Origin of the sequence: Auritidibacter ignavus (genome assembly GCF_003703835.1) — a bacterium.
Classification (GTDB): Bacteria; Actinomycetota; Actinomycetes; order Actinomycetales; family Micrococcaceae; genus Auritidibacter; species Auritidibacter ignavus.
On the sequence record NZ_RDQR01000007.1, the window covers coordinates 1 to 57,671 of the forward strand.

General features: G+C 59.7%; 58 protein-coding genes. 20 read left to right on the forward strand and 38 right to left on the reverse strand.

Annotated features, from left to right (window positions below):
- The 5 genes from DYI20_RS05120 to DYI20_RS05140 form a co-directional block, all read left to right on the forward strand.
- The coding region (locus DYI20_RS05120; RefSeq protein WP_483398293.1) for an IS110 family transposase at positions 1-254 on the forward strand (254 nt) is incomplete at its 5' end.
- A gap of 175 nt (positions 255-429) precedes the next feature.
- A complete protein-coding gene (locus DYI20_RS05125; RefSeq protein WP_110100527.1) occupies positions 430-1,059 on the forward strand; it encodes a hypothetical protein in 630 nt (209 codons plus the stop codon).
- Positions 1,056-3,764, forward strand: a complete 2,709-nt coding sequence (locus DYI20_RS05130) for an FtsK/SpoIIIE domain-containing protein (protein ID WP_110110188.1) — start codon at positions 1,056-1,058, stop codon at positions 3,762-3,764. Before DYI20_RS05125 ends, DYI20_RS05130 begins: the two co-directional genes overlap by 4 nt.
- A complete protein-coding gene (locus DYI20_RS05135; RefSeq protein WP_110098401.1) occupies positions 3,764-4,261 on the forward strand; it encodes a hypothetical protein in 498 nt (165 codons plus the stop codon). The genes DYI20_RS05130 and DYI20_RS05135 overlap by 1 nt, the downstream gene beginning before the upstream one ends.
- Before the next feature lie 2 nt (positions 4,262-4,263).
- The gene (locus DYI20_RS05140) at positions 4,264-4,524 is read left to right on the forward strand and encodes a hypothetical protein (protein ID WP_110098402.1); all 261 of its coding nucleotides are present in this window, start codon (positions 4,264-4,266) and stop codon (positions 4,522-4,524) included.
- 694 nt (positions 4,525-5,218) lie between these two features.
- On the opposite strand, the gene DYI20_RS05145 is transcribed toward DYI20_RS05140, so the two are convergent.
- From DYI20_RS05145 to glpK, 8 genes are all read right to left on the reverse strand, one after another.
- Positions 5,219-6,112 (reverse strand): GIY-YIG nuclease family protein, encoded by an 894-nt coding sequence (locus DYI20_RS05145; protein ID WP_199445860.1) that lies wholly within the window; start codon positions 6,110-6,112, stop codon positions 5,219-5,221.
- 21 nt (positions 6,113-6,133) lie between these two features.
- Complete coding sequence (holA, locus tag DYI20_RS05150; protein ID WP_110098404.1) at positions 6,134-7,126, reverse strand: DNA polymerase III subunit delta; 993 nt, start codon at positions 7,124-7,126, stop codon at positions 6,134-6,136.
- Between the two features lie 5 nt (positions 7,127-7,131).
- Positions 7,132-9,684, reverse strand: a complete 2,553-nt coding sequence (locus DYI20_RS05155) for a ComEC/Rec2 family competence protein (RefSeq protein ID WP_122549006.1) — start codon at positions 9,682-9,684, stop codon at positions 7,132-7,134.
- Entirely contained in the window at positions 9,665-10,414 is a 750-nt protein-coding gene (locus DYI20_RS05160; RefSeq protein ID WP_110100524.1) for a ComEA family DNA-binding protein, read from the reverse strand. Before DYI20_RS05160 ends, DYI20_RS05155 begins: the two co-directional genes overlap by 20 nt.
- Before the next feature lie 80 nt (positions 10,415-10,494).
- Positions 10,495-11,463, reverse strand: coding sequence for a DegV family protein (locus tag DYI20_RS05165; protein WP_110100523.1), 969 nt, complete (start codon positions 11,461-11,463; stop codon positions 10,495-10,497).
- A 13-nt stretch (positions 11,464-11,476) separates the two neighbouring features.
- The gene (leuS, locus tag DYI20_RS05170; protein WP_122549007.1) at positions 11,477-13,975 is read right to left on the reverse strand and encodes a leucine--tRNA ligase; all 2,499 of its coding nucleotides are present in this window, start codon (positions 13,973-13,975) and stop codon (positions 11,477-11,479) included.
- Positions 13,976-14,064: 89 nt separating this feature from the next.
- A complete protein-coding gene (locus tag DYI20_RS05175; RefSeq protein WP_110100521.1) occupies positions 14,065-14,805 on the reverse strand; it encodes a hypothetical protein in 741 nt (246 codons plus the stop codon).
- Between the two features lie 329 nt (positions 14,806-15,134).
- Positions 15,135-16,649, reverse strand: a complete 1,515-nt coding sequence (gene glpK / locus DYI20_RS05180) for a glycerol kinase GlpK (RefSeq protein WP_122549008.1) — start codon at positions 16,647-16,649, stop codon at positions 15,135-15,137.
- A gap of 50 nt (positions 16,650-16,699) precedes the next feature.
- Between glpK and DYI20_RS05185 the strand changes: the two genes are divergently transcribed.
- Complete coding sequence (locus DYI20_RS05185) at positions 16,700-17,728, forward strand: alpha/beta fold hydrolase (protein WP_110100519.1); 1,029 nt, start codon at positions 16,700-16,702, stop codon at positions 17,726-17,728.
- Here DYI20_RS05185 and DYI20_RS05190 read toward each other — a convergent pair.
- From DYI20_RS05190 to DYI20_RS05330, 29 genes are all read right to left on the reverse strand, one after another.
- Positions 17,725-19,848: a primosomal protein N' family DNA-binding protein gene (locus DYI20_RS05190; protein ID WP_233487863.1), complete on the reverse strand. Its 2,124-nt coding sequence runs from the start codon at positions 19,846-19,848 to the stop codon at positions 17,725-17,727. The two genes, DYI20_RS05185 and DYI20_RS05190, sit on opposite strands and share 4 nt — an antisense overlap.
- 1 nt (position 19,849) lies before the next feature.
- Positions 19,850-21,055 (reverse strand): methionine adenosyltransferase, encoded by a 1,206-nt coding sequence (metK, locus tag DYI20_RS05195; RefSeq protein WP_110098517.1) that lies wholly within the window; start codon positions 21,053-21,055, stop codon positions 19,850-19,852.
- Between the two features lie 165 nt (positions 21,056-21,220).
- Positions 21,221-22,435 (reverse strand): thiolase family protein, encoded by a 1,215-nt coding sequence (locus tag DYI20_RS05200; protein ID WP_110100518.1) that lies wholly within the window; start codon positions 22,433-22,435, stop codon positions 21,221-21,223.
- Positions 22,436-22,630: 195 nt separating this feature from the next.
- The gene (locus tag DYI20_RS05205) at positions 22,631-23,458 is read right to left on the reverse strand and encodes an Ltp family lipoprotein (protein ID WP_110100517.1); all 828 of its coding nucleotides are present in this window, start codon (positions 23,456-23,458) and stop codon (positions 22,631-22,633) included.
- 180 nt (positions 23,459-23,638) lie between these two features.
- Positions 23,639-24,871, reverse strand: a complete 1,233-nt coding sequence (coaBC, locus tag DYI20_RS05210) for a bifunctional phosphopantothenoylcysteine decarboxylase/phosphopantothenate--cysteine ligase CoaBC (RefSeq protein WP_110100516.1) — start codon at positions 24,869-24,871, stop codon at positions 23,639-23,641.
- A 49-nt stretch (positions 24,872-24,920) separates the two neighbouring features.
- Positions 24,921-25,313 (reverse strand): DNA-directed RNA polymerase subunit omega, encoded by a 393-nt coding sequence (rpoZ, locus tag DYI20_RS05215; RefSeq protein ID WP_110100515.1) that lies wholly within the window; start codon positions 25,311-25,313, stop codon positions 24,921-24,923.
- A 49-nt stretch (positions 25,314-25,362) separates the two neighbouring features.
- A complete protein-coding gene (gene gmk, locus DYI20_RS05220; protein ID WP_122549057.1) occupies positions 25,363-26,028 on the reverse strand; it encodes a guanylate kinase in 666 nt (221 codons plus the stop codon).
- 188 nt (positions 26,029-26,216) lie between these two features.
- Positions 26,217-26,546: an integration host factor, actinobacterial type gene (gene mihF, locus DYI20_RS05225; protein WP_110100514.1), complete on the reverse strand. Its 330-nt coding sequence runs from the start codon at positions 26,544-26,546 to the stop codon at positions 26,217-26,219.
- Positions 26,547-26,644: 98 nt separating this feature from the next.
- Positions 26,645-27,577 (reverse strand): orotidine-5'-phosphate decarboxylase, encoded by a 933-nt coding sequence (pyrF, locus tag DYI20_RS05230; protein ID WP_110100513.1) that lies wholly within the window; start codon positions 27,575-27,577, stop codon positions 26,645-26,647.
- A gap of 8 nt (positions 27,578-27,585) precedes the next feature.
- A complete protein-coding gene (gene carB, locus DYI20_RS05235; RefSeq protein WP_110100512.1) occupies positions 27,586-30,900 on the reverse strand; it encodes a carbamoyl-phosphate synthase large subunit in 3,315 nt (1,104 codons plus the stop codon).
- 22 nt (positions 30,901-30,922) lie between these two features.
- Positions 30,923-32,089, reverse strand: a complete 1,167-nt coding sequence (carA, locus tag DYI20_RS05240; RefSeq protein WP_110100511.1) for a glutamine-hydrolyzing carbamoyl-phosphate synthase small subunit — start codon at positions 32,087-32,089, stop codon at positions 30,923-30,925.
- A 76-nt stretch (positions 32,090-32,165) separates the two neighbouring features.
- Positions 32,166-32,726: a PH-like domain-containing protein gene (locus tag DYI20_RS05245; protein ID WP_233487861.1), complete on the reverse strand. Its 561-nt coding sequence runs from the start codon at positions 32,724-32,726 to the stop codon at positions 32,166-32,168.
- 56 nt (positions 32,727-32,782) lie between these two features.
- Positions 32,783-34,168, reverse strand: coding sequence for a dihydroorotase (locus DYI20_RS05250; RefSeq protein WP_110100510.1), 1,386 nt, complete (start codon positions 34,166-34,168; stop codon positions 32,783-32,785).
- Positions 34,169-34,175: 7 nt separating this feature from the next.
- Positions 34,176-35,159, reverse strand: a complete 984-nt coding sequence (locus DYI20_RS05255) for an aspartate carbamoyltransferase catalytic subunit (protein ID WP_110100509.1) — start codon at positions 35,157-35,159, stop codon at positions 34,176-34,178.
- A gap of 2 nt (positions 35,160-35,161) precedes the next feature.
- Positions 35,162-35,773 (reverse strand): bifunctional pyr operon transcriptional regulator/uracil phosphoribosyltransferase PyrR, encoded by a 612-nt coding sequence (gene pyrR / locus DYI20_RS05260; RefSeq protein WP_110100508.1) that lies wholly within the window; start codon positions 35,771-35,773, stop codon positions 35,162-35,164.
- A gap of 118 nt (positions 35,774-35,891) precedes the next feature.
- A complete protein-coding gene (gene nusB, locus DYI20_RS05265; protein ID WP_110098422.1) occupies positions 35,892-36,308 on the reverse strand; it encodes a transcription antitermination factor NusB in 417 nt (138 codons plus the stop codon).
- Between the two features lie 120 nt (positions 36,309-36,428).
- Complete coding sequence (gene efp, locus DYI20_RS05270) at positions 36,429-36,992, reverse strand: elongation factor P (protein WP_122549058.1); 564 nt, start codon at positions 36,990-36,992, stop codon at positions 36,429-36,431.
- A 112-nt stretch (positions 36,993-37,104) separates the two neighbouring features.
- Positions 37,105-38,325 (reverse strand): 3-dehydroquinate synthase, encoded by a 1,221-nt coding sequence (aroB, locus tag DYI20_RS05275; protein ID WP_110100507.1) that lies wholly within the window; start codon positions 38,323-38,325, stop codon positions 37,105-37,107.
- 68 nt (positions 38,326-38,393) lie between these two features.
- Positions 38,394-38,936: a shikimate kinase gene (locus DYI20_RS05280; RefSeq protein ID WP_110100506.1), complete on the reverse strand. Its 543-nt coding sequence runs from the start codon at positions 38,934-38,936 to the stop codon at positions 38,394-38,396.
- Positions 38,933-40,177 (reverse strand): chorismate synthase, encoded by a 1,245-nt coding sequence (gene aroC, locus DYI20_RS05285; protein WP_110100505.1) that lies wholly within the window; start codon positions 40,175-40,177, stop codon positions 38,933-38,935. Before aroC ends, DYI20_RS05280 begins: the two co-directional genes overlap by 4 nt.
- Before the next feature lie 92 nt (positions 40,178-40,269).
- Positions 40,270-41,208, reverse strand: coding sequence for a shikimate dehydrogenase family protein (locus tag DYI20_RS05290; RefSeq protein WP_110100504.1), 939 nt, complete (start codon positions 41,206-41,208; stop codon positions 40,270-40,272).
- Entirely contained in the window at positions 41,205-42,923 is a 1,719-nt protein-coding gene (gene mltG, locus DYI20_RS05295; RefSeq protein WP_110100503.1) for an endolytic transglycosylase MltG, read from the reverse strand. Before mltG ends, DYI20_RS05290 begins: the two co-directional genes overlap by 4 nt.
- Complete coding sequence (ruvX, locus tag DYI20_RS05300) at positions 42,920-43,453, reverse strand: Holliday junction resolvase RuvX (RefSeq protein ID WP_110100502.1); 534 nt, start codon at positions 43,451-43,453, stop codon at positions 42,920-42,922. Before ruvX ends, mltG begins: the two co-directional genes overlap by 4 nt.
- A 55-nt stretch (positions 43,454-43,508) precedes the next feature.
- On the reverse strand, positions 43,509-46,196 hold the full coding sequence (gene alaS, locus DYI20_RS05305; RefSeq protein ID WP_110122618.1) for an alanine--tRNA ligase: 2,688 nt from the start codon (positions 46,194-46,196) through the stop codon (positions 43,509-43,511).
- A 130-nt stretch (positions 46,197-46,326) separates the two neighbouring features.
- A complete protein-coding gene (locus DYI20_RS05310; protein ID WP_146206400.1) occupies positions 46,327-46,674 on the reverse strand; it encodes a hypothetical protein in 348 nt (115 codons plus the stop codon).
- 289 nt (positions 46,675-46,963) lie between these two features.
- Positions 46,964-47,728, reverse strand: coding sequence for a tyrosine-type recombinase/integrase (locus DYI20_RS05315; RefSeq protein ID WP_147472522.1), 765 nt, complete (start codon positions 47,726-47,728; stop codon positions 46,964-46,966).
- A 305-nt stretch (positions 47,729-48,033) separates the two neighbouring features.
- Positions 48,034-48,396, reverse strand: a complete 363-nt coding sequence (locus DYI20_RS05320) for a helix-turn-helix domain-containing protein (RefSeq protein ID WP_221040947.1) — start codon at positions 48,394-48,396, stop codon at positions 48,034-48,036.
- A complete protein-coding gene (locus tag DYI20_RS12905) occupies positions 48,368-48,763 on the reverse strand; it encodes an ImmA/IrrE family metallo-endopeptidase (protein WP_122549059.1) in 396 nt (131 codons plus the stop codon). Before DYI20_RS12905 ends, DYI20_RS05320 begins: the two co-directional genes overlap by 29 nt.
- A gap of 26 nt (positions 48,764-48,789) precedes the next feature.
- Positions 48,790-49,254, reverse strand: a complete 465-nt coding sequence (locus DYI20_RS05330; RefSeq protein ID WP_147472523.1) for a helix-turn-helix domain-containing protein — start codon at positions 49,252-49,254, stop codon at positions 48,790-48,792.
- 215 nt (positions 49,255-49,469) lie between these two features.
- On the opposite strand from DYI20_RS05330, the gene DYI20_RS12910 reads away from it, so the two are divergent.
- The 14 genes from DYI20_RS12910 (at position 49,470) to DYI20_RS05400 (ending at position 57,034) form a co-directional block, all read left to right on the forward strand.
- Positions 49,470-49,703, forward strand: a complete 234-nt coding sequence (locus DYI20_RS12910; RefSeq protein WP_425320826.1) for a helix-turn-helix transcriptional regulator — start codon at positions 49,470-49,472, stop codon at positions 49,701-49,703.
- Positions 49,704-49,718: 15 nt separating this feature from the next.
- Positions 49,719-49,985, forward strand: coding sequence for a hypothetical protein (locus tag DYI20_RS05340; RefSeq protein WP_122549013.1), 267 nt, complete (start codon positions 49,719-49,721; stop codon positions 49,983-49,985).
- Positions 49,986-50,101: 116 nt separating this feature from the next.
- Positions 50,102-50,284, forward strand: a complete 183-nt coding sequence (locus DYI20_RS12915) for a helix-turn-helix domain-containing protein (protein ID WP_110098436.1) — start codon at positions 50,102-50,104, stop codon at positions 50,282-50,284.
- Between the two features lie 222 nt (positions 50,285-50,506).
- Entirely contained in the window at positions 50,507-51,529 is a 1,023-nt protein-coding gene (locus tag DYI20_RS05350; RefSeq protein WP_122549014.1) for a YqaJ viral recombinase family nuclease, read from the forward strand.
- Between the two features lie 15 nt (positions 51,530-51,544).
- A complete protein-coding gene (locus DYI20_RS05355; protein ID WP_122549015.1) occupies positions 51,545-51,925 on the forward strand; it encodes a hypothetical protein in 381 nt (126 codons plus the stop codon).
- 16 nt (positions 51,926-51,941) lie between these two features.
- A complete protein-coding gene (locus DYI20_RS12780; RefSeq protein WP_279674365.1) occupies positions 51,942-52,064 on the forward strand; it encodes a hypothetical protein in 123 nt (40 codons plus the stop codon).
- Positions 52,057-52,431, forward strand: coding sequence for a hypothetical protein (locus DYI20_RS05360; RefSeq protein ID WP_122549016.1), 375 nt, complete (start codon positions 52,057-52,059; stop codon positions 52,429-52,431). Before DYI20_RS12780 ends, DYI20_RS05360 begins: the two co-directional genes overlap by 8 nt.
- Entirely contained in the window at positions 52,424-53,266 is an 843-nt protein-coding gene (gene bet, locus DYI20_RS05365; RefSeq protein ID WP_122549017.1) for a phage recombination protein Bet, read from the forward strand. The genes DYI20_RS05360 and bet overlap by 8 nt, the downstream gene beginning before the upstream one ends.
- A gap of 3 nt (positions 53,267-53,269) precedes the next feature.
- Positions 53,270-53,764 (forward strand): single-stranded DNA-binding protein, encoded by a 495-nt coding sequence (ssb, locus tag DYI20_RS05370; protein ID WP_122549018.1) that lies wholly within the window; start codon positions 53,270-53,272, stop codon positions 53,762-53,764.
- A gap of 89 nt (positions 53,765-53,853) precedes the next feature.
- Positions 53,854-54,297, forward strand: coding sequence for a hypothetical protein (locus tag DYI20_RS05375; protein ID WP_122549019.1), 444 nt, complete (start codon positions 53,854-53,856; stop codon positions 54,295-54,297).
- Positions 54,298-54,876: 579 nt separating this feature from the next.
- Entirely contained in the window at positions 54,877-55,656 is a 780-nt protein-coding gene (locus DYI20_RS05385) for a hypothetical protein (RefSeq protein WP_147472524.1), read from the forward strand.
- Complete coding sequence (locus DYI20_RS05390; RefSeq protein WP_122549022.1) at positions 55,653-56,081, forward strand: RusA family crossover junction endodeoxyribonuclease; 429 nt, start codon at positions 55,653-55,655, stop codon at positions 56,079-56,081. The genes DYI20_RS05385 and DYI20_RS05390 overlap by 4 nt, the downstream gene beginning before the upstream one ends.
- Before the next feature lie 69 nt (positions 56,082-56,150).
- Complete coding sequence (locus DYI20_RS05395) at positions 56,151-56,510, forward strand: hypothetical protein (protein WP_122549023.1); 360 nt, start codon at positions 56,151-56,153, stop codon at positions 56,508-56,510.
- On the forward strand, positions 56,507-57,034 hold the full coding sequence (locus DYI20_RS05400) for a TFIIB-type zinc finger domain-containing protein (protein WP_122549024.1): 528 nt from the start codon (positions 56,507-56,509) through the stop codon (positions 57,032-57,034). Before DYI20_RS05395 ends, DYI20_RS05400 begins: the two co-directional genes overlap by 4 nt.
- Here the strand turns inward: DYI20_RS05400 and DYI20_RS05405 are convergent.
- Positions 57,017-57,619, reverse strand: a complete 603-nt coding sequence (locus DYI20_RS05405; RefSeq protein ID WP_122549025.1) for a hypothetical protein — start codon at positions 57,617-57,619, stop codon at positions 57,017-57,019. The genes DYI20_RS05400 and DYI20_RS05405 overlap by 18 nt on opposite strands.
- Positions 57,620-57,671: the final 52 nt, after the last annotated feature.

Sequence of the window (57,671 nt, forward strand, 5' to 3'; positions counted from 1 at the left end):
CCTCGATCCGAGGTGAGTCCCCGGCCCGCTCTAGCAATAAACAACTCAACAACGCCTTATTCCGATCCGCATGGATGGCCTCCTGCCACGACCCGGTATCGAAAGCCCACTACAACAAGAAACGCGCAGAAGGCAAGAAACATAACGCCGCAGTGATCTGTCTGACACGCCACCGCCTCAACGTCATGTTCGCCTTGGTCCGAGATAGCAACTTCTATCATGCTACCCCAAACAAAGTTCCCCAAGCAGCTTGACTTAAAGCACAGGGGACACCCCCCATTTTCCAACTTCGGTATCCCGCGTTTTCGTGTGGGGTATTTCCTCCTGTACAAGATCTGCTGGATGTGTTTTCCAGCACAGATGCCTGATAGTTAATGTAACATCGGTTACATCACGGCACGAGAACCACCGCTTGTAGAAAGGTCCGCGTTGACAATTCCCAAGAGTTCGCCGAAACGACTGGATCCGTCGACTGCCGCCGAGATGCTGTCCATTCCGCACGATGCTTCGCCGAGTGTCATCGATCAAGCTACCGATCGAACCGTCGAACTTATTTCCGCCGAGGGGCGAAAGTCTCAACAACATCATGTTCGTGATGCTCGCCGAACTCTAACTGACCCCGAGTGGGCAGCCCGCGAACGAGTAACTCTCGGTTACGCCGGGTTCGCCGCGCTCCTGCTCACAGAGGTCGCCGCTTTTGTATGCGCATTTCAGCTCATCACCGGCTGGGACGCTTTTTTATCTATAATCCCCGAGGACGTCACCCCACCGGAGAACATGGTTTTCGCACCACTGATTCTCAACATCCTCTGGTTTGCAGCCATCATTTGGAGACCTTTGTCTCCACTAGGTGGCCGGAACCAAGCAAGAAAGCTATTCTGGAGCGCTCTTGGCCTAGCACTCGTGGCAGACTTGGTGGTTGCAACCTCCGTTGTCTTCTCAGACGTCGATACACCGTATGCGTTCTCACCATTTATCACCATCGTGATCGCGCTCGTGCTGTGCACCACACTTGACTTGCTCGCCAAGAACCGAGAAGAGAAAGGTGGATTCCCGTGAATATCACAACACGCATCGCTCATCTTCGACAATCCATCGGTTCACTGGCAGGACAAGCTCACGTTGCCCAAACAGATGCTGAAAAGCGAATCTCCGCAAATCGTGCTGAAGCCAGCGAACAGCTCCAGCACGCAATCCAAGACGCCGAGGCCGTCTATCGATCAGGTGAAATTTCTGCCACAGCTTCCCGCGAGAACGCGGTCGCACGATTACTCAGCGAACTACGAAAAGCAGACCCATCGTCCCGTGTTCGAGACATTCCTGAGAATGGAGGAGTCCGTGCCCCAAATCCCCTTACTCGGGTTGGGACCATTCACGGACAACGGGGGGATGAGGCCCCGCTCAGCATTCCTTTGATCGATAGTTCAGGGGTCGTTATCAGTTCAACCCAGCAGACACGCGAACTCGCCCTACAGCTAGTACGGTCTGTGGTCGCCGATGTCGTCTCCCAAATACCCGCCCTACACCTGCGGCTGAGTCTCTTCGACCCCAATGTCAGTAGTGAACTCGCCGATTTCGGACCCCTCAAAGACGCACGACCGCAAACCGCACCGAAGCCTATGTCAGAAGTGCACGAACTACGCCAGCGTTTGGGCGAGATCTTTGCGCACGTACAAGAAACGGCGTCCATGCTCAAACAAGTACAGTCCCCATCGTTGTCTGAGTATTGGAAAACACTCGATACCCCTGAAGGCGAATACCACGTGCTGGTTTTGCTCGACTATCCAGCGGGACTCGATAAAGAAGGAGCACAGCGACTGGCCAAGTTCAGTCACGTTGCGAATAAGGGAGCGTTCCTCATTGTCTTGCGCACGCTGGACCACGATATGGACGAAGATCTCGTTACCGCCGATGAGAAGATCCTTTCCGGCTGTGAACACGTTATTGTCCATCCACATTCGATAGAGATTGCCGGATACCCTCCCTCTGACCGATTTCAGACTCACATTTCCTACGACTCGACGGCTGTACGAGATGTCGTGAAGGACGCTGTTAGAACCGCCCGGGAGGCAAAAGGTCCGGTCATTCCGCTTCAGTCGGTGCTCCGGGATAGTGATGTCGAATTCTGGCAGTCGAGTGCTATAGACGGTCTCGAAACCGTCATTGGCAGATATCAAAAAGAGCCACTGATCGTGCGACTGCGTGGCGCATCGCCGCCGATCGCTAATATGCTGATCGGTGGTGCTGTCGGGCAGGGCAAGTCCAATCTCCTGCTTAATATCGTCTACGGATTGGCCTACGCGTACCCGCCTGAGGAGCTCGAACTCTATCTGTTGGATTTCAAGGAAGGTCTTGAGTTCAAGAAGTTCGGTCCCGACAAGAATGGGGAAAACTGGCTACCCCATGCCTCTCTCCTGGGCCTCCACACGCGTCAGGAAGATGGACTTATAGCGTTGCGTAACATCCAGCAACGGGTCGAGAAGCGAAAAAGACTCTTCCAAAACGCCGGAGCTGAAGACTACGAAACCTACCGCCGTATGGGCCATGAGATTCCCCGATTGGTCGTCGTTATCGACGAGTTCCAAGTACCGTTCTCGGGGAATAACGCTCAGTCCGAAGAAGCTGTCACACTCATCGAGCAGTTGTCCAGGCAAAGTCGTGCCACAGGCACACATCTTATTTTGGCCTCGCAAGCTCTGTCCGGAATCGAGGCACTTCACAGCAAACGGGATTCGGTTTTGGGACAGTTTCACGCGCGCCTATCGTTGAAGAATAACGCGAGCGAATCTGAGATGTTCTTCTCTCACGAAAACAGAGCTGCCGCGGACTTAACCTATCGTGGCGAAGTCATACTCAACGAGAATATCGGCGAAGATGTCGATAAAAATAAACGGGGAATATGTGCCCTCGCCGACCGATCGTTCATAGCATCTCTTCAGACCCATATGTGGGAGCAGTCTGCTGGAGGAATACGCCGTTATCCGTTTAGGTTCACCCCTGACAGTTACATGCCGTTCAGCGCACACGGCAAGTTGGACCTTGAAACCGACGATCCCGAAGATATCGTTCTCGACCTGGGCCGCCAGCTTAGCGTCGAGGAGCAGTCGGCGACCTACACGATGAACGATGATGTTAATCAAGCATTGGCTGTTGTTGGAGCCAGCGGTGGTGAAACCGCTGGCATCTTGGCGGCCGCGGTCCGATCTCTCTATCTCGCGCGCCCCCAGGAACAAATCTTCGTGGTCAACGTTGATTCTGCAACCCGCCCTGCCTGGCTCGACGGTCTCGAAGCCCGTGAGCCCGCACTCGCTCGTCAGCTCAGGTACATCGCACGGGAGCAGGCCAGCGAATTTGTTGCGGACTCACTACCAACGATGCGCGATGCATCCATCATCATGCTCGGTCTGCAGAAGATTCGTGGTCTTAGCGACCGCCTGAACTCAGATCCGGATAGTTTTACGCGACTCGATCCTTCTGACTTCCTCGCAGAGCAGATTGGCGACACACCAAGCACCAATCTCCGGTTTGTTCTTCGTTTCGGGAGCATTGAGTCGGTCAAGTCGGTTTTCGGGTATCGCGGTAATGTCATCGGCTGCTATGCGCTCGTCAACCAAGACAAAAACACGCTGCTCGACGTCACACAAGAATATAACTTCCCAATACCGACTGACTCACCACGTTTCGTGTTGCACTCTCGGGGCACCGGAGGATCGACGTTGACTGCCGTGCCCTATGAAGCCCCCTTGCTGAAGGAGACGAATTGATGAACGGTGGATCACTGACGAACGCAGAAGCCGTCGCCCGTTACCGGACGCTGGTTGAGAATTTACTGAAGGAAGATTCATCCTTTGAACGCCAGATCTCCGGGCATGACAAGACACGAACGTCCTCGATCCACACGGCGCAACACGAGCATGATTCCCAAATGCGGCGGCTCGAGGAAACCTCAGCCCGGGTGAAAAAGATGTGGCAGGACACTGTCGACTTCGCGGAAGGCACCGGATCCGAAGCGACCCCGCCACAAGACATTATTCGTTTCGAAGACAGTAATCGTATCGACAACGAGCGTGAGCGGTTAAGGCAGGAGTGGGAAATCGTCAGTCGAGATCACGCCCAGCTGGAGGCGATCCAACGTTTCGATGACGAAACCCGCAGTTCCCGCATCATAAACCGGGTTCTCTTGCTGATGGCAATTCTTACTCCCACGATCGGAGCTGTTGTCGTTCTGATCAGAGCCGCACTCATGTACTTAGGAGGATAGTGATGTCCGTTCTCGAAAATCTTCGTGGCCTGACTTTAGAGCTCTCCGCCGACACGCAACGTACCGGTGAGAGTCTCAGTGCCTATAGCCATGAATTCAACAAGCAACGAGTCCGCATTAACGATACGTTGCGTGGTAGCACTCAGCGGAAAGATCAGGAACTGATGGCCACCGTAGACGATGCGGAACGCCAAGTACGACAAGCGGTTCTTGCACTACAGAGAGCCAGCCGTGTCGCCCGCGATTATGCACATAATTTGTAAGGACCGTTTTAATGTACGCACAAGAAATTTCTCGACTCAAATCCGAGATTTCTGAGCTTCAGAACCTTAGGCATCGGATTTCATCCGCCAGTGGCCGTTGCGAAAGACTCATTGCCCGTCTCGAACCGATCGCCGAGAGAGCGCATCTTGCCACTGCGGGGAGTATTTCAGAACAGCATCACCATATGGTCGGCGCAGCGACAGAAGCACACCGGCAACTACGTTCTACTCGGGAACGACTCAGCGATTCGGCACACGCCGTCCTGTCGCAGGTGCACCGTCTCGAAGCTGAAATCTCGCGGCTTCGAAGATTGCAACAGGAGGCAGAACGCCACGAAACCTCAAGGAGATGATGATGACATCAGAAGTTGAACGTCTCATATTCGCTCTGGACGAGTTGGCTCGCGAAGCCGATTCCTTTGCACGGGAAAGCTGGGACTTGAGTCGAGACATCGGTGGTCTTTCGGGTTCTATGACAGATATTTCAAGTACCATCTCGCTAGAAACTAGTCACCGCGCGGCAAGAAACGCCCATGAACAAGCTATCGCAATAGCCCGCGCGGCACGCTCCTATACTGACCGGCTCTGATACGAGGGATAACCTTTTGTCTGGATCACCCGGTGACGGAACGTGTCGCCGAAACTCTAAGATGAGTTCAGCAACGAGAACGCATCACCTGTGATTACTGAGCTTCTACAGCTCCCGTTCCTTTGCCTCAAGTTGTTTCAGAGTCAGCCCATCAGCGTTTTTCCACAGATCGAGACCATTAAGGCTACTGCCACCCACAAAGCATGCAGCAGTGGAAGGACTACCGAGTAGCAAATCCGATGTGAGGACATCATCCGAGCCGATATGGTCTCGGTACTTTTCTCGCAATTTTCGAATACCGCGCCTTTCGCCACTGGTGGTGATGTCATCATCGGGCCTCAACCTCGCACCTGCCAGCACGATGAATCCATCGCTAGCTTGCCGTCCTCGAGCTTCAGTTCCTGCGTAACTGAAGTACAGCGTTGGTTCATCAGCCGGTTCCTGCTCGACTGGATTGACCACGTTGTGGTCCTTGGACTCGTCAACCGGGTCAAACATCTTATATCCCAGTGCTGCGACGACTAGTTTAACGTTGGCTATGAATTCTCTAAGCTCGGCTTCTTTCTCTTCGGTCACGGTACCCGGCGACGGGTCATTGGCGTTGGTGACCCTGAATCGCCCAGCGTCCTTGGCCAAGGTAAAGAAGCTGTTTTCGAGAAAACTGATTTCGGTGGCCCCGAAGGAATCGTCCGAGGTCACAATGGCGATCGCGTGGGTCCAATAGTCCAAGCCGTCCTGACCAATATGCTCAAGAATCCGCCCGAGAACGCCCTTGCCGTTCTTTCGTTCTCTGGCTTGGCCGATATAGACCTTTGGGGTTTCGTCTTCGGTACCCACCAAGAAATACACGCCGGTTTGTTTCAGATCATCTCGAGATTTCGCCTCTTGAAGCATCGTGCGAGGGATGAGATGGGTGACTCCGGTCCAATTTCGTAGGGTCGCTTTCTTCCGGCCGTTGGCCGTGCCATCCATGAGGAAAAGTTGTATTGTTCTGCCCACCACTGGTGTCTATCTCTCCCCCTAGCGTCTGGTGCCCTGTGCCACCCGGATGATCATGCGTTCCACTGAATAGTCCGGGTCCCGGGCCAGGCCTTTAGCCTCGGCATCTGCCTGAGCAATCAGCTCGATGGCCTGAGCGATCCCCGGCGCGGTCCAGCGGCGGGTGGTTGCCGCAATTCGCTTGGCCTGCCAAGGCGCAACACCGAGGGTCTGTGCAATTTGTCCTTGCCCAATTCTGGCATCAATGATTCTGGCGATTTGGCGGGCCTTCATTGCCAGCGCTGCGGTAATGGCCACGGGCGAGACGCCGGTCAGTAGGGAATGCCGGAGCAGTCCGACGGCTTGAGCGATCTGGCCATCTAAGGTGGCATCGGCGACTTTGAATGCGGTGGCCTGCACACGCCCGCCATAGTAGCGGTCGACGACCTGCTCGGTCACGGGGCCTTCCACGTCTGAGATCAGCTGGTCCACAGCTGAGGCCAATTCACCCATATCGGAACCGACCGCGTCCACCAAAGCGCGGATAGCTTCGGAGGCGACCTTTTTACGGTGGACTTTGAACTCTTGCGTGACAAACTCCAACTTGTCGCGGTCAGACTTGATGCTTTCGCACTCGACCACGGTGCCCGACTTCTTGAGGACGTCGAGAAGTTTCTTACCCCGGTTACCCCCGGTATGTCGCATCAGCAAAGTGACATCGTCGGCCGGGTCCTTGACGTATTGCAACGCCTCGGCGAGGAACGCATCGTTCATTTTCTGTAGGTCATCGACCTGGATCAATTTAGCTTGGCTAAACAGCGAAGGACTCGCCAACATGGTCAGTTGGCCCGGCTCGTAGTCAGCTGCGGAGAGTCGGTGGGTTTCCAGATCTGGTTCTTGCTCCCGTACGGTAGCCCGCACACGATCAGTCACCCGCATCGCGATGAAATCTTCCGGACCACGCAACAACATGATCGGTGCGGGTTCAACGGTCCGCCAGGAGGCGGTGGAGGCGCGTTTGGTACCAGCGGGCATGGTCTCTAGTCTAGTCGCGCAGTCGACGGGATTAGTGCGTTGTCTTCCACTTCCAAACCATAGTGACCATGTTCATCGGTTCTGAGCACTGAGCCGTAGGTTTCAATCGCCTCCACGATTTCATCAGCTGGATGTCCATAACTATTCTCCTCACCGACACCAATAAGACCCACACTCGGTTCAAGATGGTGAATGATCTCCGTTCCACCGTTGCGAGCGCCGTGGTGGCCGACCTTCAGGACATCGATGTGTTCTGGAACCTCATCCTCACGAATCAAACGTGCCATCGCGTCTTCTTCGAGGTCTCCTGTGGTGAGCACCGAGAGGCTGGTTCCGTCGTAGCTGATCTGCAGGTGCATGACGATGGACGCGTTGTTCTCGTTGGTGGCGTTGCGATCGGCCGCAATTACCTGCCAGTCGACCATGATTTCCTCATCGGCCACGTCTCCGGTGGTGCCACCCTGCATCCCGGGTTCGGCGTGGACGACCAGACTATAATTATCTAGTGGCAGGCTGGCCGTCTCGTCTGCCGTGGAGTACAGCACCGACTCGATGGTGTCGGTTGCCTGAAGGACCCCATCTATTCCTCCGTAGTGGTCCTCGTGGTGGTGTGTAACCACCAGTAATTCCACGTGGTCAATGTTGTGTCGGTTCAGACAGGCGGCGGCTAAGTCGTCTTCTGGGCCAGTATCGATCACGATTGCGGAGTTCTCTGCAGTGCGAATCAAGAACATGTCTCCCTGTCCGACATCGCACCCGAGCATGACCCAGTTTTCACCGACTCGTTGTTGTGGTGCCGGAACCAGCACCGCGATCTGAGCCATCAGCGCCACCAACACCACCACAACGCAGATCACCAGACCTTTCTGGCGCACCAGCCGGCTGGGACAGATCGCGACGGCCAATCGTGTTGTGAGAGTGGGGCGAGGGTAGCTGGTCACCGCCGGTGGGGTGCGACGTTGCCACCGCATCAGAACATATAGTCCGCACATCGCTCCGGCCAGGTGCAGGATAGTCACCACCCCTCCCAGGGCTCCTTCAGGCCAAGCAACCAGCGCTGCCGGCCAGGAAGACACCCACAAGGCAATAGCCCCAATTCCGGCTGCGGGTATAGCGATCACGCTCAGGATGAGTCCCGAGACCCAGGGAAGGACCGGTATGAGGAACGCTGTCAGTGTTCCGGGAACCGTGATGAACGGGACCAGCGGAGCCGCCAGCAGGTTCGCCGGGATAGCAAAAAGGTTGACGTTACCGGTCATCGAAATGATGATGGGCTGACAGGCCAGCTGGGAGACCGTGGACACAGCCAGCGCCGCCGACACGAGGGTGGCCACCACATCGGGTACGACCCTAGCCCTCACCAGCAGAGCTTCTAGGGCCTGTTGTAGAGGTGCAGCGGCGATCACAATGGCCAGTGTCGCTGCCAAGGACAGTTGGAACGCCGGGTGTTGGGCGAGCTGTGGTAAGAACACGAGGATGCCGATCACCGCACAACACAGCACCGGTAGGGCGTGTTTACCTCGTCCGAAGAAGATCACCCATGCTGAGATCGCACCCATCACCCCGGCGCGCACCACCGACGGTTCCCAGCCGACGATGTCGACGAAGATCACCAGGGTCCCTAACACTCCGGTCAACACCACAGCCGGTGGTGCCCGCAAAGAGCGCAGTGCTAATGTCACCGCACCGGCAATCAAGGAACAGTTAGCTCCCGATACCGCGGATAGGTGGCTCAGACCGGCAGTTTTCATCGCCTCGTTGAGCTCATCGCTTTCCGCTGAGCGGTCTCCCAGAATGAGCCCGGGCAGAAGTTGCTCGGCGGTGCCGAACGTGTCGCGAGAGTGCTCGCGTAGCCCTGAGCGGATGATCTCTCGTCCAGTAGTCCCGGTGCTTTCGTGGCTTGCTGGCCTCTGACAGTCTCCAGGTTGGGGCCCGGTATCGGCCGAGAAGAACACCGTACCCGATCCCTCAGCCGGCTGTGGCGTCCCAAACAGGCACAGGTGGTCACCGACGGCGACCGTGGCCCACCGCTCATCGTTGCTGGAAATCATCAACTCGGCCGGGTGGTCGATCTCGGTGAGCTCGGTACCGAATCGCTCGACACTGGCCTGCACGAACCAGCGAGTACCAAATTGTCCTGCCGAGGACGTCGGGGTTTCCTCCACCTCGACGTGGACTCGGATCTGTTCTTGGGCTGCCACGGCCTCGGCCCACCCGGATTCTTCGGCCTGTAGCCGCTGGTGGAAGGCACTGGTGACCGGTGCCAGGGCCAGCCAAAAGCCCAACGCCAGAACGGCAGTCAGGCGAGCCACCATCCCGGCGCGTCGGTGCGTACCCGTCCGGCGACGTGACCGAAAGAACAACCCGGTACAGATCAGTCCCAGCCCTAAGCACAGCAACGGGATCGCTCGGGCCTTCTCGACCGAGAGGCTCGGAATCCATAAACATCCCACCAGGCTGACTCCCACCGCCGGAAGCAGTCGGATATCGACCGGTAGCACCCGAGGCGGCTCGATACTGTGTCGGAGGTCGGGGGTTTCAGAAGCTGACGAGACCATCGAGCCGTTCCAACGTCGCCGGACCAATACCGGAGACTGCTTCTAAATCCGCCAGTGACCCAAACGGTCCGTGTTGGTCGCGATGGTGGATGATCTTTTCCGCGGTCGCCGGTCCGACACCCGGCAGGCTCTCCAGTCCCGCCGCATCAGCCGTATTGACGTTGACCGCTTCCCCATCGGCTACTGGCTCTCCCCCACCACCGGTTGTGCTGGCACCACCCGATCCGGCCGGAGCCTGGTCCTGGCTGTGGTGATCCGGTACAAGAATCTGTTGACCGTCCTGGACCGGGGCGGCCAGGTTGAGTCCTTCCAACACCGCATCCTCGGTGGGCCCGCCGGCAGCATCCAGCGCGTCGATGACCCGCTCCTCGGTGGTCAGTTCGTAGACCCCTGGGTTGGCGACCTCACCGACCACGTGGACCACCACGTGAGACTGGTCTGCACCGATATCTGCCCCGTTGTCCTGACTGTCGCTACCGTCCGCATCAGCAACCGCAGTGTCAGCCCCGGTTTCTTGGAGCTCGATGCGGTCTTCGACCTCCCCGGTGTCATCAGCTGATGCGGGCAGGTTGATGGACAGCCACCGGAACAGCCACCACGTTCCGGCGATGATCACACAGATCACCAGCGCGGAGACGGCAATGCGTGTCCGCCATAAGGGTGAGGAACTGTCCTGGGTGACTGCAGTGTCTGATCCCTCGGCTGGATGGTGATGCTGGTGTTGGCCCATGCTCCCAAGCTTGCCGACAGCAGGCCAGCTGATCAGCCCACGGCCACCAACTGTGGACAGTGGCCCTTTGTCTCGTGCGTCTAGAGAATGGTGCTGTAGTCCAGCTCGGGGCTGATGCTCACACCTAGGGCGCCTAACCCCAGGTGAGCTACCAGCACGGCCGGGATCATCAGCACCGGCACTGGTGCGGTGGAGTATTCATCGATGCGGGCGGCCAGCTCCATGGCGGAGTCGAGATTGCCGTAACCGTGTACGGCCAGGCGGATGGGGCGTTGTGTGGCAGCTTGGGCGACTTTATCCACCATGATCTGTTGGGCTTTGGCAAAATTCCGAGGTCGGTCCATCAACTGGATGGCTCCCTCGTTCAGGGTCAGCACCGGCCGGACCTGGAGTAGTTGCCCCAGCAGACCAGTCAGTGGCGGAATGCGTCCACCTTTGCGTAACTGGTCCAGGTTTGGGACCGTGAAATACACCTGCGAGGCTGTGGCTTGTTCATCAATGAGCTGTGCCAGCTTGGTTGCCGGAATGCCGTTATGGCCACGGACCACCGCATCCACCACCGCGTATCCCATAGCCATCCCGGAGGTCAACGTGTCAACGATCTCGACCGGGATGGGCGATTGGGTGGCTGCCAGCCGGGCGGCTTCCACGGTCCCGGAGATCTTGCCGGAGACGTGCACCGAGACAATGGACCCGTAGCCCTGTTCGGCGATCCGCTCGTAGAGTTGCCGGAATTGTCCCGGTGCGGGCCGGGAGGTGCGCACCGCAGTACCAGCTGCTAGCGCGATGGGGAGCTCATCGTTGGTATCGGCGGAGCCATCGGAGTGGATCTGCTCACCAATCATCACCGGCATGGCAATCTGTCGCAACTGGGAGCCGGTCGGTAGCGTGGTGGCAACCGCCTCGGGCAACGCCGAGGAGGTGTCGGTGACGATCACCGTCCGGTCTTTGCGGGGCGGTTTGATGTATCGTCCCAGACCGGGCACCTCGGCCCGGATTTTTCGGGCCCGGGTGTGCAGGTCGGTCAGCCAGCGGGTGTAGGTTGCCATACCAGACGGTGTCCTAGCCGGTCACGATATTGACCAGTTTGGGTTCCTTGACGATGATCTTGCGAATCTCGGCGCCGTCGAGGAATTTCTGGACTTTCTCTGAGGCCAGGGCTTTGGCTTCCAGCTCCTCGGCGGTAATCGAGGTCGGGACCTCGAACTTATCGCGCAGTTTGCCTTTGACTTGCACCACGGCGGTGATGCTGTCTTCCACCAATAGCTCGGGGTCGACGGTGGGCCAAAACGACCGGGACACCGACGGCTCGTGGCCCAACAGCGCCCACATGTCTTCGGCGGTATAGGGGGCTACCAGGGACAGTAGCTGGGCCAGGACTTCCACGGCCTCACGCACGGCCGGGTCGGCGATTCCTTGCTCGCTGGAATCCACGGTTTTCCGGACCGTATTGACCAACTCCATGCACCGGGCGACCACCACGTTGAACTTGTGGTCATCCAATAGAGTGTCGGCCTCATCGACGGTTTTGTGTGTCTTCTGGCGGAGCGAGACGGTTCCGGTGGAGGGGTCGGTACCGACTGGCGCACCGGATTCGTTGATGTCGCGGGCCAACCGCCAGGCCCGGGCGAGGAACTTCAGCGACGACTGCGGGGACACCTGGGCCCAGTCGATATCGTCTTCCGGCGGGGAGGCAAAAACCATGGTGAGTCGTACGGCATCGACACCGAAGGTGTCGAGCTGTTCACCCAGGTCCACACCATTACCGAGAGACTTGGACATCGCCTTGCCCTGGTTGAGAACCTGCCCCTGGTTGAGCAACCGGGAGAACGGTTCCACGAAGGAGACCAGCCCCATGTCGTAGAGGGCCTTGGTGAAGAACCGGGAGTACAGCAGGTGCAAGATCGCGTGCTCCACACCGCCGACATATTGGTCAACCGGTAGCCAGCGGTCCACGGCGTCCCGGTCCCAGCAGGCGGTGTCCACGTTCGGGGAGGCATACCGGATGTAGTACCAGGAGGAGTCCACGAAGGTGTCCATGGTGTCGGTATCTCGTTGTGCGGCACCGCCACAGTTCGGGCAGTCGACGTTGACCCATTCGGTAGCGGCCGCTAGTGGCGAGGTGCCCTTCGGGGCCAGCTGTTCACCCGTGAGGTTCTCGGGCTGGCGGACCGGAAGCTGGTCTTCGGGCACCGGGACTTCACCGCAGTCCGGGCAGTGAATGATCGGGATGCAGGCGCCCCAGAACCGCTGCCGCGATAGCAACCAATCGCGCAACCGGTAATTCACCGCAGCCCGTCCGGTTCCTCGGGCCTCCAGCGACTCAATGGCTTTGGCCTGGGCTGCGGTAGAGTCCAGGCCGGTGAGTTCTCCGGAGTTGACCAGGGTGCCGTGAGCGACGGTGGCGACCTTGGTCTCTTCGGGGTTGTCTTCTCCGTTGTCGACTACCTGGCGCACCGGTAGGCCGATGGCGACGGCGAAGTCCATATCGCGCTGGTCGTGAGCGGGCACGGCCATAATCGCCCCGGTGCCGTAGTCCGAGAGCACATAGTCCGAGGCCCAGACCGGGATGCGTTCTCCGGACAGCGGGTTGATGGCGTAGCGCCCCAAAAACACGCCGGTCTTGTCCCGGTCGGTGGCCTGACGCTCAATATCGGAAACTTTCTTCAGCTCTTCCTGGTAGGCCTCCAATTCGGCGCGGTGCTCGTCATCGACGAGTTCACCGGCCAGCTCAGCGTCGGCGGCCACCACCATGAACGTGGCACCGTAGAGCGTGTCGGCACGGGTGGTATAGATTTCGATCTCCGGGCCGTCTTCGATCTGGAAGTTCACATTCGCCCCGGTGGAGCGACCAATCCAGTTGCGTTGCATGGCCAACACCCGGTCCGGCCACTTGCCTTCCAGGGCTTCCATGTCGTCGAGCAGGCGGTCGGCATAGTCGGTGATCTTGAAGTACCACTGGTTCAGGCTCTTTTTGGTCACCTGGGTGCCACACCGCTCGCAGGCGCCGTCGACGACCTGCTCATTGGCCAACACGGTCTGATCTTTCGGGCACCAGTTCACCGGGGAGTTTTTCCGGTAGGCCAGCCCGTGCTTGTAGAACTGCAGGAACAGCCACTGGGTCCAGCGGTAGTATTCCGGGTCTGAGGTGTGCAGCTCGGTGTCCCAGTCCACCGAGATGGCGTAGCGCTGGAAGGATGCCTTCTGGGTTTCGATGTTCTGGTAGGTCCATTCCGCCGGGTGGCTATTGCGCTTAATCGCGGCGTTTTCGGCCGGCAGACCGAAAGAGTCCCATCCGATCGGGTGGAGCACATCGTAGCCTTTGAGCATCCAATACCGGGAGACCACATCCCCCATCGCGAAGGCCTCGGCGTGGCCCATGTGCAGGTCCCCGGACGGGTACGGGAACATATCCAGGACGTAGCGTCGTTCCTGGCTGCCATCATCAGCAGGAGCGAAAGTGCGGTGCTCGGTCCAGTAGGTCCCCCAGCGTTTCTCCAGGGTCCGGAAATCGTAGTCCGTCTCGTGGTGATCGGGGGCTGGTGAAGTCGAGTCAGTCACTGGATTCCTGTTCGAAAGGTGGGTGGTGGGGTTGGGCTCACCGCGGGTGAGCCGGTGAGCTGGTGGCACGGGGCCATAACGTCATTAGTCTAGTGTAGGTCCTCGGTCAGTTCCGCACGGATCTCAGTCATCCATGCGTCCAGATCCTGGACAGCATCGATCTCTTCTTGGCTGTTGGGTTCTTCCAGATCAATCAAAAAGACGCGTTGCCCAGCTTCCCCCGGAAGCGATAGCTCCAGCACTTCTCCGTCCTCGGAGCCTGCCCACTGTACCTCAGGGTGCAAGCCGGCAACCAGGCCCGCCTCCCAGAGCCCTTCGAGTCGCACCTCATAGCGTGGGGCAAATCGGGCATTCTCGGCAGAGCCCGACCAGGCATCGGCGAGGCCGTCCGGCATGCGGGGGAACATCCCATGGCGTTGGGCGAAGCTGACTCCGACAGGAATGGGTCGAATGACATCCCCGACGGTGATTAGTCCGGGGTGTTCGGCGGTGACCACGAGCTGGCCGGTGGCTACTGTTTTGTCAAATTCCACTTGACCCAGGGTGGTTCCCAGTGCAATCCGCGCACCAGCCAGTGACTCGAGCTCTTCTAGGCCTGCCCTGAGCTGTATACCTAGGTCACGAGGTGCCTCAGAGGTGGAGGCGGTAGCGGTCCTGTCGCTACTGTCACCAGCTGCCCTGACAACCAGGGTGTCGGCCGTCGGTTGAGCGGCTGTGGCCTTGATGTAGGTGGCCTGGGTTGTCGGCGCTATGCGAAGCTCCACGGTCACCTCAAGGGCATCGCACGGTGCCTCAGGTGCCAGACCATCGAGAGCTGTCACGGTGAACATGAGACCATGCTACGCCGACGTCAGTCACAAAGACCCCACAGCAGTGAACGGCTCGTGAATACCATCACGGAGCATCCACCGCTGTGGGGTCGGTGTCGTGAGGGGCTAGGGGTTCGTGCTGGCGACGACGGCTGAGAAGGTAGCCAAACCGGTCGAAGCCAGGCTACCTTCACCTGAGACCTCCTGGTCAGACTCTTCAGTCTGTTCAGGGTGATCACTTCCAGCGCCGGGAACAGAGCTCTTCTCCGGTGAGGATTCAGAGCTTTCCGTGCCGTGCGATGACGGGACGGAACGAGACGACTCGGGAGTATCCGAATGGCTCCACAAATCTACTCTTTCGTAGGGTTCCACCCAATAGTGTGTTCAATGGCTTGAGCCCAGCCGGCCAGGAGACGCTGACGGTCTGATTCGCTCATGTTGGGAGTCCACTCGTGTCCGGGCTGGCACAGCGAGGAAACCTCGTGATGGTCGGTCCACAAGCCCCCACCGAGGCCGGCAGCAAAGGCAGCCCCACGGGCGGTGGTTTCAATATCCGAGGCCCGCTGAACCGGGATTTGCAACAGGTCGGCTTGGAACTGCATCAGATCGTGGTTGACGGTCATTCCCCCATCAACCCGTAGCACCTCGGGACCATCGATGCCGGTGTCTTCACTGACGGCGACCAGCACATCGCTGGTTTGGAAGGCGGTGGCTTCCAGCACCGCACGCGCAATATGTCCGGCGGTGGCGTAGCTGGTTAGGCCAATCATGGTGCCACGGGCGTCCGAGCGCCAGTAGGGCGCGAACAGCCCGGAGAACGCCGGCACAAAGTACACACCACCGTTGTCTGCTACGGTGGCGGCTAGTTCCTCGATCTCTTCCGAGGTCTGAATCAGCCCAATTTGGTCGCGTAACCATTGCACCACCGAGCCGGCTTGAGCCACCGAGCCTTCCAGCGCGTAGTGCACGTCGTCTCCCTGCAGGTGGTACGCCACGGTGGTAATCAGTCCGTGCGAGGACCGCACGAGCTCGGTACCGGTGTTGTGAAGCACGAAGCATCCGGTGCCATAGGTGTTTTTGACCTGTCCGGAGTGGAAGATCCCCTGGCCGAAAGCTGCGGCCTGCTGGTCGCCCAATATGCCGGTGATGGGGATGCCGGTTAATCCCGACCCATCCGCCACGGTGCCGAAGTGGCCGGAACAGGGTTTGATACTCGGCAGGGCCGCCAGGGTCTCCTCCACTGGCAAGCCCAACAGCTCGATGAGTTCCCGGTCCCAGTCACCCTCGGTGAGGTTCATCAGCAACGTACGGGAGGCGTTGGTGATGTCGGTGGCATGGGTACTCCGGCCGGTGAGGTTCCACAAAATCCAGGAGTCGATGGTGCCGAACAACAATCGACCTTCTGCAGCCAGCTGGCTGACTTCGGGGACGTGGTCCCATAGCCACCGCATTTTCAGCCCCGAGAAATAGGAGGCCACCGGAAGACCGGATAGTTCTCGGACCCGTGGCGAGCGCTCGGCCAGTCGGGCGACCATCTCGTCGGTGCGGGTATCCTGCCAGACAATGGCCCGGTGGACCGGACGTCCTGTCTGCACGTCCCAGGCCACGGTGGTTTCGCGCTGATTGGTCATCCCGATGGCGACAATATTCGAAGCGGTATACCGGCTACGCGCTAAGCACAGGGCCATCAGTTCCCGGATGTTCTGCCAGATCTCTCCGGCATCGTGTTCCACCCAGCCAGGGTGAGGGAAGTACTGGCGGTGTTCCCGTTGCGCGAGAGCCACCTGGGTGCCGTCGGCCGCATAAATCACCACCCGCGAGGAGGTTGTTCCAATATCGAGACTCATCACCACAGATTCCGCCATAGTTCCTCACCCTAACCGTTCAGTAGCCCATCTCACACTAGGCTGAAAGGGTGTTCACCAACTCCCCGACCCGCATTCGCTTCCGCGACCAGCTCTGTCCGCCCACCCCGGTGCGTGATACCGCGACCTTCACCGGGTTACCGATGCGCTTTCCCGAACGCCGTCTTCTGTGGCTGGCCGACCCGGTCTCCGGGGAGCCCACCCCCACGGTTCTCTACCACTACCGTCCGGCAACAGGCACCACCCAAACCAGTACTGCTCACCGTCCCGATCCGGTGGTGATGGTCCACGGGTTCCGTGGCGACCACCACGGGCTCCAGTTGGTAGCCGACGCCTTAGCCGACCACGAGATATATATCCCGGACCTACCCGGTTTCGGGGCATCCCCCGCCCTTCCCACCGCTCCGCACCGGTCGGAGGACTTCGCTGCGCTCATTAATCAGCTACCCGAGGCGTTGGGCCTGAGCACCTCCCCGTGGCTGGTGGGGCACTCTTTTGGTTCGATTGTGGCCAGCTACGCGGCCGCAACCGCCACGTCTCGTTCATCAAGTTGGCGCAGGCTGGCATTGCTGAATCCCATTGCCCGCCCAGCTTTAGCAACCGATGGCTCCTGGTTTGAGCGCGTCGGGACCGCAGTCACGGCTGGCTTCTATCGGGCCTGTGCGAGCCTGCCCTCCGGGTTGGGCCGGTGGGCGCTATCAGCCAGTCCGATGGTGTGGGCCACCGGTGCTGTGATGTCAGAGACCGACGACCGTCGTATCCTGGCCTACACCCACGACCAACACCAGCAGTACTTCTCGGAGTTCGACACTCCCCACAGCCTGTTACAGGCCTATCAGGCCTCCATCTCCACCACCGTCGCCGAGGCGGCTCCGGACATCACGGTCCCGGTGTTGCTGATTGCCGGTGGGAAAGACCCGCTGGCCTCGGTGGATGACCAGCGGGTGTTGGCCACACGGTTTGGTCCCTCGTCTCACGTGCGGTTGGAGGTCATTGCCGAGACCGGGCATTTGATGCACTACGAACAGGCCCCGGCCATCGGCAGGTTGCTGACCGACTGGATGAGTGAGGTGGCTTAGAGCTCGCGCACTCCCCCAATGCGAACTTTCACGCTGGTGGCCGAGCGTTCGGCAGACAGCACCGCCTTTTGAGCCCGCAAAGCGGCCTGGACGGTGCTGGCCACCCGGTGCGGGTAGAACAGCAGAGCCCGCCACCGGGGTTCCTCGGTAGCTTCCACCGTGGCCTCCACCGGGGTGGGCCCAATCCACGGGGACTGTTCGGCACGATAAGGCAACTGCACGCCGGCAATAAATTTGTGCACCTCTGCACTGGTGCCGGTCACCTCGGCCACCTGAGTGATCGGCGGAAACCCCAGCTCGGCCCGGTCGGCCAGGGTGCGGGAGGCGAAACTGACCGGGTTCATCCGCACCAGGGCTCCTACGATCTCTTGGTGGGTTGCGGTGACGACCACCAGTCCCCCATCGGATGCCGAACGCACCAGCGTGGCGGCTTGCATCCAGTGGCTCATCACCGTCTCTGGAACCATCAGTCCCTCTCGTTGTAGCTGCGCGTCCCCGTCCAGCAAGAGCGCGGTGGCGTATCCGCCGGGGGCCACCGGCTCCGAGCCGGGGGTGGCCACCACCAGGGCGGGCTCGTCGGTGATGCTGGCGACCATGTGGTCGGCCGAGGAGGAAATCACCGGCACCTGCGGGAAGGCCCGGCCCAGCTCGTCAGCGGTGCGGTCCACGCCCCGAGCGCCGGCCCGCAGTCGGGAGTTGCCGCAGTTGATGCATCGGTAGTCGCGGTGCCGGGCTCCGCACCATCGGCAGGCCAGTTCGCCACTGGCGGCCGCCATCCGGTCGGTGAAGCTCAGCGGACCGGTACAGTTCGGACACCGGGCCGGGGCATGACACCGGGTACAAAACACCCCGGGGATAAATCCGGCCCGATGCACCTGGACTAACACCGGACCACCTACGCCCTGGGTGCGGGTACCGTCTAGTCCCTCGCGGGCGGCTTGCCAGGCCAGACCGGGTAGTCGTGCATGGGGCCCCATGTGGTCGCGTCTGGCATGAAAACTGTCGGCGGTGGAGACTACCCGCGGGGCTAATCGATGGCGGGTGTGGCGCTCCGGGCTGATGTCTCGGGCCTGGCCGGTCTCAACCAGGTATTGGGTCGCGGTACTGCGGGAGGGCGAGACCAGCAACAGCCGTGCCGGTGCAGTCGTCTCGGCCGTGGCACCGGTACGACGCCGGGCGACGTGGGCGACCTGGTGGTAGGGTGCTCGGGGTTCGGTGAGCTGATCGTCGGCGTCCTGATACACCGCCACCAGCCCCAGCTGATGCACCGGGGCCCAGATGGCCGACCGGGTGCCAATCACCACGTGCCGGTGGCCGGCCAGAATCTGCAGGAATGACCGGTAGCGCTGGGTGGGCCCTTGTCGGGAGTCCAACCGGGCATAGTGATGCTGCCCCACCCGGTCGGCGACACGTCGCTCGAGCCGATCGAGGTCTTTGAGGTCCGGCACCACCAGGATGCTGCTCTGCTGCCGTGCCAGGGTCCGGGCGGCGGCATCGGCGAGCAACGCCATCGAGTCCCAGGCGCCGAAGCTGGAGGGAAGACTCAGCGCAAAGCTCGTCGCAGTGTCTTCGGGGCTGGGTTCTGCAAAGAGCCCTTCCCAGCCGGGAAACACCGTCCAGTCCACGGTCGGCGATTCCTGGTCAGTCTGCTCGGGGTGTTCGGGCCAGACCGGTTCCCGCACAGTGCCGTGGTCCTGGGCCCATTGGCGTTCGAGTTTTGCCACTCGCGGTGGGATGGCAGCCCGGAGAACATCAGCAACCGTGCCGGCGTAGTCGGCGGCCACGGTGGTGGCCAACCGGTAGATATCCTCGGTCAGCACGGGCAGGGCCGAGACCACGGTGCGAATCGGAGTCAGGGTAGCCCGGGTGGAGATGGTGTCGGTGCGCTCGACCAGCCAGCCGGCCATGGTCTGGTGACCGAACCGGACTTTGACTTTCACCCCCGGTTGCGCCGGGGCATCCAGTTCGGGCGGAATCAGGTAGTCGAATAGCCGGTCTAAATGCGGGACCGGGGATTCCAGCAAGACCTTTGCCACGGGCCGGTCGGGCCAGCCGGTGGGATGTGGTGGCAGGGATGGCTCTGGGACAGGTAGGTCAAAGAGCGCATCGGTGGGTGGCACGTCACCAGCCTACAGCCGCGCGCAATGCCTCCACCTGATCGAGGCGTTCCCAGGTGAAGTCGGGATCTTCCCGCCCGAAGTGGCCGTTGGTGGCGGTCTTGGCGTAGATCGGACGCAACAATTTCAGGCTGGAGATAATGGCGGCCGGACGCAGGTCGAAGACCTGATTCACCGCGGCAATGATCTGCTCGTGGGAGATCTTTTCGGTCCCAAAGGTGTCCACGTACAGACCAACGGGGCGGGCCTTGCCTAGTGCGTATGCCACCTGGAATTCGGCCCGGTCAGCCAACCCGGCGGCCACCACATTCTTGGCCACCCAGCGCATCGCATAGGCCGCCGAGCGGTCCACCTTAGAGGGATCCTTACCGGAGAAGGCGCCACCACCGTGGCGGGCCATCCCACCGTAGGTGTCGACAATGATTTTGCGACCGGTCAATCCGGCGTCCCCGACTGGACCACCAATCACGAAGGGTCCACCGGGATTGATAATGTAATCAGCGTTCGAGTAGTCCAGATCGGAACTGGCCAGTACCGGATTGATGACGTGCTTGATCACATCAGCACGGACCGTCTCTTGGGACACGTCCGAGGTGTGTTGGGTGGAGACCACCACGGTTTCCACGGTCACCGGTCGGTGGTTCTGGTCATAGCCGACGGTGACCTGGGTTTTGCCATCCGGTAGCAAGTAGGACATCGGGGTGGATTCCAGGTTCCGCACCGTGGTCAGTCGTTCCGAGAGTCGGTGGGCTAAATAGGCCGGGGCCGGCATGTAGACCGGGGTCTCGTTGGTGGCGTAGCCGAACATGATGCCCTGGTCGCCTGCTCCTTGCAGATCAATCTGGTCGACTGAGCCGTCGCGGGCCTCCAGGGAGCGGGACACGCCCGAGTGGATATCCGAGGACTGCTGTCCGATGGAGATATTGACACCACAGGTTGCGCCGTCGAACCCATTGGCCGAGGAATCATAGCCGATGCCCAGAATCGTATTGCGCACAATTTCGGGGATCTCCACGTAAGCGGAGGTGCGCACCTCCCCAGCAACCTGCACCAGCCCGGTCGTGGTCAGCGTTTCCACCGCGACCTTAGCGTTGGGGTCCTGGGCCAATAAGGAGTCCAGGATGGCATCCGAAATCTGGTCACAGATCTTGTCGGGGTGTCCGCTGGTCACCGATTCTGAGGTGAACAGACGCAACTCGCCCGAGCCCACGCCCTCGTAATGGGCGTAGCCGGAACCGGTGGTGTTCTGAGAAGAATGCTGAGCTGTCACGGTTCGCCATTCTACCGCTCAGCGCTGAGCACCTGCAGTCCAGAAGTCACGAGCTGTTATCTTGCTCGCAACCCGGCCAGCGCCCAGAGTCGCTTCCGGAACCTCTTAGTGTGCGTTGATGTTCTCCACGACCACGGCCAGACCTTGACCGACTCCAATGCACAGGCACGCCACACCCCAGCGGTCTCCGGATTCGTGCAGTCGTCGAGCCAGGGTCCCTAGCACGCGAGCCCCGGAGGCACCCAACGGGTGACCCAGCGCGATGGCTCCACCCCAGGTATTGACAATCCCCTGGTCCACACCCCAGGCGTCCAAACAGACCAGGGTTTGGGCGGCAAAGGCCTCGTTGAGCTCCACCGCTGCGATGTCGTCCCAGGTAATTCCCGCCCGAGCAATAGCACGGTTGGTGGCTTCCACGGGCGCATACCCGAAGAACTGGGGCTCATTAGCGGAGGCTGCGCGTCCGGCAATGCGCACGAGGGGTTCCAGCCCCAGAATCTCGGAGGCCTTGCCGGATCCAATCCACACCGTGGCTGCTCCGTCGTTCATGGGCGAGGCGTTACCAGCGGTCACGGTGCCGTGGTCTTTCCGGAACACCGTGCGTAGCCCGGCCAGAGTTTCCGGGGTACATTCTGGGCGGATGGTTTCGTCCCGGTGTAGCTCGGTGCCGACAACCGGGGAGACCAGGTTGTCGTAGGTGCCGTTGTCCCAGGCGGTGGCCGCCAGCTGGTGGGAACGGGCCGCGTAGTCATCCATCCGTTCGCGAGTGATCCCGAATTTCTCACGCAACTGCTCGGTGGCCTCCCCTAGCGAGACCGTCCATTCAGCCGGCATGTTGTCGTTAATCAGTCGCCAACCCAGCGCGGTATTGGATAGCTGCAGGTTATACATCGGGAACGGGCGATCGGTTTTCGGCAACACCCAGGGCGCTCGCGACATGGACTCCACCCCACCGGTGAGGATCAGATCGGCATCACCGACCTCGACCTGGCGGGAGGCGACCATCGCTGCATCCAGGCTGGAACCGCACAGGCGGTTGACCGTGGTACCGGGAATGGATACTGGGAGCCCAGCCAGGAGCGTGGCCATGCGCGCAACATTGCGGTTGTCTTCTCCAGCCCCGTTGGCATTGCCAAAGATCACTTCGTCGATCTGGTCGGCTTCAGAGAGTTCATTGGGCAAATTCGGCGCCCGTTTGACGAGCTCGCCGATCACGTGAGCGGCTAGGTCATCCGGACGCACGGCCGCCAGTCCCCCGCCGATTTTGCCGAAGGGGGTGCGCACTGCGTCGTAGACGTACGCGGGTTGTAGAGCGGTCATGGCGGTCCGTTCTCCTTTATGAGAGTGCCCTAGATCACTTCTGGGTGATTATTCTAGTGTGGTCGCCACTAACCGACCGGTACATTGTCGCTGACATGCTTGCAGACACACCACAGGCCTGATCTTCTGTCCGCTGGCTAATCATCCTGGCAAAAGATCAGGCCCTGGTGGTCATGATCTGGTCGGCGTGACGGTTCACAGACCGACTGAGTCAGCTCCATAGGCCGCCTGGGAATCAGAGAATCCCTCGAACTTCAGCTGGTCGATGAGTCCAGACCGGGAGAAACCGGACATGGATACATAGCTCTCTGCTTTTTGGGCAGCTTGCTCATTCCAGTCAACCGTCATTTGCCCCACGGCGGCAGTAGCATCCGCAGTGGAGAACCCTTCGAATTCCAGTTGCTCAATCAGACCAGACTCCGAGAACGCCATGGTGCTCAGATAGCTTTCGGCTGATCTGCCCGCCTGTGCACCCCAATCGACCGTCAGGCTGTCAACCGCAGCGGTGGCTTCTTTCTCGGTGAATCCTTCGAAGATGAGCTGATCAATGAGTCCAGATCGGGAGAATCCCGAGTACGAAAGATACGATTCTGCTGCTCTGACCGCGTTCGCCTCCGCCTCGCTCACTGGGTTTTCTTCTTCAGTCGGGCTCACGTTAGCAGTAGGTGCCTCAGACGCGGCCTCGAGTGGCACGTCGGATGCCTCCTGGCCTTCAGACTCCAAGGCAATATCGGCCTCGAGATCAGTGTCGAGGGCTGGTTCGGTGTCCGTTGGCGTCGGTGTTTTGACCTCCGGCGTCGTGTCCTCGGTGGTTGTGGCAGCCATGGGTTCTGCCTCGGGTTGCTCCGTTCCAGCTGCGAGGCCTCCGATCAGAACGCAGAGCCCCAGTCCACCAGCGATCAACCACGTTCGTTTGAGCTTGTACCAGGGACGTTTGGGCTGAGACTGCTGGGGAGGAGTCTGGTCCGGAAGGGGGTTGCGGAAATGAGCAGGTGGTTGGGTGGGTGGATAATACTGCGCCATGATGGGTTGTCCTGTCTGTGAGCGCTCACCGCAGGTCGAAACCGAGAGGCCACGACACGAGGTGTGAATGATCAACGGGTGATCAGCGCGAGCAACTGTGGCAGTCGCTGGCCCGATCTTCTCAAAGGCTAAGAGCCACCACAGACATGATAAGACTCTGGCGTTTCATCAGGGTCGGGATCAGGCCCATGACCGCCGGGCTGACAGCTGCTCAGCCACGGCAGAGATGATCTTTGTAGCCACCTGGTCTTTGGTTCCCACTGCGGCGACGGGCTCACGGTGGTCGGCGTACAGGATGGTGACTTCGGTGTCGTCTTGGCCGAAGACTTTGCCAACACCAACCTGGTTGACCACGAGCATCTCACAGCCTTTACGCTCGAGTTTTTGTTGCCCGTAGGTCAGCACGTCGCCGTGTTCGTCCCCGGTTTCGGCGGCGAAGCCCACGATCAGGCCCGGCAGGTTCTCCCCGTCATCGCGGGCTTGTACCGTGGTGGCCAGCACGTCTTCGGTTAGTTCGAGTTCAATGACCGGCACGGGCTGTTCGGCGGTCTTTTTGATCTTGGACTCTCCTACCGTGCGGGGCCGGAAGTCCGCCACAGCCGCGGCCATGATCAACACGTCGGCGCCACGTCCGTGGGTCAGGACCGCATCAAGCAACTGACGGGTGGATTCAATCTCGACGACCTCGATGCGCGGGTGCTGAGGAGCCGGAATGTCCATGGCGGCCACGATGAGCGTGACCTGAGCGCCCGCGCGGGCGGCTTGCACGGCCAGGGCCACGCCTTGTTTACCCGAAGACCGGTTACCTAAGTAACGCACGGGGTCCAGTGGTTCCCGGGTGCCGCCGGCCGAGATCACCAGGTGTTTGCCTTCCAGCGCCCCGGCTGATGGAGATACCAGGTTTTGGGCGTGGTCCCAAATAGCAGTTGGTTCGGGAAAGCGGCCTTGACCGGTATCCGTTCCGGTGAGTCGTCCGGAGTCTGGGTTGAGCACTTCGATTCCGCGCTCGCGCAGGGTAGCCACATTGGCCTGGGTGGCGGGGTTGAACCACATTTCGGTGTGCATCGCCGGGGCGACCAGGATGGGGCCGGTTGCGGTGAGCATGATGTTGCCCAGCAAGTCCGGTGCCAGACCAGCGGCGGTGCGTGCCAGAAAATCTGCGGTCGCCGGAGCGATGATGACCAGGTCGGCGTGACGGCCTTGACGTACGTGGTTGACCTCGTCGACGGCTTCAAAGGTGTCAGTGTGCACCCGGTTGCCGCTCAGGGCTTCCCAGGTGGCTTCACCGACGAAGTTCAGTGCCGAGCGGGTAGGGACCACGTGGACCTCATGTCCCGATTCGGTCATCAACCGCAACAACAACGCGGCCTTATAGGCGGCGATGCCTCCACAGACACCTAGGACGATGCGCACCGAATGGTCTCCCTTACACGCTCACACCGGATCGACGATGAGAGGTTCCCTACTTGTTGTCTTCGTTGTCCTCGGACTCGCTGTGGATGACCTCGTCCTCATCAGCTGGCAGGGCGAAGGGATCTTCGTCATCGGAGATCTCGAAGGCGCTGAAGTCATCGAGCTCTTCTTCTTCAGCCGGCTGCTGTACCTCGGAGGCGTGCTTGTATTCCAGCTGGTCGTCGTTGATCTCGCGTAGTGCAATCGACAGCGGCTTCTCGTTGAGCTTGGTATCTACCAGCGGTCCGACGTATTCGAAAAGACCTTCGTGGAGTTGCGAGTAGTACGCGTTGATCTGACGGGCACGCTGAGCGGCAAAGAGCACCAGCGCGTATTTGGAGTCCACCTTCTCCAGCAGGGAATCCAATGCCGGATTAGTAATGCCTTCGTACTGTTCAGTCACAAATTCTCCAGTCACCTCTCCGCAGCATGCGGAGACCATTCAGTGTCGTTTAGCTTGTTGGGTCTTGTCCTACCCTGGTCACGGGCGTGTCACCACATGCTCGGGGCTTTTGTTTCCCCGGGTCGAGGCCCATCAGGGTCACAAGTTCTGCCGCAGCCTGTTCGATGGTGTCATTGACCACGACCGCATCAAATTCTGGTTCGGCAGCAAGCTCTAGTTTAGCTGTTTCGAGCCGTCTTTGCTGTTCTTCGGGTGACTCGGTCCCTCGACCGGTCAGGCGGTGAACCAGCTCATCCCAGCTCGGCGGGGCAAGAAACACGAATTGTGCTTCAGGCATAGTCTGTCGTATTTGTCGGGCACCTTGCAAATCGATCTCCAGGAGCACGTGCTGACCGGATCGGAGTGCTTCGTCCACGGTATCTTTGCGGGTTCCGTACATGTTCTTGCCGTGGACCACCGCCCATTCGAGCATCGTGCCGGCCTCGATGAGGTCCTGGAACTCTTTGGTGGTGACAAAGAAGTAGTGTTTGCCATGCACTTCTCCGGGTCGTGGTGCCCGGGTGGTGGCCGATACCGACAACCACACGTTGGCGTAGTGATCCCCAATGTATGTTGACACCGTGCCCTTACCGACCGCTGTGGGGCCAGCCAGCACCGTGACCTGCGGGTGGTCGGGTTGGCCTGGACGCGGTTGAAAAGCACGGGGACCCGGCATCGGCGGGGCCACAGGCTGTTCGTCAGCGGGCTGATCGGCGCGTTCGGACTCCACAGTGTCACCTCGTCGGATCTGGATACATCGGTCATCTCAGGACTCGGCCAGGACTGGTCACGTCCCGCGGGGCCTGATCCCACCTTATCCAGCTTAGCGATCCGCACGTGGCCACGATCACCGCGGGGAAAGGTTTACTCTACGGCAAGACGCGCGTTGTGCCAGGCAATCAGTTTTTCCCGCTGGCGACGACCAAGACCACGCAATCGGCGCTTGGGTGAAATCACACAGGCTTCCATCACCGTGGTAGCGCGCACTTCTCCAACACTGCGCAACGCCGTGAGCAGGTCGATGCACCGCATCCGACCAATGGCGTCATCGAGATCGGCGATGGAGAACACATCTTCCAACGTGATCGCTCCATTGGCGAATGCAGCTTTCAGCTCTGCTCGGGCGGTGCGAGCTTCCAGCGCTTTTTCTCGGGCGGCCTGTCGTTCAGCAGGACTAAGTTGTTCCAAGACCATTTCTCTCACTCTCTCTGTGGTTTTATCGGCAGTGCAATCCTTCGGCGGGGGCAAATGTTCCCGCTGTCCAGAAACTCGCCACAGAGCAGAGTGAAACCCTAGGCGATGTGCACCCTAGCTAAAGAACACAGCGTGTTCTCAATTGCCTCCTGGATGCCCGATCGCTGGGGACCGGCCCGGAGAATCCCTCGAGAGGAATTCACGAGCACCTGGGGCCAGGCTCGACCGAAACCCGTGACCACATCGTCCACCCCGGCTCCCTGTGCGCCGAAACCCGGTGCGAGCAACGGTGCCTGGGTATCCGACAGGTCAATCCCCAGCTCTCGAGTCCGAGAGGCCACTGTGGCGCCAATAACGAGTCCAACGGATCCCATGACCGGCGCCCCAGTATGTCGTATCTCACTTTTGTTGTCACGACTTACCCTATCAATAATTGTCCGGGCGACAGAGTTTTCGGGCCCTCCCCGGTGCTGAACTTGTGCTCCCTCGGGATTGGAGGTCAGCCCCAAGACGAACACGCCACGGTGATGGCGCCGGGCCAGTTCAATAGCGGGTCGGAGTGACTCGTAGCCGAGATACGGGCTGAGGGTGAGTGCATCGGCTGCCAAGGCGGAGCCGTCGGCGAGCCATCCGTTAGCGTAACCGGCCATGGTGGAACCGATATCTCCGCGTTTGGCATCAGCGATGGTGAGGATCCCCGCTTCGCGGGCTTCGGCCAACACCGTTTCCAGCACCGCGAAGCCGGCTGAACCGTAGCGTTCGTAGAAGGCTACCTGGGGTTTCAGCACGGCCACCCCACCTGCTTGGTGTGGGTCATTGGTGTAGTCGTGGGCGACCTCGATCACCGTTCGACTGAAATGCTCTACTCCGTTGACATCGACCGGTAGCCCCCAATCCTGCATCAGTTCTGGGTGCGGGTCGATGCCAAGACACAGCTGACCGCGCTCGGCCATCGTGGCGGCCAGCCGTTGTCCGAACGGCTGGCGGGCTGCCGGAGGGGTGGTGTGGGTGGTCTGGGACGGGTCTGTCATGGTGATGCTCAGTTCTCGTTGATCGCCCGGTGCAGGTTCTCATCGTGGACCTGCAGGCTGGTGACATCCCAGACGAATTCGCGCTGGGCATCGATCGCCTGCAGGGCCGCCCCGAAGGATTCCAGGGTGGTAATGATCGGGATGCCACGACTGGTGGCAGCCGCCCGGATCTCGTAGCCATCACCGCGAGCATTGCCCCCCGAGGGAGTGTTAAGCACCAAATCTACGCGTCCGTCTTCGATCTGGTCCAAGATGGTTTCGGCCCGGGCATCTCCAGTATCTGTATCACCAGACTGATCGGTGATCTTGGCGACCACCTCGGTGGTGATGCCGTTGCGGGCCAGCACATCGGCGGTGCCTCCGGTGGAGACCAGGGTAAAGCCCATGTCCACCAGCGACTTGGCATACGGGACGACACCGCGCTTATCGCGGTTGGCCACCGAGATGAAGACCCGACCCTGAGTGGGCAATGGGCCTCCGGCTGCGGTTTGGGCCTTGGCGTAGGAGGTGTCGAAGTATCGGTCGATCCCCATCACTTCACCGGTGGAACGCATTTCCGGGCCCAACAATGCATCCACCACGCGCCCTTCGGGAGTACGGAACCGGGTAAAGGGCAACACGGCTTCCTTGACCGCCACCGCAGCGTTGATCGGCATCGAGGCGCCGTCGTAGGCGGTGGGGAGATCACCATGAGCTTTCAGCTCAGCGATGGTCTTGCCCACCCCGATCAATGCCGCGGCTTTGGCCAGTTGCACGCCGGTGGCTTTGGACACAAACGGCACGGTCCGTGAGGCCCGGGGGTTGGCCTCAATCACATACAGCACATCGGCTGCCAGGGCGAACTGGATATTGATCAGCCCACGGACGCCCACACCCTCGGCGATGGCTTCGGTGGCATCTTTGACCCGCTCCAGCACGTCACGGGCCAGGGTGCGCGGTGGGAGCACACAGGCGGAGTCACCGGAGTGAATACCGGCCTCTTCGATGTGTTCCATGATCCCGCCCAGATACATCTCGGTGCCGTCGTAGAGCGCGTCGACGTCAATTTCGATGGCGTCGTCAAGGAATTTATCGACCAACATCGGGTGCTCGGGGGTGATCTCGGTGGCGTTGTCGATGTAGCTGGACAGCGAGGCCTCGTCGTAGACGATTTCCATCCCGCGTCCACCCAGTACGTAGGAGGGCCGGACCAGTACCGGGTAACCGATCTCATCGGCGACCTTCTTGGCGTCGGTGAAGCTCACCGCGGTGCCGTTCTTCGGCGAGATCAGGCCGGCCTCATCCAGCACCTGAGAGAACGCGCCACGGTCTTCGGCCAGGTTGATCGCATACGGGCTGGTGCCCAAAATGGTCACCCCAGCATCGGCGAGTTCTTGGGCGAGCTTGAGCGGGGTTTGACCGCCCAGCTGCACGAACACACCGGCGACTCCCCCGGAGGCTTCTTCGGCGTGAATAATCTCCAACACGTCCTCCAGGGTCAGCGGCTCAAAGTAGAGCCGGTCGGAGATGTCGTAGTCGGTCGAGACGGTTTCCGGGTTGCAGTTGACCATGACCGTGTCGTACCCGGAGGCTTCTAGCGCCATGGTGGCGTGCACACACGAGTAGTCGAATTCCACACCCTGACCGATCCGGTTCGGGCCTGACCCCAGAATAATCACCGAGGCACGCTCGTGGTCGGCGACTTCGGTTTCGGCGTCATAGCTGGAGTAGTGATACGGCGTGTAGGCCTCGAATTCACCGGCACAGGTGTCGACGGTCTTATACACCGGACGAATACCGAGTGCGTGGCGGACACCGCGCACCACGGCCGGGTCCAGGTGGCGTAGCTGGCCGATCTGGGCATCCGAGAAGCCGTGGCGTTTTGCCCGGCTCAACACGGACTCGTTCAGTTCCGGTGCCTGACGGACCTCGCCGGCCACCTCGTTGAGCAACACCAGCTGGTCGAGGAACCACGGGTCAATCCCGGTGGCCTCATATAGTTGCTCGACGGTGGCCCCACCCAGCAGGGCGCGCTGGACCTGGCCTAGGCGGTCAACGGTGGGAGTCTTGGCGGCCTCGATCAGCTCCGCAACTTCGTGCGCGTCGGGCACGGTGAAGTCCAGTTCTGCCCCGGACTGTTCCAGAGACCGCAGGGCCTTCTGCAGGGCTTCGGCGAAGTTGCGTCCCAGCGACATCACCTCGCCGACGGCCTTCATCGTGGTGGTCAGGGTTGGGTCGGCGGCCGGGAATTTCTCGAAGGCAAACCGCGGGACCTTCACGACAACGTAGTCCAGCATCGGCTCAAAAGCTGCCGGGGTCTTCTGGGTGATGTCGTTGGGGATCTCGTCCAGGGTGTAGCCCAGCGAGAGCTTGGTGGCGATCTTAGCGATCGGGTACCCGGTGGCCTTAGAGGCTAGCGCTGAGGAACGGGAGACGCGCGGGTTCATCTCGATGACCACGATCCGGCCGTTGGTGGGGTTGACGGCAAACTGGATGTTACAGCCACCGGTATCGACTCCGACCTCGCGGATGATGGCGATCGAGATATCGCGCATCTTTTGGAATTCGCGGTCGGTGAGGGTCAGCGCGGGGGCGACGGTGATGGAGTCACCGGTGTGTACGCCGACCGGGTCGAAGTTCTCAATCGAGCAGACCGCGACCACGTTATCGGCCGAGTCACGCATCATCTCGAATTCGAATTCTTTCCAGCCCAGGATGGATTCTTCCAGTAGCACCTCGTTGGTGGGTGAGTACTGCAAGCCGGCACCGGCAATGCGGTGCAGGTCTTCTTCGTTATAGGCCAGCCCGGAGCCCAGTCCGCCCATGGTGAATGAGGGGCGCACCACCATGGGATACCCCAGGTGCTCGGCGGCTGCCAGGGCTTCGTCCATGGAGTGCACAATCTGCGAGCGGGCGGACTCGGCACCGCAACGTTCCACCACGCCTTTGAATTCTTCACGGTTTTCGCCCAGCTCGATGGCGTCAATATTGGCCCCGATCAGTTCCACGTTATATTCGGCCAGCACCCCGTTTTGATCCAGCGCGATGGCGGTGTTCAGCGCGGTCTGTCCGCCCAAGGTGGGTAGCACCGCGTCGGGGCGTTCGGCGGCAATGATTTTGGCGACCACTTCGGGGGTGATGGGTTCCACGTAGGTGGCATCAGCCAATTGCGGGTCAGTCATGATGGTCGCTGGGTTGGAGTTGACCAGGATGACCCGGATTCCTTCGTCTTTCAGCACCCGGATGGCCTGGGTTCCGGAGTAGTCGAATTCTGCGGCCTGGCCGATCACGATCGGACCGGAACCGATGACGAGAACTGAGTGCAGATCAGTGCGTTTGGGCATGAGAGTTCTTTCTCCTTGGCGCTTAGCGGGTGGCGCGGTAGGCATCCATCAGTTCGGTGAAGTGGTCGAACAGCGGGTGCGAGTCGTGGGGTCCGGCGGCGGCTTCGGGGTGGAATTGGACCGAGAAGGCCGGCAGATCACAGGCAGTGAGTCCTTCCACGACCTGGTCGTTCAGGGAGTAGTAGGAGACTTTAACCGCCCCGTAGGCGGCTTCTGGTGCGCGCTGAGCCTGGCCGCGGGGTGCGTCAACGGCGAACCCGTGGTTTTGGGTGGTGATCAGGGTTTTGCCGGTGGCTTCTTCCAGCACCGGCTGGTTGGGCCCACGGTGACCGAACGGCAACTTATAGGTGTCAAAGCCCAGCGCGCGACCGAAAAGCTGGTGGCCGAAGCAGATACCGAAGAACGGAATCCGCTTCGTGAGTAGCTTACGCAGGGTGGCGACCTGCTCGTCAGCGGTGGCCGGGTCGCCAGGTCCGTTGGAGTAGAACACGCCGTCGGGGTCCAGCTCGACAATGGTCTGCAGGCTCGTGTTGGCCGGAAGCACCTCGAGGCGGATTCCGCGCATGGCCAGCTGGCGCAGTGTGGCGGCTTTGACGCCCAGATCCAGCACGGCGACCCGGTAGGTTTCCTCGATGTTGTCGTAGCCGTAGTCGGCCGGTCCCACCGAGTAGGCTTTCTCAGTGGTGACCCCGTCGATCAGGCTCAGGCCCTTCATCGACGGTTGGTCTGTGACCTGGCTGATGAGCTGTTCCAGTGGTGCGTGGGCGGACTCGCCGGAGAAGATGCCGGCGTTCATCACTCCGACAGTGCGCAACCGGCGCACCAGCGCTCGGGTATCGACGCCTTGGATGCCCACAATGTCGTTGGCCACCAGGTCATCTTCCAGTGACCGGGTGGCCCGCCAGGAGGATACCACGCGGGAGGGCTCACGAACCACCAGGCCGGCGCACCAGTAGCGTTCGGATTCGAAGTCTTCGTCGTTGGCCCCGGTATTGCCGATGTGCGGGGAGGAATGGACCACAATCTGACGGGTGCACGAGGGGTCGGTGAGCACCTCTTGGTACCCGGTCATGCCGGTGGTGAAGATGGCTTCTCCCAGGGTGGTCCCGACGGCTCCGTAGGACCGTCCGGTGAAGGTGGTGCCGTCTGCTAAGACGAGCACTGCTGGTGCGGTATCTGTAAGGCTCACGGTTGGGTTTCTCGCTTCCTGCTACACATTTCTCGACGCGAACGACTCGACACAAACGACGCGACGGTGGTGGGCTTTACTCTGGTTGGCGCTGCTGGCTGGTCTGGTGCATCGTCTCCAGGAGCGTGTGTTGGTCTGCACTGTTGCGGGTTCGGAACCCGGTGGTCACCGGGATCTGCCCCAGATTCCATCCGATGGTGATCAGTCCGTCTTTTTCCACGAACTTGCCGACCATCCCGGAACTGGTACTGATCTGGGTGATATCTCGGAACGGAATCACAAAGTTTGGGGAGCCTTCCAGCAACAGCACCACGCCCAGAGGGTGGACCTCGCACTGGGCGCGGGTCCGGATCCCCAGACCATGCACGGCCACCCGATCCAGCCAGTCTTCACCACGCACGGTGCTGACATATATGCCCTGGGCTTGAGCTAGTGGCTCGGTGGCTAACAGTCGGTCGGGCACCGGTAGTGGGGCCGGGATATTGACTTGCCGGCGTCGCCGCGCGCGCCACCCGAACCACAGTCCCAGCACCACCAGTCCGATCAGGCCCAGAGTCAACAGAATGATCACCAGGTAGGCCCCGGTATCTGATTCGGCCTCGGCATTGGTGGCCATGACGGTGACAAAAGGTGACACGCTGTGGTTCTTTCTCCTCGTAGCGGGTGGGCAGTATCAGTGGCTTGGCGAGATCACTAGTCGACTGGGTGCGCCGGGGTTTGCCGGCGGCCGGCCTGAACGTGCGGGTTCGGGGTCGCCAACTGGCCCTCGGCCACCACCTGGTGGCCCCGGTAAAACACGTGGCGCACACTGCCAGGTAGCTCCATGCCGCGGTAGGGCGTGTTGCTGGATTTGGATACGTGTTCGGTCGGGTCCACGGTAAAGGTGGTGTCAGGGTCGTAGAGGACCAGGTTGGCCACCACCCCGGTGCGTAGCTCGCCCTCGGGGCTGATGTGGCCTTGGTCGCAGTCCCCGGCGATGCGGGCCGGGGCGGCTGAAAACGCGTGGGCGATCCGATTCCAGTCACAGGTTCCGGTGTCAATCATGGCGTGTTGGACCACCGAGAGGGCCGTTTCGAGCCCGGTCATGCCCATCGCGGCCACCGGCCATTCGCATTCTTTGGCTTCGGCGGTGTGCGGGGCGTGGTCGGTGCCAATGGTGTCGATGGTGCCATCGGCGAGTCCGGCCCGTAGCGCCAGCACATCGGACTCCCGGCGTAGCGGCGGGTTGACTTTGAACACCGGATTATAGGTGGCCACCAAGTCTTCGGTGAGCAGCAGGTGGTGCGGGGTGACCTCGGCGGTGATGTCGATCCCTTGGGCTTTGGCCCAACGGATGATTTCCACCGACCCGGCGGTCGAGACGTGGCAGATGTGTAGCCGGGAGCCCAAGTGATGGGCCAACAACGCGTCGCGGGCGATGATGGATTCTTCCGCCACAGCCGGCCATCCGGCCAGTCCCAGGGTGCTGGACAGGCTCGATTCGTTCATCTGCGCACCCTCGGTCAGCCGGGGTTCTTGGGCGTGCTGGGCGATGAACCCGTTGAAGGATTTCACGTATTCTAAGGCCCGGCGCATCACCAGCGGATCCCACACGCAGTGCCCGTCATCGGAGAACATACTCACCTGGGCTTGGGAGGCATGCATAGCAGACAGCTCAGCCAATTGTTCGCCAGCCAACCCCACGGTGACGGCACCGACCGGGTGTACATCGCACCAACCAGCGGCGCGACCCAGGGCCCAGACCTGTTCGACCACCCCGGCGGTATCGGCCACCGGGGTGGAGTTAGCCATCGCATGGACCGCGGTAAACCCACCCTTGGCGGCCGCCCGGGTGCCGGTCTCGACGGTTTCAGCATCTTCTTTACCGGGCTCGCGTAAGTGGGTGTGCAGATCCACCAACCCCGGGAGCACGACCATCCCGGTGGCGTCACAGGTGGTGGTTTCCTCCGGGGCGGGCTGAGAATCGTGGGCGCAGGTCACGTCCTGACCGGTGGCGACCAGGATGCCGTCGCGGATCAGCAGGTCGGAGACCTGCCCGTTGGGCATGGTGGCCTGGCGAATCAGGGTGGTCGATGACATGGTTGGCTCAACCGTCCTTTCCGGGGTTCTCAGCAGCCAAGATCAGGTACAGCACGGCCATACGGATTGAGACCCCGTTGGCGACCTGTTCGAGCACGGTGTTCCGTGGCGAATCGGCCGCGGTGGAGGAGATTTCCAGCCCGCGGTTCATCGGTCCCGGGTGCATGATGATCGCTTCGGTGTCCTCCAGCCGGCTCAGCCGTTCAGACGTCAGCCCCCACCCGCGGGTGTACTCGGCGGTGGAGGGGAAAAACGACTGGTGCATCCGTTCCTGCTGAATCCGCAACATCATCACCGCATCCGGCTCGGTGGCCAGGGCTTCGTCGAGGTCGTAGGTGACCTCGCACGGCCAGGACTCGGCCCCCAGAGGCATCAGAGTAGCCGGTCCAGCCAGGGTCACGCGCGCCCCGAGGGTGTTGAGTAGCCACACATTGGAGCGAGCCACTCGAGAATGCAGAATGTCTCCGACAATCACCACGTGTCGGCCGGTCAAATCCTGACCCACCGGCGGGGCGGTGGCCGGGTCGGCCCCGTCGCGGAAGGCGAAGCGGTGGCGCATCGAAAAGGCATCGAGCAACGCTTGGGTGGGGTGCTCGTGGGTGCCATCGCCGGCATTGACCACCGGGGAGGAGCACCAGCCAGATTCAGCCAGTTGGTGGGCGGCACCGGATGCCCAGTGGCGCATCACGATCGCGTCAGCGCCGGTGGCTTCCAAGGTTTGGACGGTATCGCGCAGGGACTCTCCTTTGGACACCGAAGAACCCCGTGCGGAGAAGTTCAGCACATCAGCGCTGAGCCGTTTAGCGGCTGCTTCAAAGGAGATCCTTGTCCGGGTGGAATCTTCAAAGAAGAGGTTCACCACGGTGCGTCCGCGCAAAGCGGGAAGCTTTTTCACCTGACGGTCTTTGACCCCGGCCATTTCTTCGGCGGTATCGAGGATGTGCAGGGCGTCTTGGAAGCACAGATCCTGGGTGGACAAAAGGTGTCGCATGATCACCGCACCCCCGTTGCGGTCACGACGGTATCGGAGATGATCACGCAGTCTTCGTGCTCGGTGCCATCGACGTCTTCCAGCCAGACACTGACGCGTTCTGCCGTGGAGGTGGGCAGGTTTTTGCCGACATGGTCGGCGCGGATGGGCAGTTGCCGGTGGCCACGGTCGACCAGTACGGCCAGGCGCACAGCGGCCGGGCGACCAATATCAGATAGGGCATCAAGTCCGGCTCGTACGGTGCGTCCGGAAAATAGTACGTCATCGACCAAGACCACGACCGCATCATCGATGCCGTTACGCGGTAGCGAGGTCGGGACTGGGATCCGGGAGGCCTGGGTGCGCAGATCGTCCCGGTACAGGGTGATATCCAGGGTTCCGGTGCGTTCGGTGGCATCGAAGTCCGGGTCGATTCCGGCGATTTTTTCGGAAATTCGGTGGGCTAGTGGAACGCCTCGCCGGGGAATACCGAGCACCACGAGCTGATCGCTACCGTGATTCGATTCCAAAATTTCATGGGCCATTCGGGTTAACGCCCGGTCAATATCGGCCGCGTTGGCTACCACCCGGGCGAGCCGGGAGGCGGGGTTTTTGGGTTCGACAAAATCTCCCACCGTGTCTCCTTTCCCGCCTCACAGGACGGTCTTTAAAGGATGTCCACAACCGGTTGGTTCGGGGCGGTTTCCACTGGTCAACTCTAGCACGATCGTTCACCGGCCCGAGCGCATCGTGTTAGAGCACCAGGGTAGGTTTGACCTGCTGAATTCGTCCCAGCAGACCGTTGACGAAATCCGGAGACTCATCGGTGGAGTACTCTTTGGCGATGGTGGTGGCCTCCGAAACGGCCACCGCGTCGGGAACATCGTCGTTGAACAGCAGCTCCCAGGTCCCCACGCGCAGGGTAGCCCGGTCGAAGGCCGGCATCCGGTCCATGCTCCACCCTTGGGTGTAGGTGGCCAAAATCTCATCAATGCGGTCGTATTCGGTAATGACCCCGTCGACGATTTCGGCGGTATAGGGGTTGATGATTTGGTCGGTGTATTGCCGGCGCGCCTGCAACGCGGCCAAGGGTGTGGAGTGGCGTTGTTCGGCTTCAAAAATGATCTCGACGGCGCGTCGTCTGGCCCGTCCTCGCGAGGAGGTTCTCACGTGTTGTCCTGGTCCTTCTGATGATTTAACGGTCGGCACAGTATCTGAGATGACTGCACCCACCCTGCCGTGCGACGGTGGGCCGCTCAGCACCGGGTGGGTGTCTCGACAAGAGAAGTCTTAGTCGGTGACGCGACCCTGGTATTCACCGTTGCGGGTGTCAACCTTGACCTTGGTACCCTGCTCCACGAACAGCGGAACATGCACCACGTAACCGGTTTCCAGGGTGGCCGGCTTGGTACCGGCCGAGGAGCGGTCGCCCTGCAACCCGGGTTCGGTGTAGGTGATTTCCAGGACCACCGAGGCCGGCATGTCCAGGTACAGCGGGGTGCCGTCGGAGATCGCGATGGTCACGGTCTCATTTTCCAACAGGTAGTTGGCTGCATCGCCGACCACGGACTCGGGGACGATGATCTGGTCGAACGTGGTGTTGTCCATGAAGACAAACTCGTCACCGTCGCGGTACAAAAACTGGTAGTCCGAGCGGTCCACGGTAGCGAACTCAACTTTAGCCCCGGCGTTGAAGGTCTTATCGATGGTCTTACCGCTGGTGAGGTTTTTGATCTTGGTCCGCACGAAGGCGCCACCCTTGCCGGGTTTGACGTGCTGGAACTCCTGGACGTTCCACAGTTGTCCGTCCAGGGAGATCACCGAGCCGTTTTTAATATCGTTACTGGTGAGCATGACCATGCGCCGTTATAACCTCACTTCGGTTGATGAACGTTGGGAAAGATGACCTCTAACAGTGTAACGCCTTTGCGCAGGCCTGTTCGTGCTGTTCGTCGGTTCCGGTACCTTAGTCGGCGATTTCCTGATAGGCGGCGAACAATAGTGACTCATCGGGAACATCGTAGGTGATGGGCCGACCTTGGCCTTCCAGAAGCACGAAGCGTAGCTGATCGCCACGGTTCTTCTTATCGCGTTTGATGCCATCCAGCAGGGCCGCCCAGCGGTCGCCGCGGTAGGAGGTCGGCAGCCCCAGAGCACCAAGAACGCTGAAGTGTCGTTCGGCGGTGGCGTCATCGAGTTTGCCCACCGAGCGGGCCAGCTCGGCAGCGAATGCCATCCCGATCGACACCGCAGCACCGTGGCGGTACTGGTAACGTTCGGCCAGCTCAATGGCGTGGCCTAGGGTATGGCCGTAGTTGAGAATCTCGCGGATTCCGGATTCCTTCAAGTCCTGGGAAACCACCACGGATTTCACGCGGATGGCGCGTTCAATCAGTTCCCGCAGCGCCGCCGAGTGCGGATTGGTGGCTTGTTCAGGTTCGGCTTCGATCAGATCCAGAATGTGTTCATCGGCAATGAACCCGCATTTGACCACTTCAGCCAGACCAGAGATTAGCTCATTCTTGGGCAGGGTGAGCAACGTGTCGAGGTCGGCCAGAACGCCCACCGGGGGGTGGAAGGCACCCACCAGGTTTTTACCCTCGGCAGTGTTAATGCCGGTCTTACCGCCCACGGCGGCATCGACCATTCCCAACAGCGTGGTGGGCATGTGCACCACGTTCACGCCACGTAACCAGGTGGCGGCGATAAATCCGGCCACATCGGAGACCGCTCCCCCGCCGACGGAGACGATCGCATCCGAGCGCGTAAATTCGTTTTGGCCGAGCACCTGCCAGCAAAAGGCCGCAACCTGGATGTGCTTGCCTTCTTCGGCGTCGGGGATTTCGGCGGTGATGGCGTTAAACCCGGCCTGATCAAGATCTTCTTTGACCACATCTCCGGTGGCGCGCAGGGCCCGTGGGTGGACCACTAGTACCTTGCGGACCTGGGTACCCAACATCTCGGGTAATTGCGAGAGCAAACCACGACCCACCACGACGTCATAACCACCTTCGCTGAGGTATTCCGAGCCCCCGGCGACCGGTATCACGCTGGGTTCGTCGTGCTCTTCGCGGGCCTGAACGTCCTCGGCCACCACACCCGCGTCGGCGCCAGCCGGTGCCGACGCGGGTGGTGTCTGCGGAGTTCGCTCGGTGGTGGGATCAGTCTGTGGTTGTTGATCGGTCATGATCGATATTCATCCTCACGTGCGGCCCGGGGTTCTTGTCCGGGCCATTGAGTACTGTTTTATCGAGTCTAATGGTCGTGGGTTTTTTCTGCTCGACGATACCGCCGGGCGATCTTTCCGGCGAGTTGACGAGGACTATCTGCAGTGGTATCAACGACCTGATCTGCGACGCTGCGGTAGAGCCGGTCGCGTTCGGTGGCGATCTGTTCCCACGTCTCGGCCGGGTTATTCTCTAGCATCGGTCGCCCCTGCCCGTCATCGAGCCGACGCAGGGCCTCCCGGGTGGAGACCTGCAGATAGATCACGTAGCAGTGCTCGACTAGGAAGTCGCGGGTGGTGTCTCGCAACACCGCTCCCCCACCCAAAGAGATCACCGTTTGCTGTTTTCCGGTGAGGGCTTCGGCGACTACCTGCGCTTCGGCGTCGCGAAAACCGGGTTCACCGTGGACACGGAAAAACTCGGGGATGGGGCCGTGCTGGTGAGCGAACAGCTCATCGGTATCGACGTGGTCATAGCCCAGTTCTGCGGCTAATACTGGGGCAAGGGAGGATTTTCCCGATCCCATCGGACCCACCAGGGCAATGGGTTGACCGCGGGTGTGTGAACTCACTGGATCGGATCTCCCATGTGGTCAGCTGACGTAGCCCCGCCGGTATTGGTCTGCAGGGTGGGTAGCGGGGCCAGAGAGTCCAGATAGGCGTTGAGGTTCCGCTGGACTTCAGCGATCGAGTCACCGCCGAATTTCTCCAGCACCGCTTCGGCCAAGACCAGGGCCACCATCGCTTCTGCGACCACACCGGCGGCCGGTACCGCAGCGACATCGGAGCGCTGGTGATGGGCCTTGGTGGTTTCTCCGGTGGCCACGTCCACGGTGTCCAGGGCCCGGGGAACCGTGGAGATTGGTTTCATCGCGGCCCGGACGCGAATGATCTCTCCGTTGGACATTCCGGCTTCAATACCACCGGCACGGTTGGTGCGACGTGCCACGGTGTTGTCCTCGGTGCGGATGATTTCGTCGTGGGCTTGACCACCTAGGCGGGTGGCGGTGGTGAAACCATCGCCAACTTCGACACCTTTGATGGCCTGAATGCCCATCAGCGCCGCTGAAAGTTTGGCATCCAGTCGGCGATCCCAGTGCACATGGCTACCCAGCCCGACCGGGGCATGGTAGACCAACACCTCCACGGTGCCACCCAGGGTTTGACCGTCCTTTTTGGCCGAGTCGATGATCTCCACCATGCGCTGGGAGGTCTCCGGGTCGGTGCAACGCAACGGGTCCTCGTCCAACCGGTGCACGTCGTCGGGGGTCGGGAGTTCGGCGTCCTCGGGCACAAAGACCGTGGAGATCGAGACGGTGTGGGAGACGGTGCGAATGCCCAGCTGGGCCAAGAAGTGTTGGGCAACGCGCCCCAGGGCGACCCGGGTGGCGGTTTCGCGCGCCGAGGCACGTTCCAGTAGCGGGCGGGATTCGTCAAAACCGTACTTCTGCATTCCAGCCATATCGGCGTGTCCCGGACGCGGCCGGGTCAGCGCGGCGTTGCGGGCCAGACCGTCGAGCTCGGCAGGGTCCACCGGATCGGGGTTCATGACTTTTTCCCATTTCGGCCATTCGGTGTTGGCAATGTGAATGGCCACCGGGGAACCGAGGGTGAGGCCGTGACGGACACCGCCGATGAGGGTGACCTGGTCCTTTTCAAATTTCATGCGGGCGCCACGGCCGTATCCCAGTCGACGCCGTGCCAGGGCATCCTGGATATCGGCGGTGGTGATCTCAATACCTGCCGGCAGGCCGTCGATAATGCCAACCAGTCCCGAGCCATGGGATTCACCTGCGGTGAGCCATCGCAACATATCTTTAACGTCCTTCAAATTCAGGGGGTGCAACGCGAGGAACCTTGGTGGTGCCCCAGGTCACCTCGCGCCGGTGCGGACTACCTACCAGCCTAAATCACCCTCGAGTCTTTCGGCGGTCGTGGTGTTAAACCGATCGCTTCGGCCATGGCCACAGTGACCGCATCCCAGTCGGGTTCTGCCTGGTGGGAGCTGGTAGCTTGTCTTGCCTCATGTTCGGCACGGAGCTCGGCAGTCAACAGCTTGACTTGTTCGACGGCTTGGTAGAGTAACATCTCCACACCGGAGATCACCTGTCCACCATTGCGATGCCAAACGAGGGCCAGCTGGGAGGGCCAGGGGTCATAAGCTACATCCAGCAGGGGTGGTAGCCAGGTGTAACCCGACAGGCTGTGAGCAAATTCGCTAGCTGCTCCGGGTGGGAGGGTGGAGATCACGTAGCGGTAGCGGTCCAGTTTCGTCAGCCCGGAGGCGATCGAGTCTATCTCAGCGGCCAATCCCAGATCGGTAGCGAGCTTGCGTTGGGGTTCAGTTTTGGCCTGGTTGCGGACCAAGAGCTCCACCCCGGTGACGCCCATGAGCTGTGCAGCTTCAATGGCCGCCGCGGCGGTGCCTCCGCCACCAATAATGCCCAGCGTCGACGAGGCCGGCGTCTCTGCCCGCATCAGCGCCCGGACGATGCCGTCGCAGTCGGTGTTATATCCGGTTGCCTGTCCGCTGGCGTCGAGTACCACCGTGTTCAGCACGCCCAAGCGCCGCACCCGATCAGAGAGCTGATCCATCAGTGGCACGAGGGCCGGTTTCAGCGGCATCGTCACCGAAAACCCCAGCCAGCGGGTGTGGCCGGTCGTCAATTCGTGGCGCCGGTCTCGGTAGAAGGTCTCCACCTGGTCGAGGTCGACATCGGCCCGGGTGTACTCAATTGCTAGCCCCAGGGCGCGGTAGGCGGCCTGGTGCAGGACCGGGGAGAGCGAATGGTCTATCGGGTGCCCCAATACGGCGGCCTGGCTCGGTGCGCTACGAGTGGTCACTGCGCACCGTTATCGACTGATTCGCCGTCTGTGCTCGGGGCACTGGGGTCGTCGTTGGATCCGCCACCACACATCTCGGGGTTGTCCTGACAGTACTGGCGGTATTCGTCGACGTTCTCGTTGTGTTCTTCCAGAGTGGCGGCGAATTTGGTTTCCCCAGTCTCAATGTTGACGGTCACCCAGTAGTAGTAGTCGTTGTCCTCTGGCTCTGCCGCCGCATCGAGAGCTTCCAGCGACGGGGAACCAATCGGCCCCGGTGGCAACCCGCGGTGGGCGTAGGTGTTGTACTCGTTGGACGCATCCTCACGGTCTTCTGCCGTAAACTGCAGAGACTGGGTGCCCAGCCCGTAGATCACCGTGGCATCAATCTGCAGGTAGCCGGCGGTTTCGGGGTTGGATGGATCCAGCCGGTTACGGATGATGCCCGAGACGGTCTGGAAGTCATCGGTGCGAGCTTCTGCCTGCAGGATCGAGGCGATGGTGACCAGGTCGAATTGGTCGTCCTCATCGGTGATGCCCAGCCGGTCGAACTCTTCCATGGTGGGCTCGATCATCAACTGCAAGATTTCTTCGGGGCTAGCATCCACGTCAAAACGGTACTCGCCGGTGGCGATATAACCTTCCAGGCTCTCGGCCTGTTCGGGTAGCCCGTAAGCGGTGGGGTCAGTAGCGGCTTCTTCAACCTCTTCCACCGAGTACTGGGTGGCATCGGCGATGGATTCATAGACCGCATCGATGCGGGTCCCGGAATTGACTGCGACATAGTTCACCCCGGGGTCTCCAATGCCTAACAGCCTGTCTGCTGCCTCGGAGGCTGACATTTGGCGTTTCATCTCGTAGTCGCCAGGCTGAATATCTTGAACGCTTTGGGCTTCGTCGAGCGCGTCGGTAAAGGCCCCGGTGGAGGCGACGATGTCTTCTTCCACCAGTCGGTCTCCGATCACAATGGGACCCTCACCGGGGTTCACGGTAAAGGTCACCGGTTCTCCTCCGGGTCCCTCGTAGTCGGCATTGGTGCCAGGGATCAGCTGACGCAGTCCGATACCGACCACGGCCAGCAGTCCCACAAATACCACGAAACTTGCCGCCAGCACGAGGTATCGGCGACGCCGGCGCTTGGCACGCTCGGCGGCTTTTTCTTCGTTCACCACGGTGTACTTTCCGGAGCCGTCGGCCACGGTGAGATACCCCAGTGCCTCGAGTTCCTCGTCTTCGTCATCATCGGCATGATCATGGTCGGATTCCTCAGCGTCGAAGCCGGGATATTGCCGTCCGTCCTGTGGCAACGGGTCCAAGTCGCCCAGGTCTTGGTTCTGATCTGCCTCGTAGTGGGTGGGTTGGGAGGTATTGTGCTCGGGCTCTGCTCGGTCATGGTCAGGCTCGGAGGCGTGCTCGGTGGCCGGGACCGGGGCCGGAGCGTTCCCAGAGAGGTCCTCATCGGCCGCCGAGGCGGCTCTGAGAGCGGCCCAGCGTTGCCGTCGCGTCATCGGCGCTGGCTCGTCAGTCTGTGTACCACCCTCAGCCTTGTTATAAGCCTGGGCGGTTTGGGTGGTCTGTTCCGGAGTGGTGGCGACACCGTCTTCCGAGGCATCAGCGCGTACCTGTTGCGCACGTCGTGCCAGCTCGGCTGCTTGCTCCCGTTCGCGACGTTCCCGACGCGTCATCGGTCGCTGTTCGGAAGGTGAGCCGGTACCGGCGGATTGTTCATCCGTCATGACTGTCCTTCCGTTGCTTGTTCGGGTGCCGGAACCACGCGACGTCCTGCCCGTTGTCCATCGCGTTTCTCCACGGTCAGGGCGTGTTCCAGGATTTCCACAGCTGCGGCCTGGTCAATAACCGACCGCTGAGAGCGGGCGGAGCGTCCCGCCTGATGGAGTGATTGGGAGGCAAGGACCGTGGAAAGCCGCTCGTCAACCAGGAAAACCTGCACGTGGGCACATTCGGCGCTCGCGGCAAGTGTATCAGCAAGTCCCTGAGCGTAGTCTTCAGCGTCAGCGGTGGAGGCAGTGGATTGACCGTGTAAGTTGATCGGGTCTCCCACATACACCACGGTCGCTTCCCGGTCTCTGGCGACCGAGTATATGTAGCGCTGATCACCCCCGGAACCGTTGAAATCTCGACGCAGGGTCTTCACCGGGTGAGCCATAATCCCGTCGGGATCGCTGGCGGCCAGTCCGACGCGGGCGCGCCCGACGTCGACCGCGAGGCGAACTCCGCGGGTAACGGTGCTGTGCGTGTCGGACATCGGTGGGGTGGACTCTCCGTAAGCGGCAGGGGTCATAACGGGATGGGTCAGCTGCCTAGTGCTGGACGACCTCGTCCCGAATGGCTTGTAACGCGGCGTCAACCTGGCTGGCATCTTGGCCACCACCCTGAGCGATATCGGGCTTACCACCGCCGCCGCCACCGAGGACACCGGTAGCGGTTTTGACGAGCGTGCCGGCTTTCAGGCCCTGTTCCTGGGCCTGGTGGTTAGCTGCCACGGCTACCAGCGGACGGGATCCCGCCTCACCAATCAGAGCTACCACCACACTGGCATGTCCGGCCTGTTCCAGTCGGGCCTTGAGATCCAGCACGGACTGACGCAGATCATCTGCACCGGGAACGTGCCCCAGCGAGGCGGCCACCACGGTGGTGTTGCCGATGGTTTCAGCCTGATTGATCAGCCCGGAAGCTACTGCCTGCAGCTGGGCGGATTTCAGGGCGGCGAGTTCTTTTTCAACCTCGCGCAATTTGGCCAGGGTGGCTTCCACACGGCCGGGCACATCCTCGGCCGGGGCCTTGAGCATTTCGGTGAGCTGATTCATCAGGGTGCGCTCGGCAGCGAAATGCTCGAACGCATCGTAACCGACCAGCGCCTCCACGCGACGGTTACCGGAGCCCACCGACTGTTCGCCCAGCAACGCCAGGGTGCCAATTTCCGAGGTGGTCGTCACGTGAGTCCCACCGCAGAGTTCGCGGGACCAGGCGCCGTTCATTTCTACCACGCGCACCCGTTCGCCGTATTTTTCCCCGAACAGGCTCATGGCGCCCATGGCCTTGGCCTCATCCAGTGAAGTCTCCATGGTCAACACCGGGAAGTTATCGCGAATCGTGGTGTTGGCCAGGCCTTCGATCTCGGCCAGAGCGTTGGGTGAAATGGCATCCCGCCACGTGAAGTCGAACCGCAGGTAACCCTCTTTATTGAACGACCCGGCCTGAACTGCGTCATGTCCGAGAATATCGTGCAGGGCGGCATGGATAATATGGGTGGCCGAGTGCGCTTTCTGGGCGTCCAACCTGCGTTGCACATCGATCGCACCCACGGCTTCGGCGCCGGCGGGTACTTCACCTTCGGTCACCACCGCGGAGTGGACACTGAGCCCCTTGACCGGAGACTGCACGTCAGTAATCTTCAGGACGAAACCGTCACCGGTGATCACACCGGTGTCGGCCGCCTGGCCACCGGCTTCGGCGTAGAACGGGGTGGCATCCAGCACCACTTCGACTTCTTGGCCTTGCTCAGCGTAGCTCGCCTCGTGGCCTTCGACCAGCAGTCCGCGAATCCGGGATTCGGTGGTGTGCTCGGTATATCCGGTAAAGACCGTGTCGTGGCCCTGATGTAGCTGGTGGTATACCGCAGCATCCGCATGACCGGACTTTTTGGACTTCGCATCTCGTCGGGCCCGGTCACGTTGCTCGGCCATCAAGGCCCGGAATTTCTCTTCATCGACGCTCACCCCAGCTTCTTCGGCCATTTCCAGGGTCAGGTCGATGGGGAATCCGTAGGTGTCGTGCAGCTCGAAAGCATCCTGGCCCGATAGCGGGGTGCCAGCGCTCTTGGCAGCGGCCACTGAGTGTTCCAACCGAGTGGTTCCTGCCGCAATGGTGCGCAAGAAGGCTTTTTCTTCGGCATATGCAATGCGGGAAATCCGGTCGAAGTCGGTCTCAACCTCAGGATAGGTTCCTTTCATGGCGTCCCGGGAGACCGGTAGCAACTCGGGCAACACCGGCTTGGTGACCCCCATCAGTCGCATCGCGCGTACAGCCCGGCGAATCAGCCGGCGCAACACATATCCCCCGCCTTCGTTACCGGGGACCACGCCGTCGGAAATCAACATCAGTGAGGACCGGATATGGTCGGCAATGTAGCGCAACCGCACGTCATTTTCGAACGTGGGGTCCGCAGGGTTCTCGCTGGAGGTGTAGGTGACCTGGGCGAGTTCTGCGGCCCGGTCGAGGACCGGACGCACCTGGTCGGTCTCGTACATGTTCTCCACGCCCTGCAAGAGCATCGCCAACCGTTCTAGCCCCAGACCGGTGTCGATGTTCTTATTCGCCAGTTCTCCGGCAATGTCAAAGTCTTCTTTGGTCCGGACCTCGGAGAGCTGATACTGCATGAACACCAGGTTCCAGATCTCCATGAACCGGGTTTCATCCGCGGCCGGTCCCCCGTCCACGCCATAGGCCGGACCACGGTCGTAGTAAATCTCGGAGCAGGGTCCGCCCGGGCCGGGCTGACCGGTATTCCAGTAGTTATCAGCTTTTCCAAACCGCTGAATACGCTCTTCGGGCAGGCCAACGACATCACGCCAAATGCTAGCTGCTTCCTCATCCTCTTCATAGACGGTGACCCACAGGCGTTCTGGGTCCAGTCCGTATCCCCCCTGGTCTTGGGGAGTGGTCAGTAGTTCCCACGCAAATTGGATGGCATCTTTTTTAAAGTAATCGCCAAAGGAGAAATTCCCGCACATCTGAAAGAAGGTTCCGTGGCGGACGGTTTTTCCAACTTCTTCAATGTCGGCGGTGCGAATACATTTCTGCACACTGGCGGCGCGGGTGAATGAGGGGGTTTCCTGGCCGAGGAAATACGGGATGAAGGGCACCATGCCGGCGATGGTAAACAGCAAGGAGGGGTCAGGAGACACCAACGAGGCTGAAGGCACCACCGTATGGTTCTTGGATTCAAAGAAAGCATTCCAACGGCGGGCAATTTCATGCGATTTCATGCAACGTGTTCCTTGTACTGTATTTTCTGTTTCGCCACACACGCGTGGCGACTACCATGGGCTTGCCGAACGCTCCCCGACGCCGTCACCGTCGCCCGTGCGCCGATTGTCACGGAGACTGGAACCGGGCTTACTGCTTCGGGGGGTTGACCGTAGCGGTCCCTTGAATCGTGGTCATCTGCTGGGCCCGCAGGGTCCGTCGCGGAGCGGTCTGCGTGGTGGTTGGTTGGTCGTGTTCATCTTGGGACCGGAAGGCGGGAACTTCTTCACGCAACTGGGAGAAGAAGGCTTTAGCACCTTCGGTCACCGCCGTTGCGGTGGCACTGCCGGCCTGGCGTCCGATGTTTTCAGGGCTCAACGTGGTTCTCAGGGACTCCTCTGCACGCACCACAGCCTCATCACGGCCTTTGCAAATGAGCGTATGTCCAACCCATCCAAGTGCAACTCCCACACCCAACGTCAGGACCTTGTTGATCACGGAGGTTTCCAACCTTTCTCACGAGTTCGCCTAGCAAACACTCGTTTCCGACATGGTTACGAAATGATATCAATCTCCACTTTACCTTGTCAGCACGCTACCGTGGCGTCACAGGACCCACACTTGTCACACCAGATACCTCGGTTTGAACCTGCCCTTAACCAGCGGTACCCCGCTGGATCCCATCATCCAACGGGGTACGCTCCGGTAAGTCCGGGCTTAGCGCGAGTAAACCCCACCACCCCACAAACACGCCACACCGTCAAAACCGTGGCGGTCCTGTGGCGGATTAAAAACCGCCATCAGCCATAATCGACGCTAACGCCACACCATCAGACGGCATCACATGCGCATACGTACGCAACGTCTCCGTCGCATCCTTATGCCCAAGCCTCCGAGCAACCGCCACCACCGACGCGCCACGCGACAACAAAAACGACGCATGAAAATGCCTCAACTGGTGCCACCCAGGCCCAGCCTCAGGCACCACCGACCGCATACGATGCCACGCCGACAACCGGGCCGACTCAATCAACATGCGACCATCATCATGAAAAATCAGACCCTGATGATTCGCACACCCCACCAAACGCTCCATCACATCAACAACACGCCCACCATAATCAACCGTGCGACGAGACGCCACAGTCTTCAACGGACGGTGCACTCTGGCACCCCTAGACGCCTCCAGTTGTCGATCAACCCTGATCGTTCTCGCCTTCACGTCCACCCTATCTACGGTGACACCAGCCCACTCAGACGGGCGTAAACCAGTGCCTGCAGCAACTGTCACCGCGTCAGCCCAAATAGTGTCACCAAAAAAGTCCCGCACCCGCTCGACCGTCTCAGTAGTCAAAAACTCCGCATCACCACGCTCACGCGCCCTAGGTAACCGCACCCTTGATGTTGGGGACCTACGGATCACCTCATCATCTAAAGCCGTATTGAAAATACTGGATAAATGTCGCAGGTACGTTTGCATGGTGGACGGCGCTAAAGTTTCCGCCCAGTCGAGCACCATCGCTTGAATGTCAGCACGGGTAATGTCATCCATGACGAGACCACCAATATGCGGAGACGACCGTTTAATCACATTCCCGAGCGTCTCCCTGGTGGTAGGAGCCTGGTGCACTTGCGCATCCCTATGGGCTTGAGCATAATCATCAAAGGTGACCCTGGTCCTAACCGGCCGGTGCGATTGCGCTACCAACCAGGCTTGCGCAGAATCCTTCGTGTCATGCGACGTTTTCCGTTCACGCCCGGCCCCGTCAGTATAAACAGCCTGCCACCGTTTCCCCTTCCCATACCTGGCCGTCTTCGTCCGGTCTTTCCGGTGCCACAAATCCACGACCCGCGACACTAGTTATCACCGCCACGTAATAACCTGTTTTCCGCTTCCAACACGTGCACACGGTGGGACAACTCCAAGATCAGATCGTGCGTAGACGCCATGGACAGCGGAGAATCGGAGGCCAAAAGCGCGCTGACCGGCACGCATTCGTCACGGCGCACCACATCGGCCAACACCCCCGGAGCGAACTGTAAGGCAGACTCCAGCGCGGATAGGGTGGAAGCGTGAGGCTTAGACCGAACCCCCTGCTCAATTTTTGCGACCGTCGCCTCAGACACCCCCGACGCGTGCGAAAGATCAGATTGCGCCCACCCGAGCCGGGCACGACCATCACGGACAGCTTTAGCCAACGGCGACACCCTCTCCCCCATCAGGCCACCACCTGGACGCATAAGAGGCCACCATCGACGGGGTGACCTCCAGGTCGTACGCCACACCCTGCACCGTACGATACACACGGCAAGCAGTCAGAAACCGGCGCGGGCACACCAGGAGCCAATGTGCGAAATAGTCGGCTTCCCGCTCCGATACGGGTGTCGACGATGTGTGCCCATACACCGCATGACCAATCTCGTGAGCCAACACCGCCGTGCAACGAACCCCAGACAGACCAGGATGTAACCGTATGGTCCGTTCTGTGTGATCGTATTCTCCCAACGCGCCAGTGACCGTGTGGGCGCGACGTACAGTTACCCCAATACTGTCGGCAATCATCATTAAATCCATGCCCTCCAGCATCAGATGATGCGGGGACAGGATAGCGGTCACGGATCTTGCAAATCAGCGTCCAAAGGTATGTCCGTGTCCCTCTCAGGGTGCGCTGCAAGTGTCCATTGCTCGCCGGTATCATCAGCTGGTTGTGTGGTGTCATGGTGTGTCCCCTTGTGGTTTGAGCCCGCCAACTCGATGACAAGCTGGCGGACTAGTTTCTGTTGTGTATCCGTGAGCCCGATAAGCGATTCCTCGAAGCTAGCCCGCTCTCTAACACCAGCAACATTCCGTTCACCATAGGCGGCCTCGTACAGGTCAGCCTTAGGTATCCCGAGGAGTACGGCGAAAGCGTCGAGAGTGCTCGCGGGAACATGTTTAGGGATTCGACCGCGCCTGTATGCGCTCACCGTCGAGGGCGATAATTTGAAACCCCGGGCGTTTGCAAGCCTGGACAGCTCGTTCACGCCGATGTCTTTGTCGTCCATCACTTGCACGATGATTTTCGCTAAATCGGTCACGGCACCCACCTTGACGGTTTTTCACAGACCACACAACTAGCACACTTGCCACTTGTGGCAAGCAATTACAGGCCTGTAATTTGCGTATATCCCAGTATTTATAGGGTATCTGACACGCCTGGCATGTTCGGGACTTGCCACCCACTGGCAAGTCGTGTACTGTTATCACTACACGCACACAGTAAGGAGGTGAACACATGAGAGAACGCACGATCATGGCGGTAAACGCCGAAAACCTCAGACAATACCTAGATGCCATGGGCATGAGTCAGCGAGAACTAGCACGCAGGGCCGGTATATCCCACACCCGGGTCCAGCAACTACTCAACGTGAAATCACCAAGCACCGTACAACTAGGCACCGCCGTGAAAATAGAGCGAGCCCTTGGGGCGCCACCCAGAATTATTTTTATACCCAAGGTATGCACCATTACCACTACCGCCGCATAGCAGGTGAGGAAAACGATGAAACCAGCCGTCCTCGAACAAAACCGCGCCACCTGGATAGACGGGGCCGTCGAATACCTCCTCCAGGAAGCACGACGCACCGGCCAGGTCACCGCAGAAGACCTCCGAGCGAACTACACCAAACCTGACCACCCCAACTGGGTGGGGGCATGTTTCACCATCGCACGGGCCGAAGGGTTACAGCGCACCGGGTATCGGCCGAGCAGGGACAAGACCAGGGCCGGAGGTGTCATCGGTGTCTGGGCGATTAACACCAAACACTGACAAAAGGAGAACCGCCCCACAGGCGCGGGACGGTTCAACCATAAAAAGGAAAACACACCATAACCAAACATGGTGCACACCAACCAGTGTACCAGGAAAACACCACAGGAGCACCAATGCCAACACAGTACCTGACGACCAGGCAGGTTGCAGAGCTCATTCACCGGAGTGAATACACGGTCCGCCAAATGGGGCGACGCCGAGAAATCAAAGGAATCCAGCCAGGACCCCGCGGACGGTGGCTATTCACCCTCCGCGCCGTCGAAGCATGGGCAAAACGAAACGAGACCACACCATGAAACCAGTGACGAAAAAAGTCTTGAAAACAATGGGCGTCCTGATCGCCAGCCCACTACTGGCCCTGGCAATCATGCACGCCATGGTGTCCCAAACCTCGTACGGGTGGGTGCCCGAGGCGGTGCTCTCTTACATCCTCCTCACTGGTGTCCTCGCGTCCCTACCCCTCGTCCTGCTTTGGGACACCAACGACTACGACCTACAAGCACAGAAAGGAAACACACATGACCACCACCACGACAACACGCTGGGGTACCCCGGAAGCACGCCAAGTCCTCCCAGCAACAGCACCAGAAGAACTGTGGCTCGAAGCGCGCACCCACGGTATCGGAGGATCAGAAATCCCCACCATCACCAGGGCACACAGCTACCAGACACCATACGAACTGTGGCTTGAAAAGACCGCCACCCAAACACCAGAACCCACCGTGAATAACTTGTTCTGGTTTGGGCACAAAGTCGAGCCCATCCTCGCCGAACGTTTCACCAGCGAAACCGGAATCCAAACCCGCAACACCGGCATGTGGCGGAACAAACACCACCCCTGGATGCTAGCCAACCCAGACCGGTACACCTCCGACAGTGGTGTCCTCGAAATCAAAACAACCACCCGGTACACGGACAACGGCAAAACATATCTTGCCGGGAAAGTACCAGAGGCGCACCGGCAACAGCTGACCTGGTACATGATGGTCACCGGGCGCCACACCGGCCACATTATCGCCCTCGTAGACCGCGAGCCGGTCATCCTCGGCGTGACCTACGACCACGACTACGCCGAACAGCTCGTGCAAGCCGGACGCGAGTTCTGGGAGCACGTCGAAGCCAGGACACCACCACCAGTAGACCCCGACACCATCACCGGGACAGAAGCACTCCAACGCTGGCCAGAAGCAGACGCGGGATCACACGTGGAAGCAGCAGACAGTTTTGAAACAGAAATGCTCCTCACCTGGCTGGCTGAAGCGAAACAGGAAAAAGCCACCGCAGAATCCGCGATCCGAGAGTACGAATCCAAACTCAAGGCCCAAATTGGTGACCACGAGTACCTGACCGTGAATGGGGATCCGGTTGCGCGCTGGCAGTCAGTGAAACCGAGGGCCAGTTTCGATAAAGACCGTGCACTATCTGACCTTGCCGAATATGCCGGCGTCGATAGCACCGACGACGAATACCAGGACCTGGTGGACCGGTACACAAAACCCGGTAAACCGTCACGACGATTCACCATCATCCAACACAGTTGATAGGAAAAACGCACCATGAATGACATGGACAATGCACAAGCCCGCGACTACTACACCGAGCTAGCAAACTACGCACTCGAAAAACTCGACAGCGTACTCGATGAATACCCACACATTATCGGATCATATGAGGCACGCATTCTCAGAGACCTCTACAATCCATGGAACCTACGAATCATCGCCACATGGTCTCTAAAAGCTGAAGAAAGGCTCCGTGATCTGGATTATCAAAGAATCCAGTTCCCGGAATTTCAAGAAAAACCATGGTACCTCAAATACACACCAGCGTGGGACTTGTGTTGGACACGAGATGACATTGACACCGCAGTCGAATCACTCAAGAAACAGTGCGAACTCATGGAGGATGCCATGGAACAAAAACTCACCAAACCATAAAAAGGAGAAACACATCATGCGACTATCCGGGCCACCAGACATTTGGTTTTCAGACGACGAACCACCCTGCCACGAAAAACCAGAACCCGACCCCGACTACTGGCGAGACCTAGCCTACGAGGAACAACAAAATGACTGACAACGCCAAAGAAGAATTCGAACAATTCATTCACATGTACAACCTGTCGTGGTACGCACGCTACCACATAGAAAAACTCGTGGACAGATACGACCACATTATTGGAGATTACTTAATCGGAATCAACACAACACTGGGCCCAAAAGAGCACGCGGTCTTTGCCTTAAAGCTAGGAGCCTACCCAAACACGGAAAAGATCCCAGACGAAGTGCTCAACTCGTCCACCAGCAACACCCCGCCAGAACTCGCATCCAGGTGGGCATGGACAAACGACCACGTGGACGAATTCATCGAAGAATTATTCTCAAACGTCCTCAAACTAAACCAAAAACTCTACGAACACCGCCACGGAGCCACCAATGACTGAGCTACAGGAAACCACCACCACTGACCTATCCATTCGACAAGACCAGCACGGCTTTAACGACATGCAAGTCGCCGCACTCAAACAACTGGGGGTGCAGGCCAACAACCCGGCAGACATCCAGGTTTTCTTCCACCAAGCCAAAGCGACCGGGCTCGACCCATTCAAGCGTGAAATCTACATGATTACCCGCAAGGGCCGGCCCACCATCCAAACCGGCATCGACGGTTTTTACAAGATCGCAGACCGGGTATCACGCGCCACCGGAGGCACCTGGGGTATCACCGAAACCCTGTGGTGCGGACAGGACGGCCAATGGGTGGACGTGTGGTTACAGTCCGGGCCACCGGCTGCAGCCAAAGTCACTGTGGAACGAAACGGGGCGAAATTCACGACGGTCGCCGTGTTCTCGGAATACCAGGCGGAGGGGCCACTGTGGCAGAAGATGCCGGCCCGGATGATCGCAAAATGCGCTGAAGCGCTGGCTATCCGTAAAGCGTTCCCGGACTCGTTGTCTGGGCTGTACACGTCAGAGGAAATGGAACAGGCCGATAACCCTGCATCACATCACAGTCACCGGCGTGTGGCACAACCGGCCCGTGGTGGTGGACAGTTAGCACCGCCAGATCAGTCTGAGGCGCCCGGCCAGGGCATTGATTGGGAGGATGCGTTATCTACTGCCACATCACAGCCGGAGGTGGCCCACTTGGTGTCGCTGATGAAACAGGATGGCGTCCCGTCGGATGATCCGGCGATGCGGGTCGCCCGTGATGTGTGGCGGAACCTGCCAGCACAGGCGCCAGAAGACACCGGCGAAATCGTCGAACAGGAGGGGTAGCAGATGGCAGGAGAAACACAAGTAACGATCACTGGCCACACGACAGGTGACGCTGAACTGCGGTTCACCAAATCCGGCGACCCGGTCGCGAACTTCACGGTCGCACATAACACCCGGACCTTCGATAAGAACACCCAGCAGTGGGTGGACGGGGACGCCACGTTCTATCGGGTGACGGTGTTCGGTAAACCGGCCGAACCGGTGGCTGAATCGGTGCGCAAGGGCGACAGGGTGACAGTGACTGGTGCCTTGGAGTACCGCGAATACCAGACCAAACAGGGTGAACTCCGTTCGTCCCTGGGCATTAGAGCGTCGGATGTGGGCCTGAGCCTGTGGTTTAAGCCGGCGTACCGGTCTGGGGGCAACGGATGGTCACAACCAGCACCACCACCACAAGCACAACAACCACAACAGGGGCAATTCGCGCCACAGCAACCACCACAGCAACAGCAGGGCCCGTGGGCTGGTAACACCCAGGCCGGGGAAGCACCATTCTAAAACATCGTCGACAGTCTGCACCGGAACCAAGCCGGGCACGGTGTGCAAGCCACCGAGCAGACACAACACACAACATACAGGAGACAACCATGACATACGTGTACGGGGCAACAGGCAACAGCCCGGAGAGACACCATATCCAACAGCTACAGCGCGAATTACAGCACACCAGACAGGTGGCCGAACAAAAACTCCGCGAATACGAGGCCAGAGCACGCCGGGCTGAAGCGAAAGCAAAAAAAGCCTACGACCTAGCAGGCAAAGAAAAAGCGGAACTACAAGAACAGGTGGACAGGTTGAAACAAAAGCACTTGACCAGGTATCGGCGTGATGCCCGGGAAATGCAAAAACTTGAAGAACAGAACCGAAAGCTATCGGACCAGGTGGACGCGCTGAAAACAAAACCCACCGGACCATACCAAGCAGACCTCATCGAACTATTGCAGACGGAGAACAGGAAACTACATCAGCGCGTTCTCTCAGCACAGGCGCGGGCACACCGGACCACACACAGGCTACGAGACACAGCATAAACACACAACACACCTTAGGAGGGCTGAACTTTATGGATTGGGCGACCATCGCCTTCGCGGTAGCCACCACATGCTTCGCAGGAGTAGCAATCATCCTTTGCCTGGTAGCAGACCAGCACGCACGGGCGATACGACACCTAGACCGTGACATCAGGCACCTGTACGCACGGTTGCACGCCATCGAGAGGGAGCAGACAACCACCACAGGGTATGCGCCGTCCGAGACCGTGACCACGACCGAACAAGACTGCAACTAGACAAGCGAGGAATCTCATTGTGACCACTTACGACACGTGCAAAACCTGTGGCCGGAGCATTAGGCCGTGGTCTTGGAAAGCGAAAGACCACCCTGGGACTGTGCGAAAACGGAGAAATGGGATCTGTGGCACCTGCTACCGGCAACTGAACAAAAAAATGACATAACAATGTCACCACATTTTCTCTCGGCCATATCAACCGAACCGTTCACACCAGTAGAAATGGCTTACATACGAGCTATCGAACCGGGATTACACAAATACATCATGGACCGACGCAAACGAGGAATAAAGGGCATCAGATGACCACGACAGAACCGGAGTGCCCAACCTGCCAATGCCCGGCCAGCTTCTGCGCACCACACTGCGACCACGACTGCAACTGGGCGAAATGCCGGTGCGGAACAACCTGGGACCTCAACAACACCACCAACTACTACACGAAACGGAGAACACGATAATGGGACGCAAACTCACTCAGGACGAAATCATCAAGCTATACCAGAGCTTTTGGTATCAAATTGATATCGTCGATCGCAAACCGCCGGTATGGGATCTACTGACCAAATCGAAGCAAGATCGAATCTATCAAGCATTCGACCAGAACATCACGCTAGAAGATCACACGCCAGAACATGACGGCTGGGAACGAGTAGAACCTGGGAACGTGCGGTTCAGGCCCGGCGACATGATACGCAAAATCTATGAGCACGGGTACGGCGACTACAGGTACTACCAAGACTGGCAAGACGTAGTGGAAAGCCAAGACGGGGACTGCGTCACTACCGAAAATAGCTACACGTTAGACATCGGCGATGACGACGAGAGAACTCAACTCTACATCAAGCGTAAACCAGTGGCCCGTCCTGACCTGGAGGAGCACCCGGTCATCAAGGTACTAGACGCTGAATGGCCAAACAACCTAGAAGATGACGAGAAACCGGTCGTGTACGTGGCAAACAGGAAAGAGCGCTACTACGAGGGATTCCTCAACGATGCACACAAAGCCCCCATCATGATGCTGGATCCACACGAGATTTACCGCTGGGAAACACCCACCGGGTGGGAAGAACAACAGTCGAACACCCAGGGGAAGGCATGACACCAGACGAAATCCTCGGACTACCCGAAGGATACCTGCAACTACTCGCACAACAACCGTCCATTGAGTTCACCGTGCCAGGCAACCCAGTACCAAAAGGCAGGCCACGTGTCACTAAAACCGGGCACACCTACACCCCAGAACGAACCCTCAACGCAGAACTCGCCATACTCACCGCGTACACCAAAGCAGGAGGAAAAAAACACCACAAAACGACCACACAGTTCACCGTGACAATGATCTTCGACCTAGACCACCGGCGACGTGTCGACATCGACAATCTCCAAAAAACAGTGCTAGACGGCCTCAACAAGTGGGCATGGGCAGACGACACCCAAGTCACCAAAGTTCACGCCATGAAACGCCACGCACCAAAAGGACAAGCAAAAACAACCATCACCATTTACCAACACGACCCGACATGAGACACGGGAAAAAACAACCCGACACACCCAAAATCACACTACACATCACAGCAATAAAGGAATAAAACGATGAACGCTGAGGAATACCGGCACCGGCTAGACCGGGTAGAAGCACGCAAACGCGACTACTACAGGCACCTAGAAGAAATGCGGTTTGAGCACGACAACTGGGCAAACCTCTTCTCAGATGTGATCTTCAACGAACACACCGGGACAACCGACGACCCAGCCACACGACTAGCACACGAAATCAGGGAATGCCACCGCCACGGCATCTACCTGTACGACCTCGTCGACGAAATCCTCATAGAAGAAACCATCACAACAAACGACTGCACATACGAGGAAGCAAAACAAGACGTCGATAGCTGGAAAACCCTTAGAGACCACCGGCTCACAATGGCAACACTTCGAGAGACCACACCATGACCCAGCAGCTAACCATTTTCGACTACCTGCAACCCGAATCACCAAGCCAAACCAAGGACACCAAGCCAGCAGGGTGGGACACCATGAGCCGCTACCTGAAAAAACGATACGAGAAAGACCCGTGGCGGGTGACACGCGTGTGGGTAGACGACAACCCCTGGGAGAACGTCGACTGGTACTACCAGGACGGCAAATACTACTGCAAAAACTGCCACACCAGGCTATACAACTTCCTCGACACTTGGGAAGGAGCAGGCCACCTTGTCGTCACCAAATGCGCTGCCAACGGTGAAGAGGTCGTGCACATGTGTAGCAAACAAGAAACCTTGGCATGGCACGTATACGTCCACTGGAAACACATAGGCTACACCCAGCCAGACGGCCGACAGGAAGCCCTAGACAAAGCAGACACAGTGTGGGGACACCGCAGAAGAGAATTCTTCCGACTTCTGTCCTGTTGGACCTGGGGGCTACGGAAACGAGCGGAAGACCGCGCAGGTAGCAGGCTAGGGCCGACCACTTAGTTCAGCAATAATAATTATCCACACTTGAAAGGCGAATGCCATGAAACTCGGCCCAGATTCTAGGTCTACATTCTCCAATAGCCAGTCGAGCTGCTTACCGATAACCCAGCCAAGAAGAATTAACACAAGCTCGTCCCCAAACCGGACTTTGCTTATTGACTGTAGCTCCAGCTCTAGTGAAGTGACCCGGTCTTCGAGCTGTTCCTGCGGTGTCGGTGTAGGGGTGGCAACAACACCCACCGTGTCCTGTCCCGTGTACGTTGCGGTCATGGTCCGCCCGGACGGCATGGAAATACTCAACGGTGCCACATTAGGCAAGCTGAGCTGTTGCACGAAACGTGTGGCCGGTAAATCAATTCTCAGCTCGTCTTGCAGTCGTCGCATACGGCCCAGGACGGCGTTGTTCAACGATTCTCCAAGCCGTTCCATCTCGGATAACCAAGGTGGCCTGAACCCTTCCATTGCGTCTAACCAAAGTTTCCTGATCTCGATCGTCAGGGCTGAACCAAAATCTGCGAAGAATTCGGCGGGGAAAGTGTGCTTGAAAAGCGGTGTACCAGTCTGATTATTAGTGGTGTTTTCCATGAAATCAAAAATACCTCACGACATGTTCGTAACGCCACAACACGGCAGGAGT

What these genes read in the sequence shown, in the direction of transcription:
- DYI20_RS05135 (WP_110098401.1), top strand. Translation starts at nt 3,764, where the DNA reads ATGAACGGTGGATCACTGACGAACGCAGAAGCCGTCGCCCGTTACCGG.
- DYI20_RS05140 (WP_110098402.1), top strand. Translation starts at nt 4,264, where the DNA reads ATGTCCGTTCTCGAAAATCTTCGTGGCCTGACTTTAGAGCTCTCCGCC.
- holA (WP_110098404.1), bottom strand. Translation starts at nt 7,126, where the DNA reads ATGCCCGCTGGTACCAAACGCGCCTCCACCGCCTCCTGGCGGACCGTT.
- DYI20_RS05155 (WP_122549006.1), bottom strand. Translation starts at nt 9,684, where the DNA reads ATGGTCTCGTCAGCTTCTGAAACCCCCGACCTCCGACACAGTATCGAG.
- DYI20_RS05160 (WP_110100524.1), bottom strand. Translation starts at nt 10,414, where the DNA reads ATGGGCCAACACCAGCATCACCATCCAGCCGAGGGATCAGACACTGCA.
- DYI20_RS05165 (WP_110100523.1), bottom strand. Translation starts at nt 11,463, where the DNA reads ATGGCAACCTACACCCGCTGGCTGACCGACCTGCACACCCGGGCCCGA.
- DYI20_RS05175 (WP_110100521.1), bottom strand. Translation starts at nt 14,805, where the DNA reads ATGTTCACCGTGACAGCTCTCGATGGTCTGGCACCTGAGGCACCGTGC.
- glpK (WP_122549008.1), bottom strand. Translation starts at nt 16,649, where the DNA reads ATGGCGGAATCTGTGGTGATGAGTCTCGATATTGGAACAACCTCCTCG.
- DYI20_RS05200 (WP_110100518.1), bottom strand. Translation starts at nt 22,435, where the DNA reads ATGACCGCTCTACAACCCGCGTACGTCTACGACGCAGTGCGCACCCCC.
- DYI20_RS05205 (WP_110100517.1), bottom strand. Translation starts at nt 23,458, where the DNA reads ATGGCGCAGTATTATCCACCCACCCAACCACCTGCTCATTTCCGCAAC.
- gmk (WP_122549057.1), bottom strand. Translation starts at nt 26,028, where the DNA reads ATGCCGGGTCCCCGTGCTTTTCAACCGCGTCCAGGCCAACCCGACCAC.
- mihF (WP_110100514.1), bottom strand. Translation starts at nt 26,546, where the DNA reads ATGGTCTTGGAACAACTTAGTCCTGCTGAACGACAGGCCGCCCGAGAA.
- pyrF (WP_110100513.1), bottom strand. Translation starts at nt 27,577, where the DNA reads ATGACAGACCCGTCCCAGACCACCCACACCACCCCTCCGGCAGCCCGC.
- carB (WP_110100512.1), bottom strand. Translation starts at nt 30,900, where the DNA reads ATGCCCAAACGCACTGATCTGCACTCAGTTCTCGTCATCGGTTCCGGT.
- DYI20_RS05250 (WP_110100510.1), bottom strand. Translation starts at nt 34,168, where the DNA reads ATGTCATCGACCACCCTGATTCGCCAGGCCACCATGCCCAACGGGCAG.
- DYI20_RS05255 (WP_110100509.1), bottom strand. Translation starts at nt 35,159, where the DNA reads ATGCGACACCTTTTGTCCACCCAGGATCTGTGCTTCCAAGACGCCCTG.
- efp (WP_122549058.1), bottom strand. Translation starts at nt 36,992, where the DNA reads ATGCTCACCAGTAACGATATTAAAAACGGCTCGGTGATCTCCCTGGAC.
- aroB (WP_110100507.1), bottom strand. Translation starts at nt 38,325, where the DNA reads ATGACCGATCAACAACCACAGACTGATCCCACCACCGAGCGAACTCCG.
- aroC (WP_110100505.1), bottom strand. Translation starts at nt 40,177, where the DNA reads ATGTTGCGATGGCTCACCGCAGGTGAATCCCATGGCTCGGGACTGGTT.
- mltG (WP_110100503.1), bottom strand. Translation starts at nt 42,923, where the DNA reads ATGACGGATGAACAATCCGCCGGTACCGGCTCACCTTCCGAACAGCGA.
- ruvX (WP_110100502.1), bottom strand. Translation starts at nt 43,453, where the DNA reads ATGTCCGACACGCACAGCACCGTTACCCGCGGAGTTCGCCTCGCGGTC.
- alaS (WP_110122618.1), bottom strand. Translation starts at nt 46,196, where the DNA reads ATGAAATCGCATGAAATTGCCCGCCGTTGGAATGCTTTCTTTGAATCC.
- DYI20_RS05315 (WP_147472522.1), bottom strand. Translation starts at nt 47,728, where the DNA reads ATGGATGACATTACCCGTGCTGACATTCAAGCGATGGTGCTCGACTGG.
- DYI20_RS05320 (WP_221040947.1), bottom strand. Translation starts at nt 48,396, where the DNA reads ATGGGGGAGAGGGTGTCGCCGTTGGCTAAAGCTGTCCGTGATGGTCGT.
- DYI20_RS12905 (WP_122549059.1), bottom strand. Translation starts at nt 48,763, where the DNA reads ATGCTGGAGGGCATGGATTTAATGATGATTGCCGACAGTATTGGGGTA.
- DYI20_RS12910 (WP_425320826.1), top strand. Translation starts at nt 49,470, where the DNA reads ATGGCGGTAAACGCCGAAAACCTCAGACAATACCTAGATGCCATGGGC.
- DYI20_RS05340 (WP_122549013.1), top strand. Translation starts at nt 49,719, where the DNA reads ATGAAACCAGCCGTCCTCGAACAAAACCGCGCCACCTGGATAGACGGG.
- DYI20_RS12915 (WP_110098436.1), top strand. Translation starts at nt 50,102, where the DNA reads ATGCCAACACAGTACCTGACGACCAGGCAGGTTGCAGAGCTCATTCAC.
- DYI20_RS05350 (WP_122549014.1), top strand. Translation starts at nt 50,507, where the DNA reads ATGACCACCACCACGACAACACGCTGGGGTACCCCGGAAGCACGCCAA.
- DYI20_RS05355 (WP_122549015.1), top strand. Translation starts at nt 51,545, where the DNA reads ATGAATGACATGGACAATGCACAAGCCCGCGACTACTACACCGAGCTA.
- DYI20_RS12780 (WP_279674365.1), top strand. Translation starts at nt 51,942, where the DNA reads ATGCGACTATCCGGGCCACCAGACATTTGGTTTTCAGACGACGAACCA.
- DYI20_RS05360 (WP_122549016.1), top strand. Translation starts at nt 52,057, where the DNA reads ATGACTGACAACGCCAAAGAAGAATTCGAACAATTCATTCACATGTAC.
- bet (WP_122549017.1), top strand. Translation starts at nt 52,424, where the DNA reads ATGACTGAGCTACAGGAAACCACCACCACTGACCTATCCATTCGACAA.
- ssb (WP_122549018.1), top strand. Translation starts at nt 53,270, where the DNA reads ATGGCAGGAGAAACACAAGTAACGATCACTGGCCACACGACAGGTGAC.
- DYI20_RS05375 (WP_122549019.1), top strand. Translation starts at nt 53,854, where the DNA reads ATGACATACGTGTACGGGGCAACAGGCAACAGCCCGGAGAGACACCAT.
- DYI20_RS05390 (WP_122549022.1), top strand. Translation starts at nt 55,653, where the DNA reads ATGACACCAGACGAAATCCTCGGACTACCCGAAGGATACCTGCAACTA.
- DYI20_RS05395 (WP_122549023.1), top strand. Translation starts at nt 56,151, where the DNA reads ATGAACGCTGAGGAATACCGGCACCGGCTAGACCGGGTAGAAGCACGC.
- DYI20_RS05400 (WP_122549024.1), top strand. Translation starts at nt 56,507, where the DNA reads ATGACCCAGCAGCTAACCATTTTCGACTACCTGCAACCCGAATCACCA.
- DYI20_RS05405 (WP_122549025.1), bottom strand. Translation starts at nt 57,619, where the DNA reads ATGGAAAACACCACTAATAATCAGACTGGTACACCGCTTTTCAAGCAC.